Raw genomic sequence first — 57671 nt, forward strand, 5'->3', positions numbered from 1 at the left:
AAAATCAGATGATTCAGCTGATAGTAACGGATACTTGATATTTATTAGAGAAATTGATAATAAATTATTAGATTACATTCAAAAAACAGCAAAGACATCACTCACATTTAATAATATAAGTATTTCAGAAGATAAATATTACAAGGATTTCAAAAGTTTAAATAATGAAGTTAAGTACCAAAAAGATAAATCGAGTTTTGAGGCTTATAAAGTTGAAACTGACGTATATGGTGAAAAGACTATAATGTTTTCCATAGAAACAGAACAAACTGATTATCAAGAATATTATTTTAGTATTTTTGTAATAGGAATTATTCTACAGATTTTATTAGTATTTGTTATTGATTATATAGTTATCGACAAGCAAATATTTAAAAGACTTTCTAAATTGACTGATTTTATAGAGTATGTGGCAAAAACAAAGGATACGAGTCTCAATATTCAACTTAGTGGAGAGGATGAGCTTAATCAGCTAGCTGACTCTACTAACAGGATGTTAATGGAATTAAATAATGCCTACAAGGATATTAAAGAGAGTGATAAAAGATTTAGAATAATAATGGAAGCTACGAGTGATGGATATTTAGATTTCTATGTGAAAAGCAGAGAAGTTTATATTAGCCCAGAATGGAAAGAAGAAATAGGGTACGAGGGCGAAAATGGAATTGAATTATTTAAAAGTTATGTCTCTAAAATTCACCCTGATTGCATTGATAGATTAAGGGAAAAGTTCTACAAAGTAATTAAAGGTGAAGAAGATAGTTTCACAGAGGAATTTAAAATTATAAAAGAGTCTGGTGATATAATTTGGGTATCACAAAGAGGAAAGGTTTCAGAGAAAGACTCACATGGAAAGCCAATAAGGATAGTAAGCACTTTATCTAATATAACAGACAGAAAGAAATATGAAGAAGAAATATTATATTTAAGTTTTACTGATAAGCTTACTGGAATTAAAAATAGAGCTTATATGGAAAAGGTCTTTAGTGAATTAGATTCTAACGAAGAAGCTAAATATTTCATTATAATGGGAGATTTAAATGGATTAAAGCTAGTAAATGATTCTTTTGGACATACAGAGGGAGATAAATTGATTTATGCTGCAAGCAAAATATTAAGGGAAGCATGCAGTACCCATGAGATTATCTCAAGATGGGGTGGAGATGAATTTATTATAGTCATTGTAGATAAAGATAGAAGTTATATTTCAAAATTAATTGATGACATAAAAATTGCATGCCTGAAAGAAACAGGATATAAATTTAATATTAGCATAGCCTTAGGATATGCCGAAAAAAATGATGAATATCCTAATACTGAAGCTGTAATGTGTTTAGCTGAAAAAAGAATGTATCGTAATAAGCTTATGGAGGATAAGAGCTCTAGAAATTCTACAATAAGTTCATTATTAAGGACATTACATGAAAAACATAGTGAAACAGAGCAGCATACCATGAGAATAAAGAAATTAAGTTTAAAGCTAGGAAAGAGATTAGGATTAAGTGAAGATAAATTGGATGAACTAGGATTACTAGCTCTATTACATGATATTGGAAAGATAGGAATACCTGAGCAGATATTAATGAAGCCTTCATCCTTAACAAAAGAAGAGTTTGATATAATGAAGACCCATACAGAAATAGGATATAGAATTGCTAAATCAACACCTGTACTAGCACATATTGCAGATGAAATACTAAATCACCATGAAAAATATGATGGTACAGGCTATCCTATAGGACTAAAAGGAGAAGAAATTCCTCTTTTAGCAAGGATAATAAACATTGTAGATTCCTTTGATGTAATGACTCATCAGAGAGTTTACAAGGAAGCATTAAGTGTTGAATTTGCCATTGAGGAATTAAAAAGATGTTCAGGAAAACAGTTTGATCCATATATAGTGCAAGAGTTTATTGACTTAATAAATGAAAAGAAAATATACTAGTTTAGAAAGGATTATCTTAAAGTGAATTTATATTTACTTTGGGATAATCCTTAAAATTTTTATATAAAATATGCATAATCACGAACTTTTACATAAATTTTACTTTGCTATAATATAATTATATGGGAAAATATGGTAAAGTTTTCTTATAAAATTATGTAAGGGGATGGGTAATGTTGAAAAGGGTTCTAAGGCAAAAAAAATTAACAGCTTTATTTGTAGCAATGTTTGTTGTATTTTCACTATTCTCAAACGGCTTCGTAAGCATAGCTAAAGCAGCTACAGCTGAGAAAAATTTTGACATAATAGAGGTTACTGACTTTCATGGTACACTTTTAGATTCTAGTAATAATCAAGTTGCAGCAGTTCTAGGAGATAGGATAGAGAAAGTTCAAAACTCGAATCCAGGAAGAACTCTTCTATTAGGGGGAGGAGATTTATATCAAGGATCTGCCATATCAAATATGCTTAAGGGAGTTCCAGTAGAGCAGGTATTTAGCAAATTAGGAATGGAAGTAACTGCCTTAGGTAATCACGAGTTTGATTGGGGGATAGATACACTTAAGAATGTAACCATGAAGGGGGCAGGTTACTCAATAGTTTGTTCTAATGTTTATGATAAAACTACTGGAAAAAGAGCTTTTGATCCATACAAAATTATTGAGAAAGATGGTGTTAAGATTGCAGTTATTGGAGCAATCACAGATACTACACCTACTATAATACTTCCAGCTTTTGGGGACAATTATAAGTTTACAGACGTTGCTACTGAAGTAAATTCTTTAGCAAAAGAAATAAAAGATAAAAAGCTAGCAGATGTAACATTAGCTTTAATTCATGAAGGAGATAACTTAGATAATGCTACAGGGCCAATATTTGATATAGCAAATAGCTTATCAAATGTAGATGCTGTTTTTGGAGGACACTCTCATTCAAAGGTATATGCAAATGCTTCAGTTACAAAAATTCCAGTGTATATTGCAAACTCAAGTGGTAAAGGATTTATTGATGCAAAATTTAAAGTAACATCAGAAGGTAAGGTTGAGTTTAATACACCTAGTGCCGCAGACTATACAGCTTTAGATAATGCAAATGGATATAAAACAAGTAATCCAATAATAGATCAAAATATTAAAGCAATTGTAGATGATGCAAATACTAAAGTTGCACCAATATCATCAGAGGTTATAGGTAAAAATAGCGGAAGTATATTGAAAAGAACTCAAAGTGCAGAGCCATACGGATCATCATTTTTAGGGAAGTGGGCATCAGACGTAACAAGAAATGCAGTATCAGCTGATGTTGGAATTCAAAATAACGGAGGATTAAGAATAGATATTCCTACTGGAGATATAACAGTTGGAACTATGTGGCAGTTCATGCCTTTTGATAACACCGTATATAAATTAACTATGAATAAAGCAGGCCTTAAATCAGTCTTAGAACAGGCAGTACAAGACGGAGGAAAAGGAATACAAGTATCTGGAATAAAGTTTTCTTATAATTCTTCTAATGCTAGCGGAGAAAGAATAGTTAATATAACTAGAGAAGATGGTTCACCTATATCAGATAGCGAAGCGCTTACAGTTGCTGCTCCAGATTTCTTAGCTACTGGCGGTGATGGATTTACAAACTTTAAAAACTTAGGAGGAACCAATCCTGCAAATGATTCACACATTCTTGTTAGAGAGGCATTAATAAATTGGTTAAGACAGCATAAGGCTAATGATCCAAGTATAACTACATCTACTGAAAATAGAATAATAAATGTTTCTGGTGAAAAAACTATTTCAGTTGTAGCCACATCAGATATACATGGTAATGTCTACAATTATGATTATGCAACAGGTAAAGCTCCTTCAAAGCCACAAGGTTTAGCAAAGGTATCTACCTATGTTAAAGGACTTAGAGCTTCAAATTCAAATGTTATGCTTATAGATAATGGAGATACAATACAAGGAACTCCACTATCATATTACTATGATATGATTGATACTAAAACAGAGTATCCTATGACTAAGGTTATGGGAGCTATGGGATATGATACTTGGACACTTGGAAATCATGAGTTCAATTATGGCTTAGATACATTAAATAGAATAATTGGAGATGCAAGGAGCCATGACATTCACGTTTTATCTGCAAATACCTATAAAGACAATGGAAGTAACTTTGTAGATCCTTATTATATAAAGAGTTTTAATGTAAATGGCAAGGAAATAAAGGTAGGTATACTAGGCTTAACTACTAAGTGCATACCAAATTGGGAAGATGCAGCACATTATAAAGGATTAAAATTTAATGACTTAGTAGATGAAGCAAAAAAATGGGTACCTGAGGTAAGAGCAAAAGGAGCGGATATTGTTATAGTTGCTGCTCATAGTGGAGAAGAAAGTGCTTCAGATGTTATTCCAGAAAATGAAATAAAAGCTTTAGCTACAGGAGTTACTGGAATAGACGCAATAGTTGCAGGACATGCACACTCAACTTTAAATGATCTTAAATTAAAGAATCCAGAAGGAAAAGTTGTACCAGTAGTTGAACCTGGTAAATGGGCAAACAATGTTTCACAAATAGATATAAATATCGCAAGTAATGGTAGTCTAAATGGAATAAATACAAAAAATGTGCCAATGGATAATGCCATTGAAGAAGATCAAGTTATTAAGGATTTAGCACAGCCATACCAAGATACAACATTAAAGTATATTCAAACTGTACTTGGAACATCAACTGGGGAATTTAAAGGTGAAGGACAATTGGAAAAGCCAACTGCAATAATGGAACTAATAAATAAAGTACAAAAAGAAGCAGCAGGAACTCAACTCTCAATTGCAGCACCATTAAGTGCATCAGCATATATACCAAAAGGAAATGTTACTATAAAAGATGTAATGTCAGTGTATGTATTTGAGAATTTCCTATATGGAGTAAAGATGAATGGAAAGCAACTGAAGGATTGGATGGAATATTCAGTAAGATACTACAAACAAGTATCAAATGAAAATGACCCAATTACAAAAGACACAGTTTTAAATATTGCAGACTATAATTTAGATCAATTATATGGTGCAACTTATGATATAGATTTAACTGAACCAGCTTGTACAATTGACAAAGTTACAGATAGAGTAGTTTCAGGGAATAGAATTAAGAACTTAAAGATAAATGGAGTATCAGTTAAAGAAGATACAATATATACAGTTGCCATCAATAATTATAGATACAATGGCGGTGGAGGCTTTATGAAAGCCGTTGGATTAAGTAGTACTGATCCAAGTATAGTAACCTATGATTCCTCAAAGGCATTAGGCGACGATGGACAAGTAAGAAGCTTGATGATGAGCTATATTCAAAATCATAAGACCATTTCTCCAGATTGTTCAAACAATTGGAAGGCAAGTACAAAGCCTGTTAGCATAATTGGAGATGTAGTTAATCCTTCAACTCCTAGTGAAAACTCAGATCTTCCTAAGACAGGTAGTGTAGTTAGTGCAGAAAGGCTTTTAGCATTTGGATTGGTATTAGCTGCAATAGGGTACGGATTACAACGTAAAAAGAAGAAAATAAGTTAATTAAAGGGACGGTTCTACACTTTTAAAGTGCAGAACCGTCCCCATTTTTATCTGATATTAAAAATTAGCACTAGAGCTAACATTATAAGTCCTATTATTCGAGTTAATAAAACTGATCTTTTTATTCCAAGAAATGCATTTGTTTGAGGCGTAGCAAAAGGAAATAAAATGATTGTGAGTGCAGCACCTCCGCACATTATTTATAAGCCTATTTTAGGCATGAAAGTAAGAGGAATACCTATAAATACAGAGAGCAATATACCTGTAACAAAAAACTTTAAATTCCTAGATACTTTTTGATAATAAGAAGTAGTTTTTTTCTCACATTCATCACTGCATATAAGCATTTTATTTTCACCTAAATTTTCACTCTTTAAAGTAAGTTCTTTATAGCCATCACCATTTTTACCACACCAAATACATTTGTCCATTTTAACATCTCCAAACTAATAAATATAATGCAGAAATTATATTACATAAATCGAATCCAAATATTTTCTTCCTGTGGTTGTTTTTAAATACTTATCCTTAAAAGTTTCAATAGCTCGTCTATTCATGTTATCTTCGTAGGCATTAACTAGAAAATCAGCCTCAATAAGAATTTGTAGATCTAAGCCGTTTATTTTGCTATAACTATGATGGTTTCCTATTAAATAACAAACCCTATCTACTGTTTCTTCATCTAGATTTAAATCTTTAAGTAACTCTCTAGCTACTGGTGGACCCTCTATTTCTTGATAATTACCAGCTGAACTATTATATTTTCTTTCGCTTTCCTTAATGCCTATATCATGAAGAATAGAGGATATTTCAAGTATCAAAAGTTCGTTATTATTAAGTCCTTCTAATTCTCCAATATTTTTACTAAAACTGTAAACCTTAAGGGCATGATTTATTCTTCTAATGTCTTTTTCAAAATAGAAAATCATTTTTTGTAATACTAAACTTGGAATATGTTCCATAAAAAACACCTCTTAGTTAATTTATATAAATGTATTTTATCACTTAATTTATAGCTTGTTCAACTTATAGAAAAGATTGCCATCAAAATATATAAGATAATTGAGGATATTAATGAAAAATTATCAATAATTGTAGCATTGGAGGAGGAATTTTTAAATTTTGAAAAATTTATATTGTTTGAGACATGTTCATTTGTTAGAATATACATAGGTAATAAATAACCCAGCGGGACAATAAAGTGCCCGTTTGAAAAAATAGCCCTTTCGAATAACCTTTAATTTTAGGCTATAAATTCTAATTGTTAGGGAGGAGTAACAAATATGATGTATTCAAAAGAAGTTGAAGAAATGTGTGTAGTTGCTAAAGGCCCAAATCATGGACCAGCACCAATTCCTGTAGAAGGAAAATGGGTACAAGCTAAAGAAGTTACAGACATATCAGCATTAACTCACGGAGTAGGCTGGTGTGCACCACAACAAGGAGCTTGTAAATTAACTTTAAACGTTAAGGATGGAATTATTCAAGAAGCTTTAGTTGAAACTATAGGTTGTTCTGGAATGACTCACTCAGCTGCTATGGCATCTGAAATATTACCAGGAAAAACTATATTAGAAGCATTAAATACAGACCTAGTTTGTGATGCTATCAATACAGCTATGAGAGAATTATTCCTTCAAATCGTATACGGAAGATCTCAAAGTGCTTTCTCAGAAGGTGGACTTCCTATAGGAGCAGGTCTTGAAGACTTAGGAAAAGGATTAAGAAGCCAAGTTGGTACAATGTATGGAACTTTAGCTAAAGGCCCAAGATACTTAGAAATGGCTGAAGGATACGTAACTAACGTTGCTTTAGATACTGATAACCAAATCATTGGATATAAGTTCGTTAACTTAGGAAAAATGATGGAATCTGTAGCTAAGGGAGTAGATGCTCAAACAGCTTTAGAACAAGCAACAGGTCAATATGGTAGATTTGATGATGCTGCTAAAGTAATAGACCCAAGACATGCATAATTAAGTGGTTGAAGGAGGATAATTAACATGGCATTATTTGAAAGTTATGAAAGAAGAATAGGACAGATAACTCCAGTACTAGAAAAGTACGGAATTGCATCTATGGAAGAAGCAAGAAAGATTTGTCAAGATCTTGGATTTGATCCATACACAATAGCAAAAGAAACTCAACCAATCGCATTTGAAAATGCTGGATGGGCTTATGTTTTAGGAGCTGCTATTGCTGTTAAAAAGGGAGCTAAAAAAGCTGCTGATGCTTCTACTGCTATAGGAGAAGGATTACAAGCATTCTGTATCCCAGGATCAGTTGCAGATGATAGAAAAGTTGGTTTAGGACACGGAAACTTAGGAGCTATGCTTTTAAGTGAAGAAACTAAATGTTTCGCATTCTTAGCTGGACACGAATCATTCGCAGCAGCTGAAGGTGCTATCAAAATAGCTGAAAAAGCTAACAAAGTAAGAAAAGAACCATTAAGAGTTATATTAAACGGTCTTGGAAAAGATGCTGCTCAAATAATCTCTAGAATTAATGGATTCACATATGTTCAAACTAAGTTTGATTACTACACTGGAGAATTAGCTATAGTTAAAGAAATAGCTTACTCAAACGGTCCAAGAGCTAAGGTTAGATGCTTTGGTGCTGACGACGTTAGAGAAGGTGTTGCTATAATGCATCATGAGGGAGTTGATGTTTCTATAACTGGTAACTCAACTAACCCAACAAGATTCCAACATCCAGTTGCTGGAACATACAAAAAAGAAATGGTTGATCTAGGAAAGAAATACTTCTCAGTTGCATCAGGTGGTGGTACTGGAAGAACTCTTCACCCAGATAACATGGCAGCAGGTCCAGCTTCTTATGGTATGACTGATACTATGGGAAGAATGCACTCTGATGCTCAATTCGCAGGATCTTCATCAGTTCCAGCTCACGTTGAAATGATGGGTCTTATCGGAATGGGTAACAACCCAATGGTTGGAGCTACAGTTGCAGTAGCAGTTGCTATTGAAGAAGCTTTAAGCAAATAATTTAATTAGTATAAATTAAGTTAAGAATACAAGACACGTTTTATTAGTGTAAAGCTAGTAAGACGTGTTTTTTTTTATGTTCCTAAAAGGGAAAATATGGGAGGGTGACGAAGTATATAAATTGGAGAATTATATTCTAAAAGGAAGAATAGTATGATTGATAGGATTAAAAGTAAGATAATTGCTTTATTAGATGAGGATAGTTCAAAATTTCCACTTATAGTATATATAATTATACCGTTGTTGATGAGTTCAATAGCAAAAGTTATAGGTTATGACTCTATTTTTGTATTGATGATGAGTATAACTATTTTAACAGCAATAAGTGCAATAATAGAAATCGTTAGAAAAAAGAAAAATATCAGGAATTTCACAATATATTCTATAATAACACTCCTTGGAATTTTGTGTAGTGTAATGATAAAGCTGGGTGGATATTTTTTTGATTCAGGGAATACAACAGCTGGAGTAAATGTAATAAAAGTATTTTTGGGAATTATTTCTTTATTCGTTGATATAATAGGCATACTGTTTATTATAGATAAAGGAAATCCAGTAAATAAAAAAATAACTATAACATTTAGTATGATTATAATAAACGCAGTAACAATTCTTGCATTAATTTTTTTGCCACCTAAGAATATGTAAGAATAATCTTATGATACTCATAATTTTTTCGTATCATTAATAAACTTTTTTGCACTTTGTCTTTTCTTAATTATTTATAGAATAGTTTATGAAGTGAAATGAAAATGACTGATTTACTAGTAAGTAGATATTTATAAATAATATTAGGAATGGGGTAACTGAGAATTGGATATTGAAGAACTTTATGTGATAGGTGAAGAATATTATGTTAAGAAAGAATATAAAAAGGCGTTAGAGCATTTCGAAAAATACTATAGCTCAAATGAATCTTATGATTGTTTAAATTATATTGGCTGTTGTTATTTGGGAATGGAAGACTTTGACTCAGCAGTTAACATATTTAAAAGATTAATAAATGAATGCCCTAAAGTAGAACGACCAGTTTTTAATTTAGGCAGAGTTTATTTAAAACAAGGCAGGTTACAGGATGCACTAGACTGTTTTAACAATGCAATTAATATAAATCCTAATAGTGAAGATGCTTATTATTATTTAGGTGTGTACTATGATAAAATTAATGACTTTGATGAAGCAAGAATATACTATGAAAAATCACTATCATTAAATTTTGAGCAATCAGAAACACATTTAAATCTTGGAATATGTTTTTATAGATTACAATTGTATAATGAAGCATTGAAGGAATTTGATTTAGCATTAAAATATGATGATGAATGCATACAAGCAAGAGAGTGTAAATGGATAATTTACATAGAAATCAAAGATTATTCAAAAGCTTTAAGAGAGTTATTATATGTGAATACCATAAATCCATATGATACCTATAATTTAATTGATATTATCCATTGTTACTATAAACTTGATGATTTTCGTAATGCACAGGAGTGGGTTAGTAAATTACTAAGCGTTGAGCCAGATAATGAGTTTGCTTGCAAAACTATAGAAAGAATAAATTTAAAACTTAGTAAAATCATGGAAAATATATGAAAGATTAATATTGATGATGCCGAATTTGATGAAGAGAATGTTGGGGCGCTTACAGTAGAGATATTTGAGAAATCTCTAATTGCGGTGGGAATTAGTTCAATGGAAAATGGAAGTGCTAAAATTTTCGTTAATCCACAACAAGCTGAAGAGATAAGTATAGCTCTAAAGCAGGCAATAGAAATGATAGAAGATAAACAAGTTAAGTTTAATGTAGATGAAATAAAGCATATTAAGACTATGACAGTCAAAGAAAACAATTTTCACATAAAAAATGCTGGAACAATTATAATACAAGTTTACAATAAAGAAAAAATAGAAATATGTGTTTCATTATTAAAAGGGGCAGACCCAGTGCTTTGGTTAGATATAATCAGCACAAAAAAAGTAGTATCGGTTTTAGATAAGACAATAAATAGTATGCGTTAGTATTATTAGGGAACATTTATTAATAGTTTATGAGAAGCTTTAAAGAGAGTTATAATAACTCTCTTTTTTTGAATCACATAGGAATGCGTAATAGTATATGATTTTAAGGTGTTATATCATTCTAGGTTTACTATATCGATTGGCGCAACTCTGTTGAATAGAGCTTATAAAAAGCTCTAGGAATCTAATGGTAATACACTTATAATACACAAATGATATGTTAATCGGCTTATTTTAAGCACTTACAGTTGCTATTGAAGAAGCTTTAGCAAAATAATTTAATTAGAATTAATTGAATTAGAATTAATTGAATTAAAATACAAGACACGTTCTATTAGTGAAAACTAGTAGGACGTGTCTTTTTTTATGTTCCTAAAAGGGAAAATATGGGAGGGTGGCGAAATATATAAGCTGGGGATTAATAAATATACAAAAGTTAAATATGTATATCGTTATACTGAAAGGGATGATTAGATATGAATAATAAAAATGTAGGATATAGCATTGTAACAGTAAGTGTGTTACTTATTACACAATTAATAATAAGAAGCGTAGGAATAGAAAATATTTCTGCTCAAGTATTTGTGGCACTTTTAGTTATCGCTTGTTCTCTTGCGATATTTGGTACTTATAAGGATGGGAAAAAAGGATTCGGAATTAGATACAATTGTCACGATATTGTTAATTTTAGCAAGCATATTAATGTCTGTTACTCTGATAATATTTAAAGAATATCCAGCTATGATAGACAAGTATGGATTACTACTTATGATATTGTCATTAGGAAGCTTTTTTGCACTTTGTCTTTTCATAATTATTTATAGGATAGTATATGATGTTAAACGAAAATAATCCATTAATTGAGGAAGTTTTAATAAGTAAAGCATAGATAAATGGTTTTATTAGAAACCGCTAAAAGGAGCTATATATATGGATAAGAAAAATAGTATTATTATAATAATAATTTTATCAATTTATACATTAGTTAATTTAATAGGATATAATAATATCCCAAGTAACGTGATAGTATTAGTATCTATAATTTGTGCATTAGGAATAATAATTTGCGTATTGAAATATGATTATTTTCGAACTCATAGTAAATTTATTTCAGGTTTTTTTATAAGCGTTGCTATTGGAGTTTCATTAGTTGCGTTAGATATCGTTTTAAAAGGCAGAGCATCATTCTATACTGAAAGGGTAAGCGACTATGTTTATTATGTTATCACAGCACTGTTTTTTGGAGGTGTTTTCATGGGCTTAATTGGGGTTGTAAAGGATAAAATGAAAAAATAATATGATTTTTATAATTAAATAGGGAAGTAAAAGAAAAAATACTTAGCCTAGACTAGGTACTTTTCCATTTAGAACTAGAAAGCTAATCAAAATATTCTAATATGATTTAAGGGAACTGTATTACTTTAGTTTTAAATATATCGATTTGTTAGATTCAGTTAAAAGAGCGTATAGAAAGCTTTAGGAATCTAATAGTAATACACCTATAATACACAAATGCTATGTTAATCGGCTTGTTTTAAGCACTTACAGTTGCTATTGAAGAAAGTCTGAACAAATAATTTAATTAGTACTAATTAAATTAAAGATACAAGACACGTTTTATTAGTGAAAACTAGTAGGACGTGTCTTTTTTGATTTTACGAAAGGGAAAGTATAGAGATAATTAGTCGCAACTTAGAAGATGAATTAGGTTCTTTCATAATTAATTACTACGGGATTGAAATTAATTATTTATAAAGAAATAGTATGGTATAATTTGTATATATTAAATTAATTTATGGAGGTCAGTTTAGTGAAAATAATTGAACTTGAGCCAGAGTTCATTTTAGATCAAGATAGTGAAACTGAGATTATACATATGGATGTAGGATATAAAGATATTCCATATGGATTTTTTTATACTAAATGTAAATATTTATCTTATGATTTTAATGGGAAAAAGATTGAAGACAAAAAAGATTATATTAGAACTAAATCTCTTTGGTTTGTAGATTTTAGTGATAAATCAAAGCACGAGGTCTTACCGTTTGGTAATTATGATATAAATGAAACAAGTATAATTGGAAACTATTTATACATTACTAAGATTATAGACAAAGATCAAGATGGAATACTTGAATATGACTATGATGGAGGAGACATTTATAGAATTAATATACACAATCTTCAAGTTGAATTTTGCTGTAACATTGAGCCATATAATTTTCATGGTTTTGAAGTTGCTACTGAACAATTTTTAGTTTTTCGTTCAGAAGATCAAATTCCTGATACAGATGAAATTGTGTTTATTGATTTGAAAAATAAAACTAAAGCTATTCTTCTAAATGATTGGAATAAGGAAAGTATGAATTATACATTTATTTTTGATGAATTTGGAATGCCTATTTATGTAATTACTAAAAGGTATGTAAACAAAGATGAAATAGGTTCAAGTAATGATAAATTAGGTTGTTTCAGTTGGACTAATTTCTTGAATAAACTTAAATGGAATAGTCTATAAAATATTATTACAAATGTCGCATTATTAAAAATAAAATAATTAAAATATTGAATTGGGATTAAATAATTATAATTGTTTTTTGGGGGAGAAATATGACAAGTATATACTTTATAAGACATGCTCAGCCAGACCATGATTGGGAAGAGGATGGAACACGGCCGTTAAGTGATGAAGGGATGAATGATTCCAAAAGAGTAACTGAGTTTTTTAGGGAAATGGAGATAGAGTACTATATATCAAGTCCATACAAAAGAAGCATTGATACAATAAAAGAAAGTGCAGATGGACATGGCATTAGTATTGCTTTGGATGAAAGATTAAGAGAACGTGAAAGTGGCCTATGCGGTAATAACATGGAAATGTTCAAAAGACGGTGGGAAAACCTTGACTTTCACGAAGAATGTGGAGAGTCACTCAAGATGGTTCAAGAACGTAATATAAAAGCAATTTTTGAAATCTTAATTAATTACAAAGATGCGAATATTGTGATTGGAACACATGGTACAGCATTAAGTACGATTCTCAATTATTTTGAACCAGCATATTGCTGCGATGATTTTTTGAGAATGATTGATTTTATGCCATACATAATTCGTCTTGATTTTGATGGAATAAATTACATTGGAAAGGAAGAGTTATTGATTGTAAAAAAAGAATTTAAGGGTAAAAAGTAATTTCATATTTTTATTGGAGAAATAATAAATTAAGCCTTGCATTCAAGCTATATTCAAGCTTTTTGCAAGGCTTTTTTAATTACTAATTATTCATCTTTAAGATCATCAATATGAAGGGTGGTATACCTATCATTTTTAAGCGTCTTCACAATTTTTTGCAGAGGCGAGTCGGGATTGTAATTAATGTTTAGTTTATTACCATTTGTATTGAAATCAATATAATCTATTTCTATAGATGGGTGGTAATAAAAACTTTTAAGTATATTAGGGTTACCTTCATTAAATTTATCTATCATACGCTGTGTATCTGCGATAGGATCAGATATACGTCCTAATGGTGTTGGAACAAATAAATGATAATCATCAGGCTTGTACACGTTGTCTTTTTTTGAATAATCATAAGGTTCGTATATATATTGAAAATACTCGCTAATTATGTTCTTTTGTTCCTTAGTATCCCTATAATGAGGACTCTCGTAATATGAAATAGGAATATTTAAAGCACTTGCGGTGTCTATACCTTTTTCAATAACTGCTCTTGTTTCAGCTTCAGTACTATTTACGTCCTTTGACATTTCCTCACCAGTTCCACTTGCAGTGTTTCCAGATTGATGTGAATAGCCATGAAGACCAATTTCGCCACCTTTATTAAGCATATAATCTAGTATATCAACAAAACCTACATTTACTATATTATCTTTTGTGAGTAAATCATTATCAAAGTTGGTTGAAGGAACAATGAATCTAGGCATCCATGAAACATGAAACTTCATCCCATTTGAATAAAGTAAATTTGACATGATTTTTATTTTTGTTTGATTTCTATCTACAATATTTGAATAACCACAACCGAAATCTTCAAATCTAATAAGGGCGATTTTGTCATTATGATGTATTAAAGGTTCCTCAGGTGCTTTAACTTCATCTTGAATAAGATTTATTTTTTTGTTTTGGAAATCGAATACAGCAATTAAATCAAAAAGCTTTTCTATATCTGATATTGAGATATAGAAGGTGTTTTTATAATTTATTAAATGTCCTCGAAGATGTCCTTTTTTAGAGTTTTTTTCGTAAGAGTCTTCTGTTAAAGAAATTTTATTACTATTATTAGTTAAACATAGTGATCCCGTTGAATTATCTACAGTGTAATTTAATTTTTTTGAAATAAAATTAAGTGGTATATAATATCTTTGGGATTTGAGTATCATAGGAACATCATCAATGCTAGTCCCATCCAAAATGCTTAAGCTTACATCATGGATTTCTGATATATGTCTATCAGAAAAATTAACTTTGGGAATATAAGAACGCTTGAAATTGTTCACTGGAGGTGAATTTGAATAGGTCTTGTTAATGATAGTTGGTTTGGTTTTTAAAAAATTTAAATAAGAATGAATGTTATATGCGATTAATAGAATTAAAATTAACGAGGTAAAAGAAAAAATGAGTATTTTTAAATTCTTTGGCATATATTTTATGCTCCTTTAATATTATGTATAAATCGTTCACATTAAGATGATTATACCATTATTTTGAGAAGATTACATTCAATAAAAATTAAATTTATGTTACAAATTGTATAAGAAAATTTACAATTGCTATTGAATTATGTATGAAGCTGTTTAAATATAAATTAAGTTGAAGATGAAAGACACGTTTTATTAGTGAAGACTAGTAAGGCGTGTCTATTTTCATTTGTTTGTACAAAAAGCCTTTTATTCAATATAAAGGTAAATAGTGAAGTATATAGTAAAATAATCGATAAATAGATAGTGCATCAAAATAGAATTTATAAAATTATTTAAGAGTAAACGAAAGGAGAAGTTATTATGGAATTAATTTATTTAGGAATTTTGATAATTATAATACCTATATTAATATGGATAGCTTTAAAAGTAACATATAGAAGTATCAAAAGAAATGCTTATGGTAAGCTTATATTAAGTGTAAAGGATCATACATATGCAATTGATATTCTTGCAGGAGTGATTTTCTTATTGCTTGGAGGAAAGAATTTAATTGTAGTATTTATTGATGGAGAGACATTAATTACTCCAGGTTCATATTTGATGATGTTCTCACTGTGTTCAATTATCTATTTTGTTAGAGCAACATTTAGAATTGAAATAAGAGAAAATGGAATTCTATCAAAAAAAAGTGGTTGGACATGGGAAGAGGTAGAAAGTAGTTACATAAAAGAAACAAATAGTTCAGTAGTTATAACTTTTAAGTTTAAAAATAGTAGAAAAAAACCTACAAGTATTATGGTACATAAAAAAGATAGAATGGAAGTAGAGAGGAAGTTAGAAGAAATATTTACGAAAAAGTGATAAGTAGTAAATATTATTGTTATATTAGACAATTATTAACCAAGTGTTAAAAAATAAACATATTAAATAAAAATGTTCATAATTTGTTATGTGATATAACAGTTAAAACTAGATGATTAAAGGACTGAGCAATTTAATGTTTAAATTGCTCTTTTTTGTTAGAAAGTTAACAAAATTAAAAAATATTTACAAATTGGTTAAAATATTATAGCATTATTATGTAAGAAATTACAAAAAACCATAGAAAAAGGCAAATTTATTGAAAGATAAAGACGCAAAGCCACGGGCCTACGGTATTCTAAATATGCATTTTGAAATTATTGTAATTATATTGGAGAATTATTTGTGATTGGCATATTTATACTAAGGTCGCCGGGTTACCAGAGTGGTATATTTCATTAAGATAACTTATGAAATCTATTCGCATATCTAAAATTAATTCTGCCCAAATCTATGGACTTATTAGGGGGTGTAAGATGAAGAAAAACGTTCTAATAAGGGCCATATGTACTTTTCTGACTTTTTCTACTTTATTATTTTCTTTTAATGATGTAGTTGCTTATGCGGCTGAAAACTTATCAAATCAGCCAAAGGGCGAATACTATGGAAAGGATATCAATAAGGAAAACCAAAAAGTAAAAACTGAAAATCAAACAGAAAACATTTCTACAAAGGCTCTTAGAAAACCAAGCACAATTAAACAAAAGAAGGAAGAATCTTATAGTAAGGATAAGGAAGTAGTTAGTAAAAGAACTGCAAATAGTAAAACCTATAAGATAGATAACAAAACTGAAGTAAAAGATATTTATCTTGATAAAGTGAACTATAAAGATGCAAATGGAAATTATCAAGAGGTGGATAATACCTTAGCGCTAAATAGCAATGGAGGATATTACGAAAATAAGGCAAACGATTATAAGGTTAATTTTCCTACTGAAATAACAAAAGATAAGGGAGTATCAGTACAAAAAGGAAATACGTCTGTTACATTATTTCCTATGGAAGGGGACTTTTCAAGAAGTGCAGCTTCAGAAAATGCAATATTATACAATGATGTATTTGATGGAGTAGATTATGAGTATACAGCTAACCCAGATGGAGTTAAAGAGGATATTATACTTAATAGATATGTTGATACTTCTACATTTAAGTATCAAGTAAGCACTAAAGGAGTAATTCTTAAAGAAGAATTAAATTCAATAAGAGGATATGAACCAGGCAAAAAAGATCCTACCTTTATATTAAGTGCGCCTGTAATGGTTGATGCTTCAGGAAAAAAGAATAGCAATCTAACCATAAAGCTAGATAAAAAAATATTTGGTAAGGATGTTATTGCAGTAACAGTAGATGAAGATTGGCTCAAATCACCTGAGAGAGCATATCCAGTAAAGGTTGACCCTCAAGTTAATATTTATAGTGATAGGATTAATATCGCGTCAGCGGAGGAAAATGCACCTAACACTAATACATTAAACAATGGATATGTATATGTGGGAATGGACGATGGAGTAGCATCTGGAAATAATCAATATAAAATTAATGGGCTTCAAAAGACTAGAGCCTACGTTCAGATAAATGGTAATTTGGGAGTGGATATTCCTAAAGAGGCAACAATTAAGTCCGCTAATTTTGAAATGTATAAGTACACTAACTTTTCAAGTTCTTCAAGAGAAATTGGATTATATAGTGTAGATGATAGTTATGATGTGAGCCAAGTTACTTGGAATCAACAGCCTAAGAATAAAACATTCTATTCTTCTGCGATGATAGATGGAAGTATAGGTTATATTAGTTGGGATATTAAGTCATTGGTTAGTGATTGGGTAAATGGAAAAACAAATAATGGATTCCTCTTGCAGTATTTAAATGAAACCCAACAGTGTGAAACCTTTGCAACTCAAAATAATGAATATGAATCTAGAAGACCAAAGATTGAAATCGTTTATGAGTTTGTAGATGGTGTAGATACTAATATGCAATTTGGTGCAACAAATATTAATTTGAGGCCTATTTCTGAGCATGACAGTGAAGGGGAACTTAAAGTTGATGGAATTATAGTAGATGGATTAGTAAAACCAACAGCTACTGTAAATTATGAATTAGATGTTGAAAATCCTGATTACAAGGGAAGTGTACAAGCTAGCTACGTTTATAAATATCCTGATGGTTCAATGTACTCAAGTATTTTTCCAAAGGCTTATGTTTATAAGGGAAAAGATAGTAACTGGCAGTCGGATAAGATATTAACTCCTAAATTAGATCAATTATACAGAATTAAGGCAACTGCAACCTTGGATGGAGAAACAAGTAGTCCAGCATACAGTGACTACTTCCAAATCTATCAAGTTCAAGCTAAGGATACTATTCCGTATATAGCAAGCTTTTATGGAGTACCTAATTCTGTAATTATGAGTGATAATAAAGTTGGAGATACTCTGCTTGTAGAGGGGAATACTCTTTTCATAAGAAATCCCAAGAAAAATGCTGGAAAGCCATATACGCCTCCATCCCTTACAGATGCTAGAAAAAAAGAAATAGATAGTGCTCTTATGGGAAGAAAAAAGCATTGTATTTATGGGTTTGAACCAATAAATTTACTAACTGGTAACTTTATATATGAAGCTGATGATGCTAGTTTAACTGACTACAATGGAGACTTTATAATAAAGAGAACTTATAACGCAATGGAAGAAATTCATGATGGATACTTTGGAGTAAAATGGGACTTTAATTTTAATAAGTCTTTATCAGCACTTGCAGATGGAACCATAATATTTAATCAAGGTGATGGAAGTACCATCTACTATAGAAAAAATAGTGATGGCAGCTACAGTGGACCAGTGGGAGAAAATTTAAAGCTATCCTTAGTTAATGATGATAGCAGAAAAAATATAGGCTACGAGGTTACTGATGGTTTAACCACCTATCAATTTAATAAGATGGGACTTTTAGATTCACAAGTTGATGAAAAAGGTGATATTACAAAGCTTGCCTATAATGAAGATTATAAATTAACAAGTATAACTTCACCTTCAGGAAAGGTTTTTGGAATAACCTTAAATGATGAAGGAAGAATAGGCACAATAACATTACCAAATTCAAGCGTATTAAAATATAGTTATGATGGAAATGGTAACTTAGTTTCGTATATTGATGCAAATGGACATGAAACAAAGTATCAATATGATGACAAAGGAAGAATGACATCATTTGTTGATGCCAAGGGAAATACCGTAGTAACTAATACTTATGATGAGCAAAATCGTGTAACTACTCAAACAGATGCTCAAGGTAAGAAAATATATATGAATTATTACGACGGGTACAATGAAACAATTGATGCAAAGGGCAATAAGACACAATATTATTATGATGCACAGTTTAGGATAACTAAAACTGTAAAGCCTGATGGAACTGTAGAGACAGTTACATATGATAGTAATAACAATGTAAAAACATCAACAGATGCTTTGGGGCATACTACTACTTATGAATATGATAGTAGGGGAAATAAGACTAAAGAATATAGATATGATGGAAAAGTAAAGACTTTCAAGTATGATGACAAAGATAATCTTACATCCGTTACTGATTTTGAGGGAAATACAACTACAATGGCATATGATAGCAAAGGAAATCTAGTAAAGGTTACTGATGCTAATAATTTAACATATGAATATACCTATAATAGTAAAAATCAGGTAACAACAGCAATAGATCCATCAGGAAAGAGTTATAAATACGAATATGATGGAGCTAATGTATCACAAGCTACTGATGCGAAGGGAAATGTATATAAGTATTTTTATAATGCTATGGGTAAGGTTATATCTATAGAAGATCCTTTGGGGAAGATTACAAGAATAGCTTATGATGCTAAAGGAAATGAATTAAGCACTACTCTGCCTGACGGAGGCATAGTAGCATATACCTATGATGTTAATGATAATAAAAGTTCGGTAACTGATGGTAACAAAAATTTATCTAAGTTTGAATATGATAGCTTAAACAGGGTGACTAAATCTACAGATCCTTTTGGTAATATAACAACCTATTTCTATGATGAAAATGGTAATAACACTGGAGAAAAGAATCCAGAAGGGTATACTAAGACCTACCAATACGACAAATTAAATAGGCTTATTAAAGTAATTGATGGAGAACAAGGTGAGACGACTTATGATAGGGATGCTTTAGGAAATATTATATCTGTAACAGATCCTAATGGAAATAAGTCTTCGTATACTTACAATTATGCAGTAAATCAAGTTGAAAAAGTGATAGGTGCCAAAGGGCAAACCATAGTAAATAAGTATGACAATCAAGGAAATGTATTACAATCAACACTACCAGATGGTGAAGTGAAAAAATACAAGTATGACAATCTATACAGGTTGACACAATTTACTGATGTAAACGGAGTAGTAACAGACACCACTTATGATAATTTAGGTAGAATTTCTTATATGAAGGATAGCTTAAATAGAGAATATTATTATAGTTATGATGATAATGGAAATCTTATTAGCACAAAGGATCCTTTAGGTTATAAAGTAAATTATACTTATGATGTAAGAAATCAAGTGACTTCTGTTACTGATGAAGAGGGAAAAACTACAAAATATAGTTATACTGATACAGGTAATCTAAAATCAGTGACAGACCCTCTTGGATATACTAAATCCTATGAGTATGATTTAAATGGAAATTTAAAGACAGAAATATCACCTAATGGGGGCAAGCAAATCTATAATTATGATGGATTAAATAGATTAACCTCTGTTAAGGATGCGCTTGAAAACATTACTCAGTATGCTTATGATAAAGCAGGTAATGTAACTAAGATGATAGATCCGTTGGGAAAAGAAACAAAATATGAATATAACGGTAATAAGCTTCAAACGAAAATCACTGATGCTTTAGGTGATGTTGTTCAAATGAAGTATGATAAAGATGGAAATTTAACTAGTGTAGTATATCCAAATGGTGACGTAGTAACTATGGCATACGATTCAAATAATAAATTAATCTCAGAAACTGATGCAGCAGGATTGAAGAAAAGTTATAGTTATGACAATATGGATAGAATAGCAACTCAAGAGGATACTGCAGGAAATAAGCTCACTAATCTTTATGATGATAAGGGAAGACTTATAGAGCAAAAGGATGTAATTGGCAGAACCATAAAATATAGCTATGATATAGCAGGGAATATTACTGCTAAGACTAGCACAGATGGAAACATAACTACTTATGAATATGATAAAAGAGATAGAGCAGTTAAGGTTACTGACCCAGAGGGAAAAGTTACTACAATTTCCTATGATGGCTTGAACAGAGTAACAGGAAAAATAGAACCTGAAAATAAAAAGTATCAGTATCAATATGATGATGTAGGAAATCTAATTAATGTAATTGATCCTTTAAACAATTCAACATCCTATGCATACGATAAAAACAAAAATTTAACTCAAGTTACAAATGCAAAGGGTGCAGCAAAAAAATATCAATACGATGCTCTAAATAGACTTATTAGTTTTGCAGATGAAAATGGCAATACAACAAATTTATCTTATGATGCTAGAGGAAGCCTAATAAAAGTTCAAGATCCTATGAATAATACCACTCAGTATAAATATGATCCTATTAATAGATTAGAGATGAAGGTAGATGCTTTAGGATTTGGAACTCAATATCAGTATGACAGCTTAAATAATATGGTTGGGGAAATCGATGCTAAGGGAAATAAGACAAGCTATGAATATAATAAACATGGTTTGCAGACAAAGAAAATAGATCCTTTAGGTGGAACAACACAATTCCAATATGATTTAAATGATAGATTAACTACACAAATAAATCCTATGGATGAGAAATATAGCTATTCATATGATAAAGTTCAAAGAATTACAGCTATAACTGATCCAGAAGGATATTCAAAGAGCTTTAGTTATGATGAATTAGGTAATTTAACAAAGCAATCAGATTCGGAAAATAGTGTTACAACTTATACTTATGATAAGATGCATAGACTACTATCAGAAAAGAATACTGTAGGAAATGTAACATCTTACGGATATAGTACTGCAGGAAATCTAAATTCTATTAAAGAGCCAAATGGCAACATGAGTTTTTATGAATATGATGCACTTGATAGAGTTAATAAAACAACAGATCCAGAGGGGAACATCACTAAGTTAGAATATGATTCCTTGGGAAATATAACAAAGGTAACTCAACCAGGAAGTAGAGATTATAAGTATACTTATGATGCGGCAAACAATCTTGAAAGTGAAACAAATCCTTTAGGGGAAGTGACTAAATATACTTATAATAAAAACAATTTGGTAGAGTCAGTTACTAACCCAATTGGTAGTAAAACTACTTATAAATATAATCCATTAAACTTAATTTCACAAACAACAAATCCAGTAGGCGGTGTTACTAAATATGATTATGATAAAAATCAAAATTTAGCTTCTGTAACTGATGGAAATAACAATAAAATTTCTTACGGATATGATGAGTTAAATAGATTAGTAAATGTAACAAGTCCTAAAGGAGATGAAACTAAGTATACCTATGATAAGTCAAGCAATCTTACATCTATGGTAAATGGTAATGGAAATGAAACTAAGTATACCTATGATAAAGTAGGAAGACTTACATCTGTTACTAATCCCCTTGGAGAAAAAGAGAACTTTACTTATAATCCAGTAGGTACCCTTTCAAGCCATATTAAACCTGATGGAACCAAAACAAATTACGATTATGATAAACTTAATAGGCTTGTCTCAAAAGAGTATAAAGATGCTAATGGAGACAAAGTAGAAGGTGAAGATGTAAGCTATGAATATGACATAAGTGGTAATCGTACAAAGATGATAGGGGCTGAAGGAGAGACAGACTATAAATATGACAAGATGGGAAGGCTTACTTTAGTAGACTTTGTTGGAGGAGAAAAAGTAACCTATGAATTTGACAGCCTAGGAAGAAAATCTAAGGTTATATATCCAGATGGAAAGTATGTGAAGTATAATTATGATGCACTAGATAGATTAACATATGCAGAAAATTGGAATGGTGAAAAAACTTACTATAGCTATGATAGTGCTGGTAGAAGAAAAGAAGCCTTGCTTCCAAATGGAACTAAAGTAATTTATACTTATGATGGTGCAGATAGAATTACTAAATTAGAAAATATTAATAAAGATGGTAAGCTTATATCTAGCTTTGAATATCAGTATGATAAAGCTGGAAACATAATAAATGAAAAAGCTGTACATGAAGATGAAAGCTATGTGAGAACTTATAGCTATGATGCTTCAAATGAAATCACATCTTTTACTGAAGAAAGTCACGAAGAAGACGGAAAAATTGAAACAAAGAAATACGATTATAGCTATGATAAAGCAGGTAACCGTATAGCAGTACAAGTAAAGGATGATAATGAAGAGGCTGAGGTTACTACCTATGCTTATAATGCAGGGGATGAACTAGTTAGTGAAAAGAGTGGAGACACTAATATAAAATATGAGTATGATAAGAATGGAAACAGACTTAAAAAGATTCGTCCTGGTCAAAAAATAGAGTATTATGAGTATGATTTAGAGGATAGATTAGTTCAAATCTCTAATCCAAAAGGTGAAGTTCTTACTTTTGGATATGATAGTGACGGAAATAGATTATTCTCAACTTATGGAGTATACTTTAAACCACAGCCAGATAAAGAAGAAAATGGCGATGGCACTTCAAGTGGTAATTCAGGTGGTAACTCTAATGCAGGGAATCCACAAAACTCTAATAACGGAAATCATTATGGTTTTGAAACAGAAAATAATCCTCATCAAGAAGTAGCTGCAGGAGGAACCACAACTAACAGCACAGCTGATACAAAAAATCAGCAAAATGAAAATACTACAGGAGAAAAAGTTGAAGGAGACAGCTCCAAAACAACTGAGCCAGAATCAGAAACAAAAGAAGCTGATAAAGTAAACAATAAAGACTCTAGTGACAATACAAGTGAAGCTAAAGAAAATAAATCTATATTTAAAAAGATTGCAGATGGACTTAAAGCAGCACTTGATTTTGTAGTAAACACCGTTAAGAAAGCGGCAGATAGTATAAAGGGTTTCTTTAAATGGTTATTCGGGGAATCAGAGGATAAAAGTCAAGCTTCAAGCGTAATGCTATTTGGTGGAAAGTCAGAAAACGGCAATGACAAGTCAAATAATAATGGAAACAGTAATGATAAAAATAATGGCAATAATGGACAAAGTAAAGACAGTAATAATGAACAAGACAAAGATAGCAATAACGGGCAAGGTAAAGACAATAATAATGGCAACAGTAACGGAAATGATGGACAAGGCAAAGATAACAATAAAGATAAGAGCAAAGGAAATAATGGAAAACATGCAGGATGGTACAAGAGAGCAGATCATCCAAAGAATCCAGGAAACCAAGATCCGATAGACACACCAGAAAACTATGAGATAATAAATTATATAAATGATGTGTCATTAGAGAATCCAGAAGTATTAATGACTTCAGATGAGGATGGCAACTACACAAATGCATATACTTATGGACTAGATAGAATATCAGTAGATAAATTATCACCTGATACAGATATAAAGACAGATCCATTATTCTATCTATATGATGGAAGAGGAAGTGTATCAGATGTAACTAATACTGCAGGACAAGTAAAAGATAAGTATAGATATGACCCATTTGGAGAAGTAAAGCATGGAGGCTTCTGGGGAAGTAATGCAACACATTATGAAAATTTCTATGGATATAACGGAGAGGATTATAATAGACTAAGTGGCTTAGAATATCTAAGGGCAAGATATTATGAACCTGAAAGCGGAAGATTCTTAACAAGAGACAGTTACCTAGGAAATGTTATGCAGCCATTAACCCTAAATAGGTATGCATATGCATTAAATAATCCTATGATGTATACAGATCCAAGTGGACATTGGCCAGGGTGGTTTGACAAGGCGGTTTCAGCTGTAAGCAATTTTGTTAGCGATGTTGCAGAAACCGTATCAGATTATGCATCAACAGCATGGTCAAATGTCAAGAGTGCATACAACTACGTTGCTGATAAAGTAAGTGGATGGATTGAATCAGGAAAGGAAAAAGTTAGCAATTTTGTATCGTGGTCAGAGAAAAAGATTTCTTCAGCTAAGCAGGGTTTAAGTAATACAGCAGGTAAGTTAAAAGAATTTGCAGCACCGGTAATTTCTACGTTGAATCACCCGAATGAAGTAGTAAGAAAGTCGATGGCGATAATAAAGAAAGGCTGTGACGGAGCGCAGTATGTAGCAAGTCAAGCGTACAAGTATAGGGATCAAATACTCGATGGAGTACAGACAGCTCTAGATGTAGCAGGTCTTGTACCAGGAGTAGGGGACGTACTAGATGGAGTAAACGGATTAATATCGTTAGCAAGAGGAAACAAAGCAGATGCAGCACTAAGCCTTGCAGCAATGATACCATTTGCTGGAGATGCAGCAACAGTAGCAAAACTAGCAAGAAAAGGTGACAAAGCAATTGAACTCGTTAAGACTGCAGATGATGCCATTGATATAGTAAAAGATGGAGAAAGGGCAATAGATCTAACTAAGGGGGTAGGAGAAGCTGAAAGTAATTTGAGATTTACTCAAACTACCGCATCACCATACTACAGTGCAGAGGGTAAGTTTGCAGGAAAAACAATAGGTGAAGTATCTGATATGTTGAGAAGTGGAGAACTAAAAGCTAGCGAAGTACCAGTGACATATATTGAAAGAGATGGTACTAGATTGATAGAAAATACAAGGTCTTCACTTGGTTTGAAAAGGGCAAATATTCCAGAATCTGAATGGACTCTAATTAATAAAACAGGTGACCCGACAATTGAGGCTAAAATAACCGAAAGACTTGAACGAAATGGACTTACTAATTCAGGCACTGATGTTTTAAGAATTACAGGTGAAGGTAAAAATGCTAGTAGCTTAAAATAAGGAGGTAACGTATGGTTTTAAATGAGTTATTTGGTATAAAAGAACTTGCTCAAGAATTTATGAATGCGCCTAAGATAGAACAAAATGGTGAGGATGTTGTACTTAAGTATGACTATGAAACAGATTCTGGGGAATATGAATGGACTGGAATCACCTTCCTTAATACAATAAAATATAGACATACTAAGGATAGCGACATTAGTGAATATATGATGAAAGCTTACAATGCTGTTGTTGAACTAAAAGATTCAGTATGGATAAATGAAGTTATTTCAAATAGTAATAAAGAAAATAGAGATATTCAATTTAAACACTATTTGGTTTACTTTGATGGGTATGGGGCTTACGAATTTATTAGCACAAGTGTAAATCAAGGCATAAAGTAATAAAATTAATATATTCCTAGAAAGGAGGAAACATGGATTTTTTAAGATTAAGTAAAGAAGTATCATATGCACTACGACATGCACCATGGGAATATGAATTGGAACTTGATGAGAATGGATGGGTAGATGTTGAACAATTGCTAACTTCATTAAGAGAAGATAATCGATGGAGTAATGTAACGGAAGCGGATTTGATAGCTATGATAGAAGGTTCAGAGAAAAAGCGTCATGAAATACTATCAGGAAGGATTAGAGCTCTATATGGTCACTCTGTGCCACAAAAAATAGCTTGGGAGAATGAGGAGCCGCCTAGGGTTCTGTACCATGGGACAGCTAGAAGATTTTTAGAATCTATAACAGAGAATGGACTACTACCAAGAGGCAGGCAATATGTTCATCTATCAATTGATATTGATACAGCACTACAAGTAGGGAAAAGACGTGATAATAAACCAATCATTCTTATTATTAATGCAAAACAAGCTTGGAATGAAGGAATAAAATTTTATCAAGGAAATGACAAGGTTTGGCAAGCTGATTTTGTACCAAGCAAATATATCATTGAAAATGAATCTACAAAATTGTAATCTGGCTGCAAAATATCAATTGGGCTAACTGCAAAACATTAAATGTTAAGTTAAATAATGATATATCCAATAAAATCATTAACATTTGATACAAATTGACATACAATACTTGCTTCATAATAATGATTCTGTAGCGAGTATAGGCACAAAGGAAAAAGTAATGTTAAAATGGTAGTAATAGTTAAAAACTGTTGCTACCATTTAACTTTGTAGCTACAGTTTCAGCCCTAAGGGGGCGGCTGAAGGTAATAATTTACCAGCTTTGTATGACCCTGATTTCGCAGCACAACAAATACTTAAAAGCCCAACTAATGTAACACCTGGTGGTCGTACAATTACAGCTCATGCAGCGGAGAGGATGGTAACTCCACCTCCAGGAAGAGTGCCAACATCAATTGCAGAAGTTGATGAGTTTCTTGATACAGCGACAAGTATAAGGAAGATTAGTCAACACCCATTAGGGGATACTATAACGCTACGTAATACTAATTCTCCAAGTATAAAAGAAGTAGTAGTTGATGCAGCAACAGGTAAATGCGTTATAACTGTTATTACTCCCAAAAAATAAGGTAGGTGTAATATGAAAAATAATAAAGAAATTCAAAAAATAATAGAAATGTTAAATAAATTTATCGCAAGAGAAGATTGCTCTATGGAAATTGCAGGTAAGATTGAAGTGGCACTAGATGAAATATTCCCAGATGATGATGAAATCCAAGATTATGTAACATGTTTTGCCTCATATAGACCAGGTGGTGGAGACTATCTTTATGATGAGGATAGGATGGTTGTTGAGAGTAAAACATTACTAAATATTATTCAGTCAAAGAATATACCTTAAACTAATAATGTAAATGAGACAAAAAGAGAAAAATAACTTCATAATTTCAATAATGTGATAAGATAAAGTACAAAATGAACTAGCTGAAAAGTAAGTAGGCTAGTTCATAGTTTTTTATAGTGATAAAATAGAGATAGATGTTGAAAATAGTAGGCTCTACCACTAATTATAATAATACAGACTCTGCCCTAAGGGGATAAGAGACCCTAACGTAATAGAAGTTGGTCAGGCTGCTAGATAATCTAGGACATAGGGTATATTTAATATTAAGTAACGCAGTTGATAGAATGCAGCCTAGCTTGAATAGATATGGTAGCCGAGTTGAATAAGCAGGCGGAGACTATTTATAGTATGTGAAGGATATTAGAAGTTCAGTTAAACCAGTAGTTCAGGAAAATGGAAACTTATCATATACTTAGGGGGACATAGCAAGTAGTAACTAATCTACCTAAGGAGGTAGTGACAATAATAACTAATTAATTAATCATAGGAGTGCAAATATGAATACCCTAGAAAAGTTAGAGAAAATATGTATTATGTTTAAAGAAGATAAGATTGATATTGAGGAGTTTCAAAGTAGGTTAGAAACATTAGATATTTTAGGAGAATCTTACGTAAGCCTGAACAAAGTGAAAATTGATGCCATTAATAGATTAGAAGAGATAAGATATTGTAGCCTAGAATCAAATTTCTATAAATATGGGTCAGAAGTAGCAAATTTACTGTTAGAAGAAATTAAAGAACATTAAAATGAAGATTTGTTGAATTTTTAGTAGTAATAAATTAAAAATATACTTATAATTTCAGTTTTACAGTGAGTAGATAGACGAAACGCAAATTAATGTTAGCATGCTAGCAACAGTAAAAAATTGTTACTACCATTTATTTTGCAACTAAAGCAATAGCTAATAAACAGTATGGTTCTGGTGGATTTGATCAATATTTTATAAATAGTTTTGAAGGTGTACTAAGGCCAATTCAATCAAGAATTATGACTAATAGGTAAATAGGGAGGAGATGAGTAGTGATTAATATTAATAATGGTAATATATCAATAAATGATGGTAGATTTATTATAACAAAAAGCTTAACTAAGAATGGGTTTATGAATTCAAATTTGTATAATGATGTAATAAGCCAACAAACGCATATGTTTTCGAACTACTATTTAAAGCCACAATTAATAGGCAAGGATAAATTTATTATGACTTTAGTATTCAACCCAAGTGATATGATTTATCTTGTAAATATATGTTTATCTAATGAAGGAGATAAACCAACGTGGGATAATTGGTCACAATATGAAGTACTTAAAATAAAGAATAAAAATGACGAGTGGTTGGAGAAGAATATAGGTAAACCACCATATAAATATTCATGGGGTGAAATATCATCAAATTATGACCCTCGTTCTGGTTCAAGTATGATATCTATAAGATATGATATATGAAAATCACCTACAAAATTATGAATAGTCTGACTTCACAATAATAATTATGCAGTAACTAGGTAAAAAATAAAAAGATATAAGAACTAACATTGTAATGCTCTCCTTGCAATAGACAGTTTAAATAACAAACTGTTTATTATAAGGGGAATATTTTTTATGGTTAAAAAATATAAGATTACCTTTTAAAATATGAGTTTGAATTAACTGGATATTCCTGAAAATTATTCGATAATAAATTATATATTAGGATCCTAAAGGCTCAAAAACAGATAAATGGTCTATATCGAAAGATAATAAATATAAATTAACATTTACATTTAAGTAGGAGGGAATAACGAACTATGCAGAAGCTTATAATTGGCTCAATACTTATACTTAGTATGTTATTACTAAGTTCATGCTCAATAGGAGGGTCAAGAACAGAAATGCTTAACAAGGATAGCGATGACACAAAAGCGAATGGACGATTGGAGCAAGTGATTGAAGCTATTAGAAATAAAGATAAAGATGCTTTGCGGGGAATGTTTTCAAAGCAAGCTGCAGATGCAACAGATAATTTTGATAGTGGGGTTGATAATTTATTTGGCTTCATTCAAGGGAAAGTTGGTTCATGGGAAAAGCTAGATGGTCCTACAGTGTTCGAATCAAATGATCATGGACATGAAACTAAAGAAGTCAATTCATATTATTATGTAAATACCGATAAGCAAAAGTACTTCTTTTTACTACAAGATTATCCAATTGATACAGATCACCCTGATAATGTTGGCCTTTATATGCTCTTAGTTGTAAAAGCAGAAGATGAAAAAGATATATATGATGGTGACAAGAAGATAATATATGATGGTGACAAAAAGATATCACACGCTGGAATCTATATACCTATAAAATAGCAATAGAAATAACCGCAATTGACTTATAGTAGAAACTCTGCATATGGGAGGCCAATCAAATTCAGCATATAGGGGGAGGAAATAACATGGACGGTGAGAAGAAAAAAATAAAGTTATTAACTAATAAGGCGGATACTATCGATGAAGAATTAATTATTTTTAAAGAATCACCTGATGACCAAGACATGGTTTTATTAGAAATGACTGTAGAAGGGCAGAAGATCAGTTGCTCAAGTGATAATTTCTTCGCAGCACTGATTGACCTAAGAAGTGAACTTGAAAAAAGAGGGATACAAATTCTTTGCAATGGAGCTGCAAAAAATGTATATCCATCGCCTATGCAATTGTCCATGGGCTATGTTAAGAAGGCATATAAGATATATTTAGGACAGCAAGCTAGAAATAGTGAAACTGTTGATATTTTTGAGTATGAAGAAGATTTGATGTTTACTAGTATTGAAAAACAATCTAAGTTTCACGATGAATGGATAAAGAGTATCATGGGGTAACAGGAAAAATTGTCAAGAAAATGCAGGTTTATACACTTTACGTGTAATCAAAGCACAAGATAAAGAAACACAATTCGGTTACTGGCAAGATATGAAGATAGCTGGTATTTATAAACCGAAAGAATAGCAAAAGATATAAATAACAACTAGCCGTATTTTAGCCATACTAATAATCTAGTCAAAACATAAATATAACTAAAATTAAATATCAAAACCAAATACACGATAATAGAATTAAGTGCCATAATATCAAAATTTTAAATAAAATACAATAAAAGGAGAAACTAAAATGAAGAAAAAAGTGAAGAGAATATTGTTAATAGTATTAGCTGTTGTAATTATTATCATAGGGATATTTGGAGTAATGGTTTACAAAGAAATTCAAACTCGAAATAGAGTAAGTGCAGCCCTTGAAAAAGTAGTTGCTGGGGATTTAAAGCCTCAAGATATAGATTATAAATCCCTTGGAAAGTATGGAGATTTCACTAGGGATATTAGTAATGCTTTTGTAAAATATAAGACTGATTCAGATGAGGTTATAAATGCGTATAATAAATTTAATCCTAGCGATATTTTTAGTGAGAAATATATGATGAATCCCGTTGGAGGTAAAAAATATGTTCAAGATATCGTTGATACGAATTTGAAATACGAGAAATCCGTAGACCAAGATACAGAACTATTGAATAATTCTGTGGACAAATCTCCATTTTCTTCAAAAGATAAAGATCAATTGAGAGAACTTGTAAATAAATTAGATGAGAATACAATAAAGGATGCTAAAGCAACTATCACTAGTGTAAATACTTTTTATTCTAAGGTTGAATCCATCTATGACTTTTTAGACAGCATAAAAGGAAGATATACATATAAAGATAATACCATCGTGTTTGATTCTCAGCAGGATATGGATAAGTATGATGAACTAATTAAAGAGTTAAAAACTAGCGAAAATGCTTTGAAATAGCATGGAAACAAGGAAAGGACTTTAAACTTAAATTTAATAATATACATAAAGAATAAAAATACTTATCAGTTAGAGAATTTGATTTTTGACTGATAAGTATTTTTTTATTGCAAACTATATTACATAATATGGTAAAATATTATTATAATCAGTTTATAAGGAGGGTAGAATTATGAGAAGTAAAATATCAGCTTCAAAAGGAAGTCAATACTGCTTGCAATGGTTTATGCTAAATGCTCCACTGGAATTATCAAATTTAATATTATCATCTTCACCAAGTTTATTATCTTTTACCAATTGCAAAGCTAAGTGGATATCACCAATTCCTAATAATGATTTCTATGAGTATAGAGATGATTTCATAAGAGGTTTATCATTAAAGGACATTAATATATCAGATACTGAGAAAAAGTTAAGAGAATTTTGGCCAAGGAATGGACCGAAGTGGGATGGTCTTGGAGTGTTAGAAGACAGTGATGGAAAACAAGGCGTATTACTTATTGAAGCTAAGGCTCATACAGATGAAACTAAATCAGTATTGAAAGCTTCATCAGATGAAAGTAAAAGTAAGATTGAGGAAGCATTAGAAATTGTTAAGTTGCATATGGGAATAGACAAAAGCTACGATTGGACAAGAAATTACTATCAATTAGGAAACAGACTTGCTTATTTATATTTCATGAATAAAGTATTAAATATTCCAACATGGTTAGTGCTTGTAAACTTTGTTAATGATACGTCTTATATTAAGACAAGCCTTGAAGAGTGGTTAAAACATTATAATCAAGTATATATGAATATGGGAATTAATAAAAATTGCCGACTTTTAGATAAGATTATTCAGATTTTCCCGGAGGTACAAAATTTAGATTTAAAACAAAAATCCATTATAAACTCTTAAGTTCCTTGAGTATCACGATATTATTATATTTCATATAATTTATATTTAAATAAAAGATCCTTATTTTTAGTTTGTTTAGCTAAAAATAAGGATTTTTACATTCATAAGTAGCATACGTTTTCAAATTTTGAAAACTCAGGTGTATTTTTTATATTAGAATATATTTATAAAGTACACGAAGCACATAATTGATTAAAATATAAGATGAAAATTTAAGGGGGATTAAATGAATATGTTAAAAAATAAAGATTTTCCAAAGGATTTTCTATGGGGAGCATCTACATCTGCTTATCAAGTTGAAGGTGCAAGCTTAGAATATGGTAAAGGACCATCAGTTCAAGATGTAAAAGTAATACCTGATAACTTACCTGATTTTAAAGTAGCTAGTGATCAATATCATCATTATAAAGAAGATATTGCATTAATGGCTGAAATGGGATTTAAAACATATAGATTTTCAATTTCTTGGTCTCGTCTAATTCCAAAAGGAGAAGGTGAAGTAAATCCTCAAGGAATTGAATACTATAACAATTTGATTAATGAATGTTTAAAATATAATATACAGCCTTTAGTTACAATGTATCACTTTGACTTACCAGCTGCTTTAGATGAAAAAGGTGGTTGGTCAAATCCCGAAACTGTAGATGCATTTGTTTATTTTGCAAAGGTTATGTATGAGAACTTTGGAGATAGAGTTAAGTACTGGCTAACAATAAATGAGCAAAACGTAATGATACTTATGGGACATGTTATAGGAACCTTTAATCCAGAAGGTGTTGAAAATGTTCAAAAGGCATTATATCAACAAAATCACTATATGCTTCTTGCTCAAGCAAAGGCTATGGTTTTATGTCATGAAATGCTTCCAGGAGCGAAAATTGGACCAGCTCCAAATATATCGGCTGTTTATCCAGCTTCAAATAAACCAGAAGATACTGACGCAGCTAATACATTAAGTGCAATTAAGAACTGGATGTATTTAGATATGGCTGTTTATGGAATATACAATGCAAGAGTATGGAGTATTCTTGAAATGTTAGGTGCAACTCCTGAAATTCAAGAAGGAGATATGGAAATATTAAAGAAAGCAAAACCAGACTTTATTGCATTTAACTACTATAGTACTTCAACTGCTGAAGCTTATCCTATAGAAGAAGCTGAAGCTGCTGGAATTAAAGATCAACAATCACCATTCTCACTTCCAGGAGTATTTAGAGGAGTTAAAAATCCACACTTACCAAAAACAGAATTTGGATGGGAGATTGATCCTATTGGATTCCGTAACACATTAAATGAAGTTTATTCACGTTATCATTTGCCAATAATCATTACTGAAAATGGACTAGGTGCTTATGACAAACTAGAAGAAGATGGCACAATTAAGGATGATTATCGTATTAAATACTTACAGCAACATATAGAACAAATGCAATTAGCTATTAACGATGGAGTTGAGATGATGGGATATTGCCCATGGTCTGCTGTAGACTTAATATCAACTCATGAAGGTTTTGATAAACGTTATGGATTTATCTACGTAAATCGTGGAAACTTCGACTTAAAAGACTTAAAGCGTATACCTAAGAAGTCATTCTATTGGTATAAAAAAGTAATTGCATCTAATGGAAAAGACTTATCAAATAATTAATTTTGCTAGTAAACTTTTAATATAGTAGGACCCAAAAAAATGATCATGGTTTTTAGTAGTATATAAATACTCTAAAGACCATGATTTTTTTGTAGTATAATAAAATATAAGTTTAAAATTAAGGGAGGGGATTTTTATGGGAAAACAAGCGCTTTTAGTTATTGACGTTCAAAATGCAATAGTATTTGATAAACCTTACGATATTGAGGAAGTTATAGGAAATATCAAAAAGTTAATTGAAGCTAGTAGAGAAAATAATGTTGAAGTCATATATATTCAACATACTGAAGAAGAGGGCGAATTTGCAGCTAACTCAGATGGATGGAAGATCTATAGTGAAGTAGCTCCAGCTATAGGTGAGAAAGTTATACGTAAAAACTATAATTCAGCATTTAGAAAGACAAGCTTAAAGGAATATCTTGATAGTAAAGAAATAGAGGAATTAATCATGGTAGGCTTACAAACTGAATACTGCTTTGATACCAGTGTAAAAGTTGCCTTTGAATTTGGTTATAAATTAATTATTCCAGAGAAAACAAACTCAACCTTTGATAATGGAAATATATCAGCAAAGGATTTATATGAATATTATAACTATAGAATATTTAATAATAGATTTGGAACTGTTGAGGGTGTAGATAGAACTTTGGAGAGAATAGTTAGATAATATAAAACCTATAGCTTATACAAAAATCGAATAAGCTATAGGTTTTTATTTTAAAAGTTATCTCAAATAGCTATACCATTTTATATTCTTGTCTAGTTTCTTGCAAATATAGTGAAAAATAAATATTAATAAAAGTGAAATAGCAGAGACTAAGTAACCATTTAATCCTATTGTAAGATAGGATGCTAGAAGCATGATTATAGGGAATAAAAGTACCATGCATAAGACAAAAGTTACAAGAATACAAAGAATTCTATTCTTTAAACCTCTAAATCTTAAGAAGAATTTTCTATAGAAAAAGTTTATTAAAGTACTAGAAAAACTCCAAGTTAGTAGAATGACCACAACTAAGCTTAAAGCTATTTTCCCATAAAATAATTGAAATAGAAAAGAAACAAAAGTTAAAAATACTAAAGAAAAGGTTACCTTCTTTAATATTGAAACTATTATAGTGCTTTTAGAATTATATGAATTAATTATATCTTTACAAAAGATTTTTATATCTGTGCCAATTATATTATCTACTGGAAGGCTGTTATTTTGTGCAGATAATAGCATATCCATCATATCTTCACTTACTTCATTATATAACTTACTATTTACAGAAATATCAGAGCTTTGAAGATAGTTTAAAATATCAAAATAAGCTGTTTTATAGTCACCAGATAAATTATTTTTATTAATATAAATGTTCAACGAATATCACTCCCCTAGAATTGTATTAACATTTAAATATAATTTGTTCCAATAGGCTTTAAAATCATGAAGTTCTTTTTCACCTATCTCTGTTAAATAAAAATATTTTCTGGCAATACCAGTTTCCTCTTTTCGTTTCTTTGAAATAATAAAACCTTTCTTCTCAAGTCGTAATAGAAGTGGATATATAGTTCCTTCTACCATATCATCAAATCCACTATCCTTTAACTTGATTAAAAGTTCATATCCATAAGTTTCTTCTTTAGAAATAATACTTAAAATACATCCTTCTAAAATTCCTTTTAGTATTTGAGTGTTATTCTCCAATCTATCACCACCTATAATTACTATGTAATACAAAGTATATATAAATTATAAAACTAGTTACTTTGTATTGCAAGGTATTTCTAAAATAATAATGGAATAAAATACTTGCAAATGATTAAAACTCCACTTAAACTAAGTTATAATAATTTTATAAAACTTAGGGTAATAGGAGGAAATAGTTTGAACTGGCATATCAAAAAATTTGATGAGTTAAGTATCTATGAATTATATGAAATATTAAAAATAAGGAATAGTGTTTTTATAGTGGAGCAAGAATGTCCATATTTAGACTGTGATGGTAAGGATAAAGATTCATATCACATCTTTTGCGAAGAAGATGGAGAAATTGGGGCATACTTAAGAGTTATAGAAAAAGGGATTTCTTTTAATGAGATATCAATAGGAAGAGTGTTAGTTAGTGATAAATATCGTGGGAAAAATTTAGCTAGGAAGTGCATGGAAAAAGCCATAGAATTTATCGAGAATGAATTAAAAGAAAGTTCAATAAGAATTGAGGCTCAAGAATATTTAACTAAGTTTTATAAAAGCTTAGGGTTTAAAGAAGTGAGTGATGTTTTTTTAGAAGATGGTATTCCACATGTAGAAATGTTGTATATAAAATAAAAAGATAATGAATGGGAGTGATTATTTATGGAGAGTAATAAGGATACTGTATTTAATACCAAAGAAGAGTTAGTACGAGAAATATTAGAAAAGGATAAGGACTTAAAGGGCAGTAATATTGATGAAGAATTACTCCATGAACTTATTAGCGGTAAGGTTTCAAAGAATATAAATAATTCAAATGATGAAAATGCTACATTAGGGCAAAGAACTGCTGATAAAATAGCTGCATTCGGTGGTAGTTGGACATTTATAATAACTTTTGGGATGGTTTTAGCAATTTGGATTATAGGAAATGCTGTTATTCTAAGTAACAAAGCATTTGATCCATATCCTTTTGTATTTTTGAATTTAATATTATCTTGTCTTGCTGCTATTCAAGCCCCAATAATCATGATGTCACAAAATCGTCAATCAGAGAAAGATAGATTAACAGCTGAGACTGATTATCTAGTTAATCTAAAATCTGAAATTGTAATAGAGGACTTACACTATAAAATTGACTTGCTAATGGAGAAACAGGAAGAGTATAGGAAAAACCAAGAAATACTATTAAAGACAATAGAAGAAATAAAAAGTAAGATCAGCTAGTGATACTACTTAATTTAATGTAATAATAGAAAACAAAAAAGTAATGAGTAAGATATGCCAGTCATATTTTGCCCGTTACTTTTTTTAAAATAAAAAATGATTTTTACAAGCCTTTTTGTTATATCCAGAAATATACCAAGCACCATTTCTAGAAAAATAGTAATGTTTATCTATAAATGGTATAATTCTATATAAATTCAAGTTTATATAGGAGATCTTATGAAACAATTAGATATTCTTACTAAGATAGATGCAATTTCAGTAGTAAAGGAAAATAAAACTAGTGTTGACTACTATTTATTTGATGAATTTGAGATACATCAAAATAGAATTCCTCCAAATTCAAAGCAAGAATGGCATATGCATAAAATCATTGAAGAAGTTATTGTTGTTACTGCGGGAGAAATAGAAGTCAAGTGGAAAGAAAACAATGAAATAAAAGGTAAAGTAGTTTCGAAGGGTGCTGTAGTCCGTGTGGAAAAATCAATACATACGGTAGAGAACAAAACAAATAGTTTCGCAGAATTTATTGTTTTTAGAATGGTCCCAGAAGGAAGTAATAAAAGAGAGATAATTAAAAATGATAAAGTAGTTATGGAAGAAATATGAGAAATGGACAAGTTTAATTTAAGAGGTGATTTTTATGAAAGTATTATTAAGACAACCCCAATTATATAGGTTTTTAAGTTGTTGAAATGAAAGTAATTTAGATAAAACGATATTAGACTGTGGAGCAGGAGGAGATTTACCCCCTCTTTCTTTATTCTTAGAGAATGGTTATAAAACTTATGGATTAGAAATAAGTGATTCCCAGCTTGATAAGGCAAAAGAATTTTCTGAGAAGCATGGAGTAGAACTAAATATCTCCAAAGGAGATATGAGAAACTTACCTTTTGAGGATGAATCAATAAGCTTTATATACTCATACAATTCTATTTTTCATATGACCAAAAGGGATATAGAAGCTTCCATTAATGAAATAAAGAGAGTTTTAAAACCAGGCGGTTTATGCTGCTTAAATTTCCTTTCACTTAAGGATGAATGGTATGGGGAAGGAAAAGAATTAGGAGAAAATGAGTTTCTTCAGATTGAAAGAGGAGAAGAGGTTATCCATACCTACTACGAAATTAATGAAGCAGAAAAACATTTTAAGGATATGGAAGTTCTTTATAAAGAAGATCGAGTTATAGAAAGATTACACGAAGGAAAAATGATAAAGCAAGGGTATATTGATTATATAGTAAAGAAATGATACTTCAGTAATAGAAGATTAATTGAAAATTAAATGGTGGAACTGGGATGTAGAGAAGATTTCTAATAACTTATCATATATAAGAAATGGTGATATTGAAGTCTTAAAGAAGTTAGGGTAATGAGGAGTAATTTAATGAAAGAAGAAATGCTAGGTATAATTAAAAGGAATTTTAAATTAAGAAATATAGAAGTTGAGTACTTTGATACATTAGAAGTCGTGAAGTCAAAGATATTAAATATAATACCAGTAAATAGTTCAATAGGTATTGGACATTCAGCTACTCTTCAAAGAATGAATATAACTGAAGAATTATTAGAAAGAGGAAGCATTGTATATGATAAGGAACTAGCTAAAGATAAGGAAGAATGCAAAGTAATAAAAAGAAAAGCATTGATAACAGATTGGTATTTAACTGGTTCTAATGCAGTATCGTTAGATGGACGCATAATAAATGTAGACCATAGCGGAAATAGAGTGGCAGCAATTAATTATGGTCCAGAGAATGTAATTATAGTTGTTGGAATAAATAAAATAGTAGATACGTGGCAAGAAGGAATCGAAAGAGTAAAAAATATAGCTTGTCCTTTAAATGCAAAAAGAGCAGGCTTTAATCCACCTTGTGTAGCTTTAAATAAATGTGTTGATTGTACTTCAGAGGAAAGAGTATGTAATAGTCTATCAATAATAGAGGGACAATCTGTAAAAGGAAGAATTAAGATATTAATAGTAAATGATAATGTTGGGTTTTAGTTTGATAACAAAAACAAGTGTATAGTTTATATACATTAGAAAAATTATTAAATATTATAGAGGAGTTTTTCTATGATGAAATTATCAAAAGTTCTATTAGCGTTTTTACTTTCCTTAACTTTATATGGTTGTGCTGGAGCAGGGGATTATGATATTGATCTACCAGGTGGATATTCATTAATTAGAAGTTCGGCCCATAATGTTACGATAAACAAAAGGATAAACGAGACTAGTTGGGAAAGTGATATAATTCCTGCTAAAGTTGTTGAAATTGCTTCAGATGAAAAATATATTCTTGCAAAACAAATTGGACTTAAAAGAAGAAATCCTGATAATATTAATGATACTTATGAAATACCAGATGAATCTAAAGTGAGTTATTGGATTTTAGAAATAGAAAATGGTAAAGTTTATGGACCACTTATTGAGAAAGAGTTTAATGAAAAGAAAAAGGAACTATCTATATCAACCAACATTGTTTTAAAAAGTGTATCTACTTATAAAAAGAATTCATGACACAACAATGAAATGATAGGTTATTTTTGGAGGAAAGATATGTATAATCATGCGCCAGAAGGGTATGTTTGCCCGTTTTGCTTAATAGTTGACGGAGTAGAGAATGAAAATTTATATACTAAACAGAATGATATAATATACAAAGATGAACATATAACTGCATTTATTGCTTCTAGTTGGTGGAAAAATAATAAAGGACATGTTATTATAATTCCTAATAAACATATAGAGAATTTGTATGATTTGCCATCTGAACTTTCATACAGAATACATGATTTAGAAAAAGAAATTGCTATTGCATTAAAAGAAACGTACAAATGCGATGGAGTATCTTCTAGACAACATAATGAACCCTATGGAAATCAAGATGTATGGCATTATCATCTTCATATATTTCCGAGATATAAGAATGATGATTTATATAAAACAGATAGAGAGAACTCTAATCCAGAAGACCGTTTGGAGTATTCGAAGAGATTAAGAGATTACTTTATGGATAAGAACAGTAATTATTAATTAAAATTCAAATATTAGAGTTAAGGGAAACTTTGAGAAAAGTTTCCCTATTTATATCTATATTTATTTCTATTTATAAAGTATATCTTAATTTAATGGATTAATTACTTTGTTTAATATTTGATAATATCCAATTACTTAAAAAGTTACCAGCTAAGATGAAATTATTCCCATTATCCTTTGATAAAAACACGTTATTATCATTTGTTATTATAATATTAATTCTATAAGCGATTCCTGCATATTCTTTACTTAAAATTTGAAGAGACATAATTCTATCAAGTTTTATTTCTTGAGGACTACCGCTTTCACTAATACTTGAGGAGAATTCCTTTATAATATTTGAATCAGAGGTAGTTGAAATTGGTACTCCTAAGGATTGCTTTACCCCTTTATTTGAAATTAAACGAATTTCATTAATACCTTCTTGTGATAGAGAAAAAGAATTGATTTCTTTTTTGTGATACAAATTAGGTATAGACATTTCATCCGAAGCACTAAAAACAATCCAATTATGATCTGCTTGTCCATCTATTTCATATATTTTCCCATCTGAATTAGTTCTTCCAAATTCTTTTTGAAAAGAAATAGCTTCTAGGGATGTACAAAAATCCTTATCTAATATATATTCTTGTCCATTTCCATCAGTAAGAACCTTTCCATCTTGTGATACAGTGAATTTTTCTAAAGCATTGGATTTTATATATCCATAGGATATTCCACCTATTGATATAAGTAGAGATAATACTATTATTACTATGATCTTTTTCATTGTAATCTCCTAATTGTTTAATTGTTTACTACATTTATTTTTCATTAAAACAACAATTTTTATTATAATACATAATTTATGATTTGAGTATACTTATAAGGCGTTTTGAATCTACTTACCTTAATATGGTAGAATATATAAAGGAAATGATATAGAAGTGTACTGCAAGGCTTAATAGGGGGATAAATATGAAAATAGGTGTTTTATCAGATATACATGGAAATGGTGTAGCACTTAAGTATGTCTTAGATGATATGAAGCAAGAATGCATCGATAAAGTAATAATTCTTGGAGACGTAGTAGTTAAGGGACCTATGCCAACAGAAGTTTTAGAAGAATTGAGAATATATGAAGCTTTAGCATGGGTTAAGGGAAATACAGATAAGTGGTTTGAGGAAATATCTGAAGATTTTTTACCTGAAACTAAAAGGGAAGAAGAAATCTGTTCATATTTAAGCTATTCAAGAGAACATATGAGTTTTGATGATATAGCATTTATAAATAGATTACCAGAAGAGGCTACTTTAAAATATAATGGCGTTAGCATCCTTTGCGTACATGGTACGCCTAAATCAATAGTCGAAGCCATAGATGGAAGTGTACCAATTAATGATATAAAAGAAATAATTAATGATGTAAAAGAAGATATAATTTTATGTGGACATTCTCACTGCCCATTCATAGGAGAAGTAAATGATAAAAAAATATTTAACGTTGGGAGTATAGGTAATTCCCTAGATAAAGATAATAGAGCCTCCTATGGTATATTAGAGTTTTTGGATAATAATGTAAAGTTAATAAATAAAAAGGTAGCATACCCTATAGAAGAGATTCTTAATATTGCTAAAGAAAAGAATTTTCCTAATTTAGATGACTATAAGAGTATTGTAACTTATGCATCAACTGAATAAATGTTTATAGACTATTGACTGTTCCCTTGGGTATTAGCTTATTATTCTAAGAGGAGGGGATTTTATGAGAATAAGTGAAGTTATGGAGATTTCTGCCCTTACAAAAAAGGCTATTAATTATTATGAAGAAGAGGGGCTAATTAAGCCAGCAACAAATGAAGAAAATAATTATAGAGAATACTCAAAAGAGGATATTGATAAACTAATACAAATATCAGTATTAAGGAAGTTTGATGTATCTATAAAGGAAATTAAGAATATATTACAGAATCCAGAATTATTAAAAGAAACTTTAGAATGTCATTTATTAAAGCTTGAAGAGGAAACAAAAAGAATAGATAAGAATAGAAAAGTAATAAAAACTTGCCTTAGTAGTTTATCTAGTTCAAAAATTGAAGTTTCTTATATTACAAAAGAACTTAGCATTTTAAATAGGTGTCTTGAAATGGATGATAAAAGTAGAGAAGGATATATGAGGCGTCAAATAAAGAGGATTTTTCCAGGAAACTTTGGAAAGATGCTGGCTATTAATTATAGTCCATTTTTAAAAGAGCCATTAGATAATAAGGAAAAAGAAAAAGCTTGGATTGATTTAGTTAAATACTTAGATGAAACAGAAAGCTTAGAATATCCAGTTGAGATGAATAAGTTATACGAAAGTATATCTGAAGAAGATATTAAGAAATATGAAAAAATCACAAATGATAATGTAGAAAGGTGGCTTAATATTACTGAAGAGCAGCTTCAGGAGGAAAAAGAGAAGTTTTTAGAATTCTTTCGTAGATTAAAAATAGATTCAGAAGTGCAAGAAGGTTGGAGAAAGACTTTTGATATGAATAAGACTATAAAGAAGCAGATGGAAGACATAAATTATCATGAAAAATTTGCAAGCAAGTTAAGAGTATTAAGTAAAGATTATAGTAAATATATTGAAAATAAAGCAAAGTTAAATGGAATTTTAAATATAAAAGTTGATGAAGAGGGAAAGATAACTATAAATGAATAACTATAATTAAAGAGCTTAGGCTCTTTTTTATTTTACAAATTTATAATAAGAGGATCTTTTAGAAACAATAATACAAAGAAAAGTTGAATTTTATTAACTTGACTTTGATATTTGTAAGTTTTATAATAAGCATAAAATGAAGCGTCATTCTATGCTTGAAGTGAGGTGGAACAATGGTTTACAAAACATCTGTAGAAACACAGAAAAGAAAAGATCTTAAAAAGAAACACATTATAGATACAGCAATTAGTGTATTTGCATTTAATGGATATCATAGAACAACAGTAAAAAATGTTGTAGATGAAGCAAATATCTCTGTAGGCACGTTTTATTTTTACTTTAAAAACAAAGAAGAATTATTTGCGACCCTCTATGATGAAGTAATTGATGAATTTTATGAAACCCTATGCGCTTCATTAAGTAATATTAACAATGAAGTAGATGTAGGGTTTAGTAAGGCTATTGCCTTTTTTCTGAAAGCTATCCAGTGTAATAAGCCTATAGTTAAAATTATGTTAATTGAGGCTGTAGGGTTAAATTCAGAATTTGAGAAGAAAAGAGCAGAGGTTACAAAGAAATTTGTTAACTATTCTGCTGGTCATTTTGAAGAAATGAAGGAAAAGAACATGATTAATGTTCCTGATATCAAGATTTCAGCCCTAGCATTTATAGGAACTTTGTATAATGTGCTTATGGATTGGCTTCAAAGTGAAGAAGAAAGAGATATTACTGAATATGCATATCCAATCACCATATTTAACCTTCAAGCATTAGGTATAACTTATGATGATGAAAAAGTGAAGAGAAGCATTAATGAAATGCTGACAAATTGGAGAGTACCATAAACAAATAAAAAAATAATAAGGAGACAGAAAGATGCGAAAAATATTAAAACTACGCTGGGCTGTGCTTGCTATTTGGCTTGTAGCAACTGTACTATTTACTATATATCAGCCCAATTTGAAACAAATATTGAACCAAAAAGGTCAAGCTACTATTAGTGCAGATTCGCCTTCTGTAGTTGCGTCAAAAATGCTTAATAATATGGGTACTTCAAAGGGAGATACACTTTTATTCGTCTTTAATGAAGACAATAAGATATCAGATGAAGGTTTAAAAGATATTCAAAAAGGTATTGATAACGTAAGAGCTAAAAAAGATGAATTAAAAGTAACTAATATAATGGATCCTTTTTCAACACCAGAAGCCAAAGATCAAATGATATCTGAAGATGGTACAACCGTAATGGTACAAGTAAATTATGAAAAAGGAACTAGAGATGGAGAAACCATAATAAGTGCATTTAAGGATGCTCTTAAGGATGTAAAAGTTAATCATTATATTACAGGTGAACAAGCAATCAATAATGATTATCTAGATGCTACAAATAAAGGAGTAGATAAAAGTGCAATTATTACTGTAGCTTTCATTTTAATTGTATTGATTATTATGTTCCGTTCAGTAGTAACACCGATAGTATCACTTTGTGCAGTAGGTGTTGCATATCTATGTTCCATGGGAATCATAGGAATACTAATAAACGGATTCAATTTTCCAATAACTAGTTTAACGCAAATGTTTGTTATTTTGGTTCTGTTTGGTATAGGGACGGACTATAACATATTACTATTTAATAGATTTAAGGAAGAGCTTGGACATGGTTTATCAATTGATGATGCTGTAGTAGCTACTTATAAGACTGCAGGTAAAACGATTATCTATAGTGGATTAACAGTATTTATGGCATTTGCAAGTCTTACTTTTGTTCAATTCCCAATTTATCGTTCAGCAAATGCAGTAGCAATTGGAATAGCAGTATTATTACTTGAATTAATGACTCTAACACCAGTACTAATGAAATTATTAGCAGGGAAATTATTCTGGCCATCTCATAATACTGCTGGTCATAAGGAAAGTAAGATTTGGGAGAATATAACTTCCGTATCAGTAAAACATCCAGCTATTTCTCTTTTAATAGTTGCGGCTATTATCGCTCCGGTTATAGCATTAAACTCTACCAAGTTATCTTTTGATAGCTTAAAGGATTTAAGTGCAGATACTCCTTCGGTAAAAGGCTTTAATATAGTTGCAGATAAGTTTGGTAGAGGAAAAGCCATGCCAACTACTGTAGTTATTGAAAGCAAAGATGCTATGGATAATAATGAAGCTTTAGCTGTAATAGATGATTTAACAATGAAATTAAAGAAGCTAGATGGTGTAAAACAAGTTTCAGGTGTTACTCAGCCTAAGGGTGATGAAATAGCTGATTTTTATACAGATAAGCAAACAGGAACAGTTGCAGATGGCTTTACTTCTGCAAATGATGGAATAGGTCAAATTAAAGATGGATTAAATCTAATTGATGAAAAATTAGCAGCTCCAGATTTTTCAGATGTTAAGAAGTTGGCTGATGGGACAGGTAGTCTAGCGGATGGAATTGGTCAGCTAGCAGATAATTTAAAACTAATAAATGATGGAATTGGTAAAGGCGCATCAGATGGAGCAGCAGGAATAACTCAAGGAATTGAAGGCTTTAAGCAAGGAATAGGACAGATAAATCAGCAAATGCAAATGCTTTCTGGAGGACTTAATGGAGTTAATTCTGCATATCAAGGACTTCAAAGTAAATACTCAGCATTGACTGCTCAGTTTGAAGCTATGAGAACTGATATAAATAGTATGAACACAGCAGTAGACAATTTGGCTGCAAAATACCCAAGTGATTCTGATGTAGTAGCTCTTCAAACTAAATTACATGATATAACAAGTAAGTTAAATGCAGTTGAAAATGATGTAGCAGTAAACAACGCAACCTTATCAGCATTAAACAATCAATTGAATCAAATGAATAATGGATTAAAGCAATTAGCTGATGCAACAGCTCCTAATTCTCAGTTAATTCAAGGGATGAATTATATGGAAGAGCAAGTAAAACAGCTTCCAGCTCAATTTAAAAAAGGAACTGACGGACAAGCACAAATAATTGAAATTATGTATCAATTAAAAGCAGGAGCATTACAAGCTAAAGACGGACAAGATAAGTTATACAGTGGATTAACTCAATTAAGCAGTGGAATGGTCCAATTAAAAGATGGTATTGGAAAGAGTCGTGATGGACTTGGAAGTATTCATGACGGATTAGATAAGGGAAATGATTTCTTAAATCAATTAACTAATACAAAAACTTTCTACATTCCAAAAGAAGCCTTTGAAAAAGACGATATTAATAAGATGTTTGATGCATATTTGTCAAAGGATAGAAAGATAGCTAAAATTACAGTTAATTTAACTTCAGATCCATATTCAAAAGAATCAATTGCAGTAATAGATCAAATGCAAAACCTTGTTAAAAATGATCTTAAAGGTACAGTTTTACAAGATGCTAAGTTTGGAATTTCTGGACCAACAGCAAGTACAAATGACTTAAATGCAATAGCAACTCATGATATTACCTTTACTCAAATAATAGTACTAGCATGTATCTTTGTATTACTTATAATTGTAATAAGATCCTTCTGGATTCCAGTATACATTGTAGGGGCTTTACTTGCTGCATACTATACAGCGATTTCAGTTACAGCCTTCTTAACCAGCAAATTATTTAGTGGTATGGATGGAATGTCATGGAATGTACCATTCTTCTCCTTTGTTGTTATAGCAGCACTGGGAGTTGACTACAGTATATTCTTAATGACTAGATTTAAAGAATATCCAGAAATGTCACCAAAGGAAGCTATAGTTATGGCTGCAAAAAATATTGGAGGAGTTGTAATGTCAGCTGCAATAATTCTAGCTGGTACATTTGCAACCTTATATCCTTCAAACATACATGTATTAATGGAGTTAGCTATTTGTGTAGTTACAGGATTATTATTATTAAGTTTAATTTTATTACCTGTAGTCATACCAGCATTAATTTCAATTACTGATAAAATAGCTTCTAAAACTTCAAGAAAAAGCTATAGCAAGCATTCAGAAATATAGTTAATATAGAAATTATAATTGGACATCCAAAGTTGAATTTTGGGTGTTCAATTTTTTTTTACTCTTTAGGAAATGGTTCCATTTTTATAAAAAACACCCCAAAATTATGAGAATTAAAATAGTTATTGGTAAATATTTACATATAAATAAGCGTTATGTTACAGTGTATTGGGAACGATTTCTGAAGTTGCTTTTTAAGTAAATAAAGGATTCGTTCGTATCATAATTAGTTAAGGGGGAGAACTGAGTGAAAAAAGCAAAAAGATTAGCACTGTTATCAGGAATTTTGAGTTTGCCTATTTTATTAGGTAGTTTACCAGCATCTACGGCATGGGCATTGGATGCTTCTGCCATAGGTAAAACTGTGGAAGTTCAAGGAACTTATTCCTCTGGGACAACTCATAAATGGGAAACCCTTAATCCTGTAACCTTTGGAGAGGATGCAGCAAATGATAAAGTTGATACAGCTATTACTTTAGATCCATCAACAAAATACCAAGAATATCAAGGTGTTGGAATTTCCTTAGATGAAACCAGTATATCTAATCTCTGGAAACTTAGTGCAAGTGATAGAGAAGCAGTTGTTAAAAACTTAGTAGATCCAGTAACAGGTGCTGGATTAGAACAATTTAGGATTACTATTGGTAGTCCAGACTGTATTGAGCATATTCCATTTTGGTCTTATGATGAACTTCCAGAAGGAGTAAAGGAAGATTGGAATTTAGATTATTTTTCTATAGAGAAAGATAAGCAATATCACATTATAGATACAATTAAACTAATACAAAAATACAATCCTGATGCACAATTTTTTGCATCTGCATGGTCTGCACCTGCATGGATGAAAACAAAAAATATGTTTACAGGTTATGTAGAACCTAAAAATGATGGTTCAAATTCATTTGTACAAGCTAATAAGCTTAGAGATGATTGTATAAATGTATTTGCAAGATATTATGTAAAGACTATTCAAGCCTTTGAAAATGAAGGAATTGATATTCGAGCAATTACATTACTAAATGAACCAGGTATGGATGTAGTTTATCCTGCTATGGATATTAGTATAGAGCAGCAACAAAAATTAGCATTAGAAATTAAGAGTGAATTTGCTAAAGCAAGTTTAAATACTGAACTTTGGGTTCATGATTTTAATTTCTGGGATTGGAAAGATCCATCAAGCACTGCAACAAAGAATTACTATAGAATATTTAAGGATTCTAATGTAGCAAAAGGTGAGGACGTTTTAAAAGCAAGTGATGCAGTTGCATTCCATCCTTATTGGGGTGATGCAAGTGTAATGGCTGACGTTGCAAAAGAGTATCCTAACCTTAAGGTTCACCTTACTGAAACAGGAGACTTCTCTCCATCTTCTGCAATGAATGATTTTAATAATTATTCTAGTAGTTATACTGGATGGGTAGGAGTTACAGATCAAAAAGGAGGAACTTTGCACTGGACAGATGCAAGGGATAATAGTGTTAACTGGAATGCTGTTAATCCAAGTTGGAAAAATAGATTAGTTGTTGTAGATACAGATAAGAAGACTGCAACTTATATGGATTCTTTATATGGTCTTGGACAATTCTCCAAATATCTTGCAAGTGGAGGAAGAAGTGGCTCTGATAATAGTGTAAAACAAGGAGCACGTAGAATATTCTCAACTGGAGCAGTAAATGGAGTTTCTAATGTAGCATTCCAAAATCCAGATGGAGAAATTGTAATGGTATTAATAAATTCAGGTGCTGAAAAAGATGTAAAAGTAAATATGTTAGGTAAGGCTTTAGTTGAAAAAGTGCCTGCTAATTCCACAACAACTTTAAGATGGAAGCCTGAAATTCCTCAAAAAGGAGAGAATAAAGCTCCAGTATTAAGTAGCATTACGGATTTAGGAATGGATCAATATTCCACTAAGACCTTTAAGCTAGAGGGTACTGATGGGGACGGGGATACATTAATGTATTATGGAATAAATCTTCCTGATGGCATTACTGTAGATGCTAAAACTGGGTTAGTAACACTTGCCCCTACAAAAGCAGGAACCTTTGATTTATCTTTTGTGGTAAGTGATGGACAAGATAAAGATACTAAAACCATGAAACTTATTGTAAATAGAAAGGCAACTCCACTACTAGGAAAGATTGAATCTGAAGATTACTCTATTCAACAGGGGTGGTCTGATGGCGGAGGAAACTTTGTTGAGAATTCAGGTTCAGCAAGTGGGGGCAAGGATGTAGGCTATACATCAGCAGGAAATTGGTTAAAATACTTTGTTAACGTACCAAAGGATGGAGTTTATGATGTAGAATTTGGTGTAGCAAATGGTAGCGGTTCTGAAAGTAAAGATGGTTTCTCAATAAAGAATGAAGCAAATGACGTGCTTTGCACAGTTTCTGTACCAGATACTAAAGGATGGGGAACATGGACTACAGTAAAATCCAAAGTAGCTTTAAAAGCAGGGGATCAATTTATCACTTTCTATTGTAATAAAGGAAACTTTAATATAGATTATATGAAATTCTCTATTGTAGATAAATCACAGCTATCAGCAGCAATTAGTGGTGCAGAAAAAATTGATTTAACTAAATATACAAAGGATAGTGGAGATAAGCTAAAGGAAGTTATTAATAATGTAAAACCAATATTAAATAATTCTGAAGCAACTCAAGAAGAAGTTGATAAAGCATTGGTAACACTTAATGATGCCATGAGTAAGTTAGTTAAGCTTCCAGACACTCCAAACAATCCAGGTAATCCTAGTGATCCAACAACACCAACTAACCCTGGAGATAATGGAAATACAACACCAGATACCCCAACAGTACCAGTTGATAATAATCTTCCGAAGACCGGAACAATAATTGGTTCAGGTGTATTAATAGCTATAGGAGCTATATTTATAATAGCTGGCATTGTAGTTAATAGAAGAAAGTTTTCAAAAAAATCTTCAGAAAATAATTAATTTAGATTCATAATAATCCACCCTTAAGCCTTGCATGTATTTAATATATGTAGGGCTTATTATATGATAAAATAAATATATTAAGAGATTATATAAAGTAAGAAGATTGAGGTTTAAAAATGAATGGTATTGAGATAAGAAGACTAATGCAAAATGAAGAAGTTCCTTATGATTTATTATTACTTGCAGACCCATCTATAGATATAATTAATGATTATGTAAATAGAGGAGAGATTTTTGTAGCCAATTACATGGGTGAGATTGTAGGGGTATATGTTTTGATTAAAACTAGACCTCTTACTATGGAATTAGTAAATATAGCAGTTCATGAAAAATATCAAGGAAAAGGAATAGGAAAAAAGCTTATATTTGATGCTATTAAAAGAGCAAAGGATGAGAATATAAAAGTTCTTCAAGTAGGGACAGGTAATTCGAGTGTGTCACAATTAGCCTTATATCAAAAATGTGGCTTTAGTGTATATGGAGTAGATAAGGATTTTTTTATAAAACACTATAAAGAAGAAATAATGGAAAATGGAATTAGATGCAAGGATATGATCAGGCTTGAAATGGATTTATAGATAATAAAGCAGTTAGTACTTAAGTTTCCTTAAGTGTCTAACTGCTTTATTAATTATAGGTATTTTCTCTTTTTAAAAAAGTATACCTCAAATAGTATAATAACCATTAAGACAAGCATAGATAAAATAAATCCGAAAGGACGATTTATTAAGGGCATATTTTCAAAATTCATCCCAAATATTCCTGTAACTATTGTTGCAGGTAAAGATATAACTGTGATTATGGTTAATAACTGCATAGTTTTATTCATCTTATTAGAAGAAACTGAGTTATATATATCTATACATGAGAAAATAGATGTTTCTACATTTTCCACTAATATAAAGGTATTATCTAATATAAAGGATATTTTATCAAATAAAGCTAAATCATTAAATTCTTCTTCAAGATAACTAAGCATAGATCTATAGAAAGTTGTATTTCTTTTCATAATAGAAATTTCTTTTTTTATTGAAAGAAGTTCTTTAAGATTAATGGCATCTTTATAAACAGCATTCTCAAAAAGATCATCTAATAGACCTTCAATCTTTATTAACTTTTCTGTATATGTAATGGAGAAATATTGAAACAATTGAAGTAAAATAATCCTCCAGCTTATATTCTGATATAAAGACCATTTTTCTTTTAAATATTCTATGAAGTCAACGTCATTATAATTAACTATTAGTATATCATCTTCAATTACTGCATGAATATGTATATTTTTATTGTCATGATAAAAAGGAATTCTCATAAAAAGATTATCTTTATTCTTTACAACTATGTCGTTGTGGATGTTACTAACAAATTCACTATTAATACCAAAGTCGTCATTCTTGTCCATTAAGTAGCATATGAGATTAGGAATATCTTTATCCCATTCCATATTTTCTTCTATTGTAAAATCAGAGTAAATTAATGTACCCATATAAACCTCCATATATGATTTTTGAATTATATGTTAAGTATAGTTTAACATAAAGCCTAGTAATATTTATAAGAATTTATTGTAAAAGTTTATTGTAAAAATTCACCTTTACTTTTATTTTTATAGAACTATAATAATTATAAATAAATATAAGTATAGGAGGTTAGAATATGGCTAAGATATTCGATACATTAAAAATTAAAGATTTAGAATTTAAAAATAGGGTTATAATGGCACCGATGTGCATGTATTCTAGTGACATAACTGGAGAAGTAAAGGATTTTCACATACATCACTATGTAACAAGAGCAATAGGGGGTGTAGGTGGAATCATTATTGAAGCCACAGCAGTAGAGGAGAGAGGGGTAATATCTCAAAGAGATTTAGGTATATGGAAGGATGAACATGTAGAGGGTTTAAAGAAACTAGTTGATTCTGTTAAAAAATATGGAACTCCAATTGGTATTCAAATAGCTCATGCAGGTAGAAAATCAGAATTTACAGGAGAGATCGTTGCTCCATCAGCAATTCCTTTTGACGATAAAAGTAAAACCCCTAAGGAATTATCGATTAATGAAATTAAAGAAGTAGTAGAAGCTTTTAAAAATGGAGCTAGAAGAGCCGTAGAAGCTGGCTTTGACTTTATTGAAATACATGGTGCTCACGGATATTTAATTAATGAGTTCCTATCACCTTTATCAAATAAAAGAGAAGATGAATATGGTGGAACCTTAGAGAAAAGAGCAAGGTTTTTAGATGAAGTACTTAAAGCAATAAAGGAAGTAATTCCAGAGAATATGCCAGTAGTACTAAGAGTTTCGGCTTCAGATTTTACTGAAGGTGGAAATACACCTGAGGACATATCGAAAATAATAAATCTAGTTAAAAATTATGGAATAGATTTAATTAATGTAAGTGCAGGTGCAGTTGTTCCAGCCGCAATAAATCTTTATCCTGGATATCAAGTGAAATTTGCAGAAGTAGTTAAGAAGGAAACTGGATTACCAGTTATTGCAGGAGGATTAATTCTAGATAGAAATATGGTAGAAGAAATTCTAGGCAATGAAAGAAGTGAGTTTGTATTTTTAGCAAGACCATTACTTAGAGAGCCTTACCTAGTGTTAAGATGGGCAAAAGAAGTAGGAAGGGAAGATTTAATTCCTTATCAATATAGAAGAGGATTTTAATTAATAATTAGTATAAAAGGCTGTAGCGGATTTTTGCTACAGCCTTTAGAAATATTACTGCCCATAAAAAAAAGGAGAGATATCATTGTTGTTTGCATCTTTAAATGTTATTTTCCCATAAGTAATATCAGTATACGTATTAAGAAAATATTCTTTTTTAGATATATCTTCAGTTATTAAGGTACCATCAGTTGATTTTTCAACGCTAAAGGTAGAGGCTTTAAAATTTTTATTATAACCATATACAACATAAAAAGAATCTCCATTAGCATTATTTAAAAAATGATTAATCATATTACATAAGGACTTACTTTTCCCTTGTGCAGATCCGTAAGTAGGTATATAAACTAAGCCGTTAAACTTTTCTTGAAAGCATTGTACATAAAGTTCATCTTTCTTATTTACAGGTGTACTAAATATAATTCTATAATTATTGTCTTTATATGAAAATTCACTATCACTCTTAATGCTCATTTCTTGTTTATATATTTTGTTAATGTACGTAGTAACATTTGAACGTAATATGAAATGACTTCTACTTAGTAAGAGTACTACAACAAATGAAAACACTAACAAATATATCAAAATATACTTAAATTTCCTCATAGTAAGCCCCCTTATAGATTATTATAAATATCTTAACATATTTTCCCATATGTTTATATAATTGAGCAAAAAAAGACAGGATTTATAAAAATAATTAAAATATAATAGAGTAAAAGAGTAACTTAGGTAGGTGATTTAACATGGATCATGATTTATGTATTAAGGAGTCTATTGAATATATTGAGAATAATCTAAAGGGAAAAATAGAACTAAAGGAACTAGCTGATAAGGCTTTCCTATCAAAGTACCATTACCATAGAATTTTTCATGCCATTGTTGGTGAACCAGTAGCTGAATATGTAAGAAAAAGAAGGCTTGAAGAAGCCGCTAATGAGCTTATTAGTACAGATAATAAAATCGTTGATATTGCATTAAAATATCAGTTTGGTTCGCAAGAAACATTTACTAAAGCATTTAAAAAGGTATATGGGGTACCTCCAAGAGAGTTTAGAGAAAATAGAAGTCAGATTACTTTAATTAGTTCAAGAAATAAGTCTATAAGCAAGCTTTCTATGGTAGCTTGATAGATATTTTAAGGAGGGATTTATGTGAGTTATGTACCAGTTGTAATCGAACAAACAAATAGAGGAGAGCGAACTTATGATATATATTCAAGGTTATTAAAAGACAGGATAATTATGTTAAATGACCAAGTAACAGATGCCTCAGCTAATATAATAGTAGCCCAGTTATTGTTTCTAGAGTCAGATGATCCAGATAAGGATATACATTTTTATATTAATAGTCCAGGAGGATCAATTACTGCAGGGATGGCTATTTATGACACTATGCAATATATTAAGCCAGATGTATCCACAATATGTTTAGGAATGGCAGCTAGCATGGGATCTTTTTTACTTACTGCAGGGGCAAAAGGAAAAAGATTTGCACTGCCTAATAGTGAGATTCTTATACATCAGCCATCAGTTCAAGGAGGTTTTCAGGGACAGGCGACAGATATAAAGATTCATGCCGATTGGCTACTAAATACTAAGAGGAAAATCAATAGAATATATAGTGAAAATACAAGTAATCCTATTGAGAAGATAGAAAAAGATATGGAAAGAGATCATTTTATGTCTCCAGAGGAAGCACTAGAGTATGGGATAATAGATAAGATTTTAATAAAGAAATAGAATATAATATTTAAGAGTAGAGATCTAAAAGATTTTTACTCTTTTTGTTTTGGAATTATTTGAAAAAATAATTGACAATGCAACTACTATATAATACCATATAGTTAATAACTATTATGCATTGCATAATACCTTGCAAAACATTAAAGTGGTGAGAGGAGAAATTTTATGAAAACTAATGACCTAATTAAAGAAATGAATGAATATGGTCCAAAACTTAATGAAGAAAATCAAGCTTTGTTCGATGAAATAATGTTAAAAATCCGCTTCTCTAAATTACAGGAACAGGATGCAGAAGAGTTTAATCATCATTGCCTTTCACTTTTTATTCAAGCAGAAAAAGAGGGAAAAGATATAAAAACAGTACTTGGAACGGATAATATTGATGAATTTTGTAATGAATATATAAGAGAAGTAAGAGGTAATTATAGTTTATTGAAAAAGATAGTTTTAGCATCAACAATCATACCTTTAGTTATGGCTATTTTTACAGGGGTTTGGGAAATGCTATTTGGTTACTTAATTCCACTATGGGTAAAAGATAGAACCATTTCTTTTGATGTGCCAATAACATTATCAATGATTATTGATACAATTATTGCTTTTTTAATCATTAAATTAGCTATTAAAACACTACCAAAAGCATCATGGATTCTTAATCATGGATCAAAGAAGGAAGATAGAAAATGGACATTTATAATGTTCATTGTAGCTTTCTGTACCATAGGAATATTCGTAGTGACCAAGTTATTATTTAATCAGATGCTATTTAATTTGAATTTCATTATATATATTATTGGAATAGGTATTTTTTACTTGCTTCTTAAAATACTTGAAAAAAGGCTAGATTAAGGTGACGAATAATGAATAATAAATCACAATTATTAAAAGGAAGTTTAGAAGGCTGCGTTTTAAAAATCATTGATCTAAAAGAAGAGATATATGGTTATGAAATAGCTAGATTACTTAAAGAAAATGGATTCTCAGATATTTCAGAAGGAACTTTATATCCGTTATATACAAGACTTCAGAAAAATGGATTAATAACAAGTACCATGAAAGCATCTGCCTTTGGGCCAGCTAGAAAATACTACAAACTTACGGATAAGGGTGTTCAGGAGTTGAATGATTTCTTAGAAGCCTGGGGGTATTTAACACAAAATATTAATGCAATTATTAATGGAGATATAGAATAGAGATAGACTTAATGTTTGATGTTAAATGAACCTTTTTATGGATATAAATTATTAATTATATCATTAATAATAATAAAAAACCGTGATAATTGTAACATTAGTTACTGAATTGATTCATCTTCATACATTATAATTTACTTATAAATTATGGGTGGAGGAATCAAAATGAAAAGAAAAATTGTTAGTATAGATAAAGATAAATGTAATGGATGTGGGATATGCATTACTGCTTGTCATGAAGGGGCATTGGAGCTTATAGATGGCAAAGCCACATTGGTAAGCGATATTTATTGTGATGGCTTTGGAGATTGCCTTCCAGGATGTCCAATGGATGCAATAAATATAATTGAACGAGATGCAGAGGAATATGATGATGATGCAGTACAGGAAAGAATTAGAAAGAAAAATTTAACTAAAAGCACAGATATCTTTGATTTTACTCCTTTTGGATGTCCATCAACAAAAGTGGAGATGAATAAAAAGGGTAATTCAAAAAAAGTTGAAGTACAAGATAATGAAGAAATAGAAACTGCACTAGCACAGTGGCCATGCCAAATAAAATTAGTATCACCTAATGCACCATTTTTTAGAGATGCAGAGCTTTTAATAGCTGCAGATTGTACTGCTTTTGCTTATAGAGATATGCATAATATAATGGAAGGTAAAATTACACTTATTGGATGCCCTAAACTAGACTCAGTTGACTACTCAGAAAAACTTTCAGCTATTTTAGAAAACAATAGAATCAAAAGTATAAAAGTTGTTAGAATGGAAGTTCCTTGTTGTGGAGGTTTAGTAGAAGCAGTTAAGAGAGCGATGCTAAAGAGTGAAAAAGTAGTTCCTTGGGAGACAATAACTATAGGAACAGATGGAAGAATTATATAAGATGTTAAGGGAAAATAAGCTTGTCATTAAGATAAGCTTATTTTTATTTGCTTTAAATTGATCCTAGCATAAATTACTAGTATATTGCATTTAATACAAAAATGTAAAATTAAATATATTATTCACACACTAATTAATAATTTTGGTATAATGATAGATATTTGTAAGATTTTAAAGTTTAGCGGAAGATGAGATATATTAAATAAATTCGGAGGAAAAATGAGATATATAGCAAGAAGATGTATATTGTTTCTAGTGGTCTGTAGCTTGGGTTTAAATTTATCAGTCACAACCTTTGCTTATAATAATCCAAAGATTAATTTTAGTAAAATAACAATAGATGATGGATTATCACAAGCATCTGTCCAAACAATACTTCAAGATAAAAGTGGATACATGTGGTTTGGTACATCAGATGGATTAAATAGGACGGATGGACAAGAATTCAAAATATTAAAATATAGTGATAAACAAAGTGATAGTATAAGTTCTAGTTATATTTCAGATATGATCGAAGATGAGGATAATAATTTTTGGGTAGGAACAAGTAATGGTCTAAATAAGTTAAATAAAGATGGAAAACTAATTAAAAAGTACGGTATGAATAAAAATAGTAACGAGGGACTCTCGCACTATAATATTTGGGCAGTAACAGAGGATAAAAACGGAGATATCTGGATTGGTACTGAAAATGGATTAGATATCTTTGACAAAAAGAATGAAACATTTAAGAAATACTACTATAGTAAAGATGTTGAAACAGGATTAAGTAATAGCTTTGTAACAGCATTAACTTTTGATGAGAATGGAAATGCGTGGATTGGAACCAAAGATGGTCTTAATTTTTATGATGTTAAAACGAAAAAATTCAAGAGATTCACCGATGAAAATGATAATACTCAATTAAAAAATGATTATATTAAACGTCTTTTATGCTATGACAATAAAATATGGATTGCAACTAATGGCGGTGGATTGAGTGTGTATGACATTAATAATAATGTATTTAAAACATATTTAAATAATGAGAGTGACAAGATGTCTCTGCCATCCGATTCGGTTGAATGTCTATATAAAGATAAGGACAATAATATTTGGGTAGGTACAGACAAGGGACTAGCATTATATAAAAAAGATTCTGATAATTTTGCAGTATATAATAATAAATTTTATGATAGTCAAAGCTTGGTAAATGATGTTGTTCTCTCAATATATCAAGATGAATCCGGCATAATGTGGATAGGTACATATAATGGGGTAAGTTATTTTAACCCTATAAATAGCTTTAACCATTTCAAAAAGAATCCAATTGATGATAATAGTCTTAATGA

53 protein-coding genes and 1 riboswitch (2 of these 54 only partly in view) are annotated in these 57671 nt (G+C 30.5%); of the genes, 45 read left to right on the forward strand and 8 right to left on the reverse strand.

Features of this window, described 5'->3' with window-relative positions; genetic code table 11:
- Together PTZ02_RS02170 and PTZ02_RS02175 are read left to right on the forward strand one after the other, a co-directional pair.
- Positions 1–1945: the 3' portion of an HD domain-containing phosphohydrolase gene (locus PTZ02_RS02170; protein ID WP_274226182.1), read on the forward strand. The gene continues 491 nt to the left of window position 1, outside the view; only the last 1945 of its 2436 coding nucleotides appear in the window; its start codon lies beyond the left edge, outside the window; its stop codon occupies positions 1943–1945.
- A gap of 176 nt (positions 1946–2121) precedes the next feature.
- Positions 2122–5520 carry a bifunctional metallophosphatase/5'-nucleotidase gene (locus PTZ02_RS02175; protein ID WP_274228053.1) on the forward strand — a complete coding sequence of 1133 codons (3399 nt, stop codon included), beginning with the start codon at positions 2122–2124 and terminating at the stop codon, positions 5518–5520.
- 200 nt (positions 5521–5720) lie between these two features.
- Here the strand turns inward: PTZ02_RS02175 and PTZ02_RS02180 are convergent, their stop codons facing one another.
- Positions 5721–5951, reverse strand: coding sequence for a hypothetical protein (locus PTZ02_RS02180; protein ID WP_274226183.1), 231 nt, complete (start codon positions 5949–5951; stop codon positions 5721–5723).
- Positions 5952–5987: 36 nt separating this feature from the next.
- On the reverse strand, positions 5988–6482 hold the full coding sequence (locus PTZ02_RS02185; protein ID WP_274226184.1) for an HD domain-containing protein: 495 nt from the start codon (positions 6480–6482) through the stop codon (positions 5988–5990).
- A 321-nt stretch (positions 6483–6803) separates the two neighbouring features.
- Here PTZ02_RS02185 and PTZ02_RS02190 point away from each other — a divergent pair, with 321 nt between their 5' ends.
- The 9 genes from PTZ02_RS02190 to PTZ02_RS02230 all read left to right on the forward strand — a co-directional run bounded on the left by PTZ02_RS02190 (position 6804) and on the right by PTZ02_RS02230 (position 13739).
- Positions 6804–7496, forward strand: coding sequence for an iron-sulfur cluster assembly scaffold protein (locus PTZ02_RS02190; RefSeq protein ID WP_202767661.1), 693 nt, complete (start codon positions 6804–6806; stop codon positions 7494–7496).
- A gap of 27 nt (positions 7497–7523) precedes the next feature.
- Positions 7524–8525: a GGGtGRT protein gene (locus tag PTZ02_RS02195; protein ID WP_274226185.1), complete on the forward strand. Its 1002-nt coding sequence runs from the start codon at positions 7524–7526 to the stop codon at positions 8523–8525.
- A gap of 153 nt (positions 8526–8678) precedes the next feature.
- Complete coding sequence (locus PTZ02_RS02200; RefSeq protein ID WP_274226186.1) at positions 8679–9173, forward strand: hypothetical protein; 495 nt, start codon at positions 8679–8681, stop codon at positions 9171–9173.
- 165 nt (positions 9174–9338) lie between these two features.
- Entirely contained in the window at positions 9339–10121 is a 783-nt protein-coding gene (locus PTZ02_RS02205) for a tetratricopeptide repeat protein (protein ID WP_274226187.1), read from the forward strand.
- Positions 10122–10220: 99 nt separating this feature from the next.
- Positions 10221–10547 carry a hypothetical protein gene (locus tag PTZ02_RS02210; RefSeq protein ID WP_274226188.1) on the forward strand — a complete coding sequence of 109 codons (327 nt, stop codon included), beginning with the start codon at positions 10221–10223 and terminating at the stop codon, positions 10545–10547.
- 476 nt (positions 10548–11023) lie between these two features.
- Positions 11024–11275, forward strand: coding sequence for a hypothetical protein (locus PTZ02_RS02215; RefSeq protein WP_274226189.1), 252 nt, complete (start codon positions 11024–11026; stop codon positions 11273–11275).
- Positions 11276–11477: 202 nt separating this feature from the next.
- Positions 11478–11843: a hypothetical protein gene (locus tag PTZ02_RS02220; RefSeq protein WP_274226190.1), complete on the forward strand. Its 366-nt coding sequence runs from the start codon at positions 11478–11480 to the stop codon at positions 11841–11843.
- A 514-nt stretch (positions 11844–12357) separates the two neighbouring features.
- Positions 12358–13065 (forward strand): hypothetical protein, encoded by a 708-nt coding sequence (locus PTZ02_RS02225; RefSeq protein ID WP_274226191.1) that lies wholly within the window; start codon positions 12358–12360, stop codon positions 13063–13065.
- 92 nt (positions 13066–13157) lie between these two features.
- Entirely contained in the window at positions 13158–13739 is a 582-nt protein-coding gene (locus PTZ02_RS02230) for a histidine phosphatase family protein (protein WP_274226192.1), read from the forward strand.
- 86 nt (positions 13740–13825) lie between these two features.
- Here PTZ02_RS02230 and PTZ02_RS02235 read toward each other — a convergent pair whose 3' ends face one another.
- Positions 13826–15208: a DUF2334 domain-containing protein gene (locus tag PTZ02_RS02235; protein WP_274226193.1), complete on the reverse strand. Its 1383-nt coding sequence runs from the start codon at positions 15206–15208 to the stop codon at positions 13826–13828.
- 360 nt (positions 15209–15568) lie between these two features.
- Here PTZ02_RS02235 and PTZ02_RS02240 point away from each other — a divergent pair, with 360 nt between their 5' ends.
- The 14 genes from PTZ02_RS02240 to PTZ02_RS02305 all read left to right on the forward strand — a co-directional run bounded on the left by PTZ02_RS02240 (position 15569) and on the right by PTZ02_RS02305 (position 34934).
- Positions 15569–16069 carry a DUF5673 domain-containing protein gene (locus PTZ02_RS02240; protein WP_274226194.1) on the forward strand — a complete coding sequence of 167 codons (501 nt, stop codon included), beginning with the start codon at positions 15569–15571 and terminating at the stop codon, positions 16067–16069.
- Positions 16070–16308: 239 nt separating this feature from the next.
- A riboswitch (cyclic di-GMP riboswitch) is annotated at positions 16309–16454 on the forward strand.
- 91 nt (positions 16455–16545) lie between these two features.
- On the forward strand, positions 16546–26085 hold the full coding sequence (locus PTZ02_RS02245; protein ID WP_274226195.1) for a DNRLRE domain-containing protein: 9540 nt from the start codon (positions 16546–16548) through the stop codon (positions 26083–26085).
- 11 nt (positions 26086–26096) lie between these two features.
- On the forward strand, positions 26097–26471 hold the full coding sequence (locus tag PTZ02_RS02250) for a hypothetical protein (protein ID WP_274226196.1): 375 nt from the start codon (positions 26097–26099) through the stop codon (positions 26469–26471).
- 32 nt (positions 26472–26503) lie between these two features.
- Positions 26504–27058 carry an RNA 2'-phosphotransferase gene (locus PTZ02_RS02255; protein ID WP_274226197.1) on the forward strand — a complete coding sequence of 185 codons (555 nt, stop codon included), beginning with the start codon at positions 26504–26506 and terminating at the stop codon, positions 27056–27058.
- 262 nt (positions 27059–27320) lie between these two features.
- Positions 27321–27626 carry a hypothetical protein gene (locus tag PTZ02_RS02260; RefSeq protein ID WP_274226198.1) on the forward strand — a complete coding sequence of 102 codons (306 nt, stop codon included), beginning with the start codon at positions 27321–27323 and terminating at the stop codon, positions 27624–27626.
- Positions 27627–27638: 12 nt separating this feature from the next.
- Positions 27639–27899, forward strand: a complete 261-nt coding sequence (locus PTZ02_RS02265) for a hypothetical protein (RefSeq protein ID WP_274226199.1) — start codon at positions 27639–27641, stop codon at positions 27897–27899.
- Positions 27900–28399: 500 nt separating this feature from the next.
- Positions 28400–28648 (forward strand): hypothetical protein, encoded by a 249-nt coding sequence (locus PTZ02_RS02270; protein WP_274226200.1) that lies wholly within the window; start codon positions 28400–28402, stop codon positions 28646–28648.
- Positions 28649–28923: 275 nt separating this feature from the next.
- The gene (locus PTZ02_RS02275) at positions 28924–29349 is read left to right on the forward strand and encodes a hypothetical protein (protein WP_274226201.1); all 426 of its coding nucleotides are present in this window, start codon (positions 28924–28926) and stop codon (positions 29347–29349) included.
- A 341-nt stretch (positions 29350–29690) separates the two neighbouring features.
- The gene (locus PTZ02_RS02280) at positions 29691–30242 is read left to right on the forward strand and encodes a DUF5104 domain-containing protein (RefSeq protein ID WP_274226202.1); all 552 of its coding nucleotides are present in this window, start codon (positions 29691–29693) and stop codon (positions 30240–30242) included.
- Between the two features lie 86 nt (positions 30243–30328).
- Positions 30329–30751: a hypothetical protein gene (locus PTZ02_RS02285; RefSeq protein WP_274226203.1), complete on the forward strand. Its 423-nt coding sequence runs from the start codon at positions 30329–30331 to the stop codon at positions 30749–30751.
- A 289-nt stretch (positions 30752–31040) separates the two neighbouring features.
- A complete protein-coding gene (locus tag PTZ02_RS02290; RefSeq protein WP_274226204.1) occupies positions 31041–31718 on the forward strand; it encodes a hypothetical protein in 678 nt (225 codons plus the stop codon).
- 172 nt (positions 31719–31890) lie between these two features.
- A complete protein-coding gene (locus PTZ02_RS02295; protein WP_274226205.1) occupies positions 31891–32619 on the forward strand; it encodes a hypothetical protein in 729 nt (242 codons plus the stop codon).
- A 226-nt stretch (positions 32620–32845) separates the two neighbouring features.
- A complete protein-coding gene (locus PTZ02_RS02300) occupies positions 32846–34267 on the forward strand; it encodes a glycoside hydrolase family 1 protein (RefSeq protein WP_443112608.1) in 1422 nt (473 codons plus the stop codon).
- A gap of 136 nt (positions 34268–34403) precedes the next feature.
- A complete protein-coding gene (locus tag PTZ02_RS02305) occupies positions 34404–34934 on the forward strand; it encodes a cysteine hydrolase family protein (protein ID WP_274226206.1) in 531 nt (176 codons plus the stop codon).
- Between the two features lie 57 nt (positions 34935–34991).
- On the opposite strand, the gene PTZ02_RS02310 is transcribed toward PTZ02_RS02305, so the two are convergent.
- Together PTZ02_RS02310 and PTZ02_RS02315 are read right to left on the reverse strand one after the other, a co-directional pair.
- The gene (locus PTZ02_RS02310) at positions 34992–35630 is read right to left on the reverse strand and encodes a hypothetical protein (RefSeq protein WP_274226207.1); all 639 of its coding nucleotides are present in this window, start codon (positions 35628–35630) and stop codon (positions 34992–34994) included.
- Between the two features lie 6 nt (positions 35631–35636).
- Entirely contained in the window at positions 35637–35957 is a 321-nt protein-coding gene (locus tag PTZ02_RS02315) for a PadR family transcriptional regulator (protein WP_274226208.1), read from the reverse strand.
- 180 nt (positions 35958–36137) lie between these two features.
- Between PTZ02_RS02315 and PTZ02_RS02320 the strand changes: the two genes are divergently transcribed.
- From PTZ02_RS02320 to PTZ02_RS02350, 7 genes are all read left to right on the forward strand, one after another.
- Positions 36138–36581 (forward strand): GNAT family N-acetyltransferase, encoded by a 444-nt coding sequence (locus PTZ02_RS02320; protein WP_274226209.1) that lies wholly within the window; start codon positions 36138–36140, stop codon positions 36579–36581.
- Positions 36582–36608: 27 nt separating this feature from the next.
- Positions 36609–37172: a DUF1003 domain-containing protein gene (locus tag PTZ02_RS02325; protein WP_274226210.1), complete on the forward strand. Its 564-nt coding sequence runs from the start codon at positions 36609–36611 to the stop codon at positions 37170–37172.
- Positions 37173–37391: 219 nt separating this feature from the next.
- The gene (locus PTZ02_RS02330) at positions 37392–37781 is read left to right on the forward strand and encodes a hypothetical protein (protein WP_274226211.1); all 390 of its coding nucleotides are present in this window, start codon (positions 37392–37394) and stop codon (positions 37779–37781) included.
- 109 nt (positions 37782–37890) lie between these two features.
- Entirely contained in the window at positions 37891–38424 is a 534-nt protein-coding gene (locus PTZ02_RS02335; protein WP_274228055.1) for a class I SAM-dependent methyltransferase, read from the forward strand.
- Positions 38425–38559: 135 nt separating this feature from the next.
- Positions 38560–39177, forward strand: coding sequence for a lactate utilization protein (locus tag PTZ02_RS02340; RefSeq protein ID WP_274226212.1), 618 nt, complete (start codon positions 38560–38562; stop codon positions 39175–39177).
- A gap of 72 nt (positions 39178–39249) precedes the next feature.
- Entirely contained in the window at positions 39250–39693 is a 444-nt protein-coding gene (locus PTZ02_RS02345; RefSeq protein ID WP_274226213.1) for a DUF3997 domain-containing protein, read from the forward strand.
- A 39-nt stretch (positions 39694–39732) separates the two neighbouring features.
- Complete coding sequence (locus PTZ02_RS02350; RefSeq protein WP_274226214.1) at positions 39733–40209, forward strand: HIT family protein; 477 nt, start codon at positions 39733–39735, stop codon at positions 40207–40209.
- A 100-nt stretch (positions 40210–40309) separates the two neighbouring features.
- On the opposite strand, the gene PTZ02_RS02355 is transcribed toward PTZ02_RS02350, so the two are convergent.
- Complete coding sequence (locus tag PTZ02_RS02355) at positions 40310–40981, reverse strand: hypothetical protein (protein WP_274226215.1); 672 nt, start codon at positions 40979–40981, stop codon at positions 40310–40312.
- Between the two features lie 188 nt (positions 40982–41169).
- Between PTZ02_RS02355 and PTZ02_RS02360 the strand changes: the two genes are divergently transcribed.
- The 6 genes from PTZ02_RS02360 (at position 41170) to PTZ02_RS02385 (ending at position 50422) form a co-directional block, all read left to right on the forward strand.
- Positions 41170–41892 (forward strand): metallophosphoesterase family protein, encoded by a 723-nt coding sequence (locus PTZ02_RS02360; RefSeq protein WP_274226216.1) that lies wholly within the window; start codon positions 41170–41172, stop codon positions 41890–41892.
- Positions 41893–41956: 64 nt separating this feature from the next.
- A complete protein-coding gene (locus PTZ02_RS02365; protein WP_274226217.1) occupies positions 41957–42898 on the forward strand; it encodes a MerR family transcriptional regulator in 942 nt (313 codons plus the stop codon).
- A gap of 173 nt (positions 42899–43071) precedes the next feature.
- A complete protein-coding gene (locus PTZ02_RS02370; RefSeq protein WP_274226218.1) occupies positions 43072–43743 on the forward strand; it encodes a TetR/AcrR family transcriptional regulator in 672 nt (223 codons plus the stop codon).
- A gap of 31 nt (positions 43744–43774) precedes the next feature.
- On the forward strand, positions 43775–46882 hold the full coding sequence (locus tag PTZ02_RS02375; RefSeq protein WP_274226219.1) for an MMPL family transporter: 3108 nt from the start codon (positions 43775–43777) through the stop codon (positions 46880–46882).
- A 247-nt stretch (positions 46883–47129) separates the two neighbouring features.
- Entirely contained in the window at positions 47130–49841 is a 2712-nt protein-coding gene (locus PTZ02_RS02380) for a carbohydrate-binding protein (protein ID WP_274226220.1), read from the forward strand.
- 119 nt (positions 49842–49960) lie between these two features.
- The gene (locus PTZ02_RS02385) at positions 49961–50422 is read left to right on the forward strand and encodes a GNAT family N-acetyltransferase (protein WP_274226221.1); all 462 of its coding nucleotides are present in this window, start codon (positions 49961–49963) and stop codon (positions 50420–50422) included.
- Between the two features lie 53 nt (positions 50423–50475).
- Here PTZ02_RS02385 and PTZ02_RS02390 read toward each other — a convergent pair whose 3' ends face one another.
- Positions 50476–51330 carry a magnesium transporter CorA family protein gene (locus PTZ02_RS02390; protein WP_274226222.1) on the reverse strand — a complete coding sequence of 285 codons (855 nt, stop codon included), beginning with the start codon at positions 51328–51330 and terminating at the stop codon, positions 50476–50478.
- Positions 51331–51500: 170 nt separating this feature from the next.
- On the opposite strand from PTZ02_RS02390, the gene namA reads away from it, so the two are divergent.
- Positions 51501–52517 (forward strand): NADPH dehydrogenase NamA, encoded by a 1017-nt coding sequence (gene namA, locus PTZ02_RS02395; RefSeq protein WP_274226223.1) that lies wholly within the window; start codon positions 51501–51503, stop codon positions 52515–52517.
- A 54-nt stretch (positions 52518–52571) separates the two neighbouring features.
- Here namA and PTZ02_RS02400 read toward each other — a convergent pair whose 3' ends face one another.
- Positions 52572–53123: a hypothetical protein gene (locus PTZ02_RS02400; protein WP_274226224.1), complete on the reverse strand. Its 552-nt coding sequence runs from the start codon at positions 53121–53123 to the stop codon at positions 52572–52574.
- 140 nt (positions 53124–53263) lie between these two features.
- Between PTZ02_RS02400 and PTZ02_RS02405 the strand changes: the two genes are divergently transcribed.
- The 6 genes from PTZ02_RS02405 to PTZ02_RS02430 all read left to right on the forward strand — a co-directional run.
- On the forward strand, positions 53264–53647 hold the full coding sequence (locus PTZ02_RS02405) for a helix-turn-helix transcriptional regulator (protein ID WP_274226225.1): 384 nt from the start codon (positions 53264–53266) through the stop codon (positions 53645–53647).
- A gap of 24 nt (positions 53648–53671) precedes the next feature.
- The gene (clpP, locus tag PTZ02_RS02410; RefSeq protein ID WP_274226226.1) at positions 53672–54259 is read left to right on the forward strand and encodes an ATP-dependent Clp endopeptidase proteolytic subunit ClpP; all 588 of its coding nucleotides are present in this window, start codon (positions 53672–53674) and stop codon (positions 54257–54259) included.
- Positions 54260–54427: 168 nt separating this feature from the next.
- A complete protein-coding gene (locus PTZ02_RS02415; protein ID WP_274226227.1) occupies positions 54428–55111 on the forward strand; it encodes a hypothetical protein in 684 nt (227 codons plus the stop codon).
- Between the two features lie 11 nt (positions 55112–55122).
- Positions 55123–55455 (forward strand): PadR family transcriptional regulator, encoded by a 333-nt coding sequence (locus tag PTZ02_RS02420; RefSeq protein ID WP_202767593.1) that lies wholly within the window; start codon positions 55123–55125, stop codon positions 55453–55455.
- A gap of 165 nt (positions 55456–55620) precedes the next feature.
- Positions 55621–56340 (forward strand): ATP-binding protein, encoded by a 720-nt coding sequence (locus PTZ02_RS02425; RefSeq protein ID WP_274226228.1) that lies wholly within the window; start codon positions 55621–55623, stop codon positions 56338–56340.
- Positions 56341–56559: 219 nt separating this feature from the next.
- Positions 56560–57671, forward strand: partial view of a ligand-binding sensor domain-containing protein gene (locus PTZ02_RS02430; RefSeq protein WP_274226229.1) — the beginning only. The gene runs 2125 nt beyond the window's last position; 1112 of the gene's 3237 nt are visible here — the first part of the coding sequence; the start codon lies at positions 56560–56562; its stop codon lies off the right edge, out of view.

Source organism: Clostridium sp. 'White wine YQ' (genome assembly GCF_028728205.1).
GTDB lineage: Bacteria > Bacillota > Clostridia > Clostridiales > Clostridiaceae > Clostridium_T.

Bases quoted from the DNA above. Each gene is read 5' to 3' on its own strand.
- PTZ02_RS02180 (WP_274226183.1), bottom strand. From the start codon at position 5,951: ATGGACAAATGTATTTGGTGTGGTAAAAATGGTGATGGCTATAAAGAA.
- PTZ02_RS02185 (WP_274226184.1), bottom strand. From the start codon at position 6,482: ATGGAACATATTCCAAGTTTAGTATTACAAAAAATGATTTTCTATTTT.
- PTZ02_RS02190 (WP_202767661.1), top strand. From the start codon at position 6,804: ATGATGTATTCAAAAGAAGTTGAAGAAATGTGTGTAGTTGCTAAAGGC.
- PTZ02_RS02195 (WP_274226185.1), top strand. From the start codon at position 7,524: ATGGCATTATTTGAAAGTTATGAAAGAAGAATAGGACAGATAACTCCA.
- PTZ02_RS02200 (WP_274226186.1), top strand. From the start codon at position 8,679: ATGATTGATAGGATTAAAAGTAAGATAATTGCTTTATTAGATGAGGAT.
- PTZ02_RS02210 (WP_274226188.1), top strand. From the start codon at position 10,221: ATGGAAAATGGAAGTGCTAAAATTTTCGTTAATCCACAACAAGCTGAA.
- PTZ02_RS02215 (WP_274226189.1), top strand. From the start codon at position 11,024: ATGAATAATAAAAATGTAGGATATAGCATTGTAACAGTAAGTGTGTTA.
- PTZ02_RS02220 (WP_274226190.1), top strand. From the start codon at position 11,478: ATGGATAAGAAAAATAGTATTATTATAATAATAATTTTATCAATTTAT.
- PTZ02_RS02230 (WP_274226192.1), top strand. From the start codon at position 13,158: ATGACAAGTATATACTTTATAAGACATGCTCAGCCAGACCATGATTGG.
- PTZ02_RS02235 (WP_274226193.1), bottom strand. From the start codon at position 15,208: ATGCCAAAGAATTTAAAAATACTCATTTTTTCTTTTACCTCGTTAATT.
- PTZ02_RS02240 (WP_274226194.1), top strand. From the start codon at position 15,569: ATGGAATTAATTTATTTAGGAATTTTGATAATTATAATACCTATATTA.
- PTZ02_RS02245 (WP_274226195.1), top strand. From the start codon at position 16,546: ATGAAGAAAAACGTTCTAATAAGGGCCATATGTACTTTTCTGACTTTT.
- PTZ02_RS02250 (WP_274226196.1), top strand. From the start codon at position 26,097: ATGGTTTTAAATGAGTTATTTGGTATAAAAGAACTTGCTCAAGAATTT.
- PTZ02_RS02255 (WP_274226197.1), top strand. From the start codon at position 26,504: ATGGATTTTTTAAGATTAAGTAAAGAAGTATCATATGCACTACGACAT.
- PTZ02_RS02265 (WP_274226199.1), top strand. From the start codon at position 27,639: ATGAAAAATAATAAAGAAATTCAAAAAATAATAGAAATGTTAAATAAA.
- PTZ02_RS02270 (WP_274226200.1), top strand. From the start codon at position 28,400: ATGAATACCCTAGAAAAGTTAGAGAAAATATGTATTATGTTTAAAGAA.
- PTZ02_RS02280 (WP_274226202.1), top strand. From the start codon at position 29,691: ATGCAGAAGCTTATAATTGGCTCAATACTTATACTTAGTATGTTATTA.
- PTZ02_RS02285 (WP_274226203.1), top strand. From the start codon at position 30,329: ATGGACGGTGAGAAGAAAAAAATAAAGTTATTAACTAATAAGGCGGAT.
- PTZ02_RS02290 (WP_274226204.1), top strand. From the start codon at position 31,041: ATGAAGAAAAAAGTGAAGAGAATATTGTTAATAGTATTAGCTGTTGTA.
- PTZ02_RS02295 (WP_274226205.1), top strand. From the start codon at position 31,891: ATGAGAAGTAAAATATCAGCTTCAAAAGGAAGTCAATACTGCTTGCAA.
- PTZ02_RS02300 (WP_443112608.1), top strand. From the start codon at position 32,846: ATGAATATGTTAAAAAATAAAGATTTTCCAAAGGATTTTCTATGGGGA.
- PTZ02_RS02305 (WP_274226206.1), top strand. From the start codon at position 34,404: ATGGGAAAACAAGCGCTTTTAGTTATTGACGTTCAAAATGCAATAGTA.
- PTZ02_RS02325 (WP_274226210.1), top strand. From the start codon at position 36,609: ATGGAGAGTAATAAGGATACTGTATTTAATACCAAAGAAGAGTTAGTA.
- PTZ02_RS02330 (WP_274226211.1), top strand. From the start codon at position 37,392: ATGAAACAATTAGATATTCTTACTAAGATAGATGCAATTTCAGTAGTA.
- PTZ02_RS02340 (WP_274226212.1), top strand. From the start codon at position 38,560: ATGAAAGAAGAAATGCTAGGTATAATTAAAAGGAATTTTAAATTAAGA.
- PTZ02_RS02345 (WP_274226213.1), top strand. From the start codon at position 39,250: ATGATGAAATTATCAAAAGTTCTATTAGCGTTTTTACTTTCCTTAACT.
- PTZ02_RS02350 (WP_274226214.1), top strand. From the start codon at position 39,733: ATGTATAATCATGCGCCAGAAGGGTATGTTTGCCCGTTTTGCTTAATA.
- PTZ02_RS02355 (WP_274226215.1), bottom strand. From the start codon at position 40,981: ATGAAAAAGATCATAGTAATAATAGTATTATCTCTACTTATATCAATA.
- PTZ02_RS02360 (WP_274226216.1), top strand. From the start codon at position 41,170: ATGAAAATAGGTGTTTTATCAGATATACATGGAAATGGTGTAGCACTT.
- PTZ02_RS02365 (WP_274226217.1), top strand. From the start codon at position 41,957: ATGAGAATAAGTGAAGTTATGGAGATTTCTGCCCTTACAAAAAAGGCT.
- PTZ02_RS02370 (WP_274226218.1), top strand. From the start codon at position 43,072: ATGGTTTACAAAACATCTGTAGAAACACAGAAAAGAAAAGATCTTAAA.
- PTZ02_RS02375 (WP_274226219.1), top strand. From the start codon at position 43,775: ATGCGAAAAATATTAAAACTACGCTGGGCTGTGCTTGCTATTTGGCTT.
- PTZ02_RS02385 (WP_274226221.1), top strand. From the start codon at position 49,961: ATGAATGGTATTGAGATAAGAAGACTAATGCAAAATGAAGAAGTTCCT.
- PTZ02_RS02390 (WP_274226222.1), bottom strand. From the start codon at position 51,330: ATGGGTACATTAATTTACTCTGATTTTACAATAGAAGAAAATATGGAA.
- namA (WP_274226223.1), top strand. From the start codon at position 51,501: ATGGCTAAGATATTCGATACATTAAAAATTAAAGATTTAGAATTTAAA.
- PTZ02_RS02400 (WP_274226224.1), bottom strand. From the start codon at position 53,123: ATGAGGAAATTTAAGTATATTTTGATATATTTGTTAGTGTTTTCATTT.
- PTZ02_RS02405 (WP_274226225.1), top strand. From the start codon at position 53,264: ATGGATCATGATTTATGTATTAAGGAGTCTATTGAATATATTGAGAAT.
- PTZ02_RS02415 (WP_274226227.1), top strand. From the start codon at position 54,428: ATGAAAACTAATGACCTAATTAAAGAAATGAATGAATATGGTCCAAAA.
- PTZ02_RS02420 (WP_202767593.1), top strand. From the start codon at position 55,123: ATGAATAATAAATCACAATTATTAAAAGGAAGTTTAGAAGGCTGCGTT.
- PTZ02_RS02425 (WP_274226228.1), top strand. From the start codon at position 55,621: ATGAAAAGAAAAATTGTTAGTATAGATAAAGATAAATGTAATGGATGT.